Below are 57,671 nucleotides of genomic sequence, written 5' to 3'. Positions count from 1 at the left end.
GCGGGTTTTAAGCGTACTTTATCCTTGGAAGAACCCTTCCGGTTTAATTCTCAATTAAGAAAAAAAGCTATGTCAATAAAGGATATATTTAATAAGGTAAAAAAGGAAGTGAAGGTGATGCAGGGTGAGGATACGAAAGACAAAGTATACCAGAATGAAAACACCTATCCTACCGAACAGGAAGCGATTGCAGCCTTTGAGCAGGCCAAGCAAAAACTGTTTAACGTAAATGAGTGGTCGAAGCTCTCCGGCATTAACTCCACATTTGCGATTTATGATAACCAAGGCCGCCGCACCACCGCTTTGAAGCCGGAAATAGGTTATTACCTCAAAATTATACTGCCTGCCTCTACCATAGAAAACTGGGTGAAGATAACAGATGTACGCGAGGAGGAGAAGCTGGCCGAGTTTATCGTGCACCCTAGCGAGCAACCCAAAGAACTTGGATATGGTGATGCAGAGGTGGAACACTTTTTCATAAAAGAGGCCAGCAGTACATTTAGGGTGACGCGTGAAGGCAATACATTGACAGGCTATGAAATTGGCCGAAATGAAGGCATTAACAACCAGGGCGAAGAAGCCGGCGGCCGCGCCATCTTAAACACTTTTGTGGCCGAAGGGGGCTGGGCTGTATTCCAGGAGATGCAGTGGGACAAGCTAACCCGCTACCTGGTACACCTGGAGGAGACAGAGGAAGAATAAAGTATAACGTGGTTTACAGTACTTGTAGAGCACCCGCTGGCGGGTGCTCTTTTTTTGTTGTAAATTACTAAATTGAGAGCGTACTCCGTTTAGCTGCCGGATTTGGGTGTATAAACTGAATAGGGTTCCGTTTATACACAAGTTATGTGGCATTTTGAGCACACCCATCAACAATAGTACAATGAACGAAAATATATTTGACCCAAATAATTCAAACTTCTTAACAGCGATTGCGACTGCTCTCTTAGTGCTTGTCGGGTTGGTTCAAATATTCGTTCTTTTTTCTCAAAGGAAACAAACAAGAATTGCCTTAACGGAACAATACCGACAACTATGGAATAGTTTGAAAAAACATTGGGGCAATGTAGTTTTTATTGGCAGAGAAAATGGTGAGTACTATCAAGTTTTAGACGAAACATCAATTAACGCTCTTAAAGAAGAAGTTACAAAACATAGACTTGACACGCCAACAATCTGGGCCTTGGAAAGTATTCAAAAAGTTTGTGGCACATTAGGCGAAGTTTCAACGAGAGTTTTACAAGGACATTTAAAAGTTTCGGATATATATCCAATATTCGGAACAGAGTTTTTAAGGCAAAGCCGACCTCTAAGGCAACTTTTAGACCCTGAATATTCAAACTCTTATCATACAGACGAAACTACCGAACAACATAAACACATTAGGGCGGAAGTACAAGATTGGCTTGTTTATCATGATGGACTAAGAAGACGCTGCTTAATAATAATTGACTTGTTGTGGGCAGAAGCAGCAAGGCTTGAAGACTTACCACCAGATGATGTGAGAAGTGCCGCAGACGCAAAAACACACGCTGGCAAATTCAATAGAAGAAGAGTTTTTAAAGAAGCATTAAGATTAAACGGAATAACAAAAGTTTTTCATGCATTAAGTTTGTCAAGGTTCTTACGAAAAGCAGAGTATAGTTCTTGGTCTAACTGGACAGGAATAAATGAAGATAGGCTTTCAAGCCTCAACAATGAATGGACTAAACGACTTTTAAGAGATAGATATTAGAAAAACGCCACATAACAAAATTTAGCAGTACGGCTTGCTAACGCTGCGCCATTCTGCTACACAAGCACGTTAGCTTACATGTTAATCATTCAAAAGATGAAAGCAGAACTTAAAAAAGACATTTTATCAATTTGGAAAATTTTCCATTTAGCAAAGCAAAGTTTTCAATATTCCAACTACCTCCACAGCCCAGATACAGAAGAAGAGACAACAGAAATAAATAGAAATCATTTTCTAAGGTTTATAAGCCATATTATTCTAAGAGTTCTAGTAATAGAGTTATGCAAACTGTATAATAATGATAACAGTAATCAGAAATTTAGTATCCCGAAATTGCTAAAAAAGCTAAAAAATGATGGACATTACTCTAAGCTTAATTTTAATAAAGAAAAATTAGGGGAATGGGTATCAAAACTTCAATCATTAGAAAGGACTGTGATAAACATTAATGTATTAAGGGATAAGCTTTATGCACATACAGATAGACAGAAGCCTGATTTAGAACAGTATGGTTTTGAATTTGAAGAGCTAGAAATTCTTCTAGAACTAACTGAAGACATCATTTATAATATCAATTCTGATTTATTCGATACCCATACAGACCTAAGAACTGAGTTCGACATGTGTGAAATGGATATAGTCAAAAATATCGTCGATTTTAAAGAATATGAACTTCAGAAATCTTGGAATCAGTTCAGAAGCAGAAGAAACACGAACAGCTAACACGGCACAGGCTCCATGCTCGGCTACTCCTCGTTTGGAGCCTTCACTAGACGTTATACTTCAGCCCCGGCCCATCAGCTGGGGTTTTTTCGTGGCCTGTATCCTGCTAGACTTTAGCAAGTCAATTTTCTCAACAAATTCACAAAACGATTTATCCACAGGAAACCTGCACAAGCTGAACAACTTAACTATTTATCCACCGAATCTCACCTTATTTTTGATTTTTAATTCCTAAATCTTCAAATTACCTTCGTAACCCTAAACATGAGTACCATGATGCAGAACGGACAAAATACAGCTCTCCGCAATGACTGGAGCCTGGAGGAAATAGAAGCGATCTATAATAAGCCAGTACTGGAACTGATTGTAGAAGCAGCCAATGTACACAAGCAGTACCAGGCCACCGGCGAGGTGCAGGTTTGTACATTATTATCCGTAAAAACAGGCGGCTGCTCTGAAGACTGTGCTTACTGCCCGCAAGCCGCCCGCTACCACACAGGTGTGGATGTGCACAAACTGATGAGCCAGGAGCAGGTGCTAACGGCGGCACAGCGTGCCAAAGAAGGTGGCTCTACCCGTTTCTGTATGGGCGCGGCATGGCGCGAGGTGCGCGATAACCGCGACTTCGACAAGGTGCTGAACATGGTGAAAGGCGTAAACGAAATGGGCCTTGAAGTATGCTGTACGCTGGGCATGGTAAACGAATATCAGGCTGAGAAACTGAAAGAGGCTGGCCTATACGCCTACAACCACAACCTGGACACGTCGGAAGATAACTACGCCAGCATCATCACCACCCGCACCTACGATGACCGCTTGAACACGATAGATAACGTGCGCAAGGCAGGTATTTCGGTTTGCTCGGGCGGCATTATTGGCCTTGGCGAGACAGACGAAGACCGTATCAAGATGCTTTATACGTTGTCTACTATGGAGCAGCACCCGGAATCTGTACCTGTAAATGCATTGGTGCCGGTAAAAGGTACTCCGCTGGAGCATCAGCCGCTGGTATCGGCATGGGAAATGGTGCGCATGATTGCCACAGCCCGTATATTGATGCCTCAATCTATGGTAAGGCTATCGGCTGGCCGTGAGCGAATGAGCGTGACAGATCAGGCGCTGTGCTTCCTGGCAGGAGCCAACTCCATCTTTACCGGCGAAAAACTGCTGACTACGCCAAACCCGGATTTTGATGCGGATAAGGCTATGTTCAACTTACTAGGCCTTACACCTAGAAAATCATTTAAAGAAGAGAAGCAACACGTTTGCTCTTAATACAAAAGCCGAAGGAGTTTCCTCCTTGTGTAATCATCCCTCTGCTCCCTTCAAAGGGCAGGGGGATGACAATCTGCATCGAGAACTAAAACCCAGCTTCTTTGCCTAGTAATACATTATCGGATAAACTGCAGCAGAAGCTGGCGGAGCGTGCAGCGCAGGGTAATCTGCGTGTGCTTAAAACCACCTCCGGCCTTGTAGATTTCTGCTCCAACGATTACCTCGGCCTTGCTCGCTCAGAAAAACTGCGGGCGCTTATCCATAAGGAGGAGGAAAAATATATACAACTGCCATTGGGCGCGACTGGTTCGCGGCTACTATCAGGCAACCACCCGTTGTTTGAGGAGCTGGAGGGTATAATTGCGCGCTACCACCACGCGGAGGCGGCGCTGCTTTTTAACTCCGGCTATAAGGCTAACGTGGGTTTGTTGTCGGCTTTGCCACAGCGGGGCGATACGGTGTTTTATGATGAAGCCAGCCATGCCTCCATGAAAGACGGCCTGCGCCTGAGCTTTGCGAAAAGCCATGCCTTCCGGCACAACAACGTGGAGGACCTGAGGCAGAAGCTGGAACGGACAACTGGGCAGGTATACGTGCTGGTGGAGTCGGTATACTCGATGGATGGTGACCAGGCCCCTTTGCGGGAGCTGGCACATGTTTGTAACGCATACAATGCGGCACTTATTGTAGATGAGGCACATGCAGTGGGCCTTTACGGTGAGAAAGGAGAAGGACTTGTTTCGGCTTTAGGGCTGGAGCAGGAGGTGTTTGCCCGGGTACTAACCTATGGCAAGGCAATGGGTTTGCATGGTGCGGCTGTGGTAGGTCCGCAGGTGCTCCGCGATTTCCTCATCAACTACAGTCGTGCCTTTATTTACACAACCGGGTTGCCAACGCATGCGCTGGTGGCTCTTAAGTGCGCCTATACTTTGCTGCCCGACCTGAACAGGGAGCGGGAAAGAGCAAAACGACTGGCGCACAAACTGTACCTGAAACTGAACAAGCTTAGCGGCATTCGCTGCACCCCGGAAGGCAGTGTTATACTTTCGGTTTTTCTGCATCAGCCCCAAAAGCTTAAAGAGCTGACGGCTGCGCTGCAACAAAAAGGTTTTGACGTGCGCCCCGTGCTGCCGCCAACAGTGCCCCAAGGCACAGAACGGCTCCGCGTAATTGTGCATGCTTTTAATACAGAAGAAGAAATTGAGGGCCTCGCGCAGGCCATAGCCCAAGGTACATGAAACAATATTTTGTAACAGGAATCGGAACGGACGTTGGCAAAACAGTTGCCGCAGCCATACTTACCGAAGCCCTGCAGGCCGACTACTGGAAACCTGTGCAAGCAGGTGGCCTGGACTTCACCGACACAGACACTGTAAAGAGTCTGGTTTCTAACGATCACTCGGTTTTTTACCCGGAGGCATACCGCCTCAAAATGGCTGCGTCGCCGCATAAGGCTGCCGCTGCCGAGGGCGTGGAGATCGACGTGCAAAGTATGAAGCTACCCGACACCCAGAACAACCTGATTGTGGAAGGAGCCGGCGGCCTGATGGTGCCCCTGAACAAGCGCTACCTGGTGCTGGACCTGGTGCAGCAGCTTGGGCTGGAGGTTATACTTGTATCCAGAAACTACCTCGGAAGTATAAACCATACTCTGCTGACAGCCGAAGTGCTGCGTTACCGCAAGATTCCGGTGGCGGGTATCATTTTTAACGGTGAGGAAAACGCTACATCAGAGGATTTCATCGTAAAGTATACAGGGCTGCGCCGCCTGCCGTCTATCCGCCAAGAAGCCGATTTCTGTAAAGACACCGTGGCTGAATACGCAAAAACATTTGAGGGATACTTATAGTTATCTGCCGAAAGCAATAACGACAAAACCAATTTGTGATCTGATTCACATATCATAAGTATGAATTTAGCCGAACGCGACCATAACGTAATCTGGCATCCTTATACGCAAATGAAAACAGCAGCGCTCCCTATCCCGATCGTTCGGGGCGAGGGGGCGCTGCTGTTTTCGGAGGATGGCCAGACTTATATAGATGCCGTGGCTTCGTGGTGGGTAAACCTGCACGGCCATGCGCACCCATACATTGCGCAGAAAGTTTCGGAACAGCTCAACACGCTGGAACACGTTATTTTTGCCGGTTTTACGCATCCTGCCGCTGTTACCTTTGCCGAGCGCCTGCTTCAGATTTTGCCGCAGGGCCAAAGCCGCATCTTCTATTCCGACAACGGCTCCACAGCTGTAGAGGTCGCCATGAAAATGGCCATCCAGTACTGGAATAATCTGGGCACGCCTAAAAAGAAAATTATCGCCTTCCGCGACAGCTACCACGGCGATACCTTCGGGGCGATGTCGGTGAGCGCGCGCAGCGCCTTTACCGCGCCGTTCTGGTCCTACTTGTTCGAGGTGAATTTTATAGATGTGCCTATTCCGGGTAACGAGGAGGAAAGTATAAAACAGCTGGAAGCCTTTGCTGCTGCCGGCGACGTGGCTGCGTTTATCTATGAGCCGCTGGTGTTGGGCACGGCCGGTATGGTGATGTACTCGCCGGAGGTGCTTAACCACATGCTGAAAATTTGCCGCTCGAATGATATTTTGACTATTGCCGATGAGGTGATGACTGGCTTTGGACGCACCGGTCGCCTGTTTGCCAGCGAATACCTGCCCGAGCAACCCGATATGGTTTGCCTGTCTAAAGGCTTAACTGGCGGCACCATGGCTTTAGGCGCCACATCCTGCAACGAGAAAATCTACGAGGCCTTTCTGCACGACGATAAAAGTAAAACACTCTTCCATGGGCACAGTTACACCGCAAACCCCGTGGCCTGTGCAGCCGGTTTGGCAAGTATGGATTTGCTGTTGACGGAGGAAACCCAGCAAAGTATAAAGCATATCGAGGCGCGGCACCAAGTCTTCATCCAAAGTATAAAAGATCTGCCGCAGGTAAAAGAGGCCCGGCAGCAGGGCACCATTCTGGCTGTGGAGTTTGAGGACGGCGGCACCTCCTACTTCAGCGACCTGCGCGATACGCTTTATAGTTTTGGCCTGGATAACGGCGTCATACTTCGTCCGCTTGGCAATATCATCTATGTTATTCCACCCTATTGCATCACCGACGAGCAGCTGAACCAGGTGTATAAAACCATACAAGGCATGCAGGAAGTTGTAACCGGCAAGCGCCATCACCCGCGCCCCGACCAAGACATGCTACACGATTAAAAATCCGCTTTGAAAGCAGCTAAAATCAAAATAACCCAAAAGGCATTTCAAAACTGCCTATTGGGTTATTTTTTGCATTAATCCCGTACCTTTGCCTTAGTTTTGAAAGTACCTCAGCAATATACTATCTTAAAAGGGCATGGCACCATCTCCCCGCTTGGGCATGATACTTACTCAGTGTCAACTGCTTACGCAGCCGGCATTCCTGCTTTCAAAACCATACTTCACCAAGGCACCGCTACGCCTGTTGCTGCTTTAACTCAGGAAGCTGAGCAGCAACTCCAACTTTTACTTGCTTCCAACCCAAGCTACAAACAACTCGACCGCTCCGTACTGATGACGATATATGCGGCAAGGCAGGCAAGTATGGCGGCCGGCTGGCTCACTGAAAACAATGCTACTGATGATGACCTTGGCGTAAATATAGGTTCCTCGCGCGGCGCGACAGGCTTATTTGAGCAACATTACGAGGATTTTAAGCAAGAGCAGCTTTCTGCTGCTGCATCCCCTACCACCACACTCGGCAACTTATCTAGCTGGGTAGCGCATGCTGTGAACGCTGGCGGAGCTCAAATCAGCCATTCTATTACCTGTAGCACAGCGCTGATGGCGTTTGCCAACGGGGTTGCATGGCTCAGGGCAGGTATGGCCAAACGTTTTCTGGTAGGCGGCACCGAAGCTCCGCTCACTGATTTTACCATTGCCCAAATGAAGGCTGTTGGTATTTACTCTAAACTTGCCGATTACCCGTTTCCTTGCAAACCTTATGCGCTGGAGAAACAGAACACCTTTACTTTGGGTGAAGGAGCTGCGGTTTTTGCCATCGAACAAACCGAAACCCTGCATGCTGGCGATGTACTTGTCGAAGCCGTGGGTTTGGGTTTTGAAAAGCTCGTGAGCAAGACCGGAATATCTGCAGAAGGTATAAACTTCCAGAAATCCATGCGGCACGCGTTGTCGCAACTTCCTTCCGATGACCAAACGATAGATCTACTAATCACCCACACCCCTGGCACCCGCGCCGGCGACAAGGCTGAGTTGGCTGCCATTGAGGCTGTGTTCGGCGCAGAAGTCCCTGTCGTAACAACGAATAAATGGCTTATTGGCCATACGTTGGGAGCTTCCGGGGCACTCAGTTTGCAATACGCTTTACATGTTCTGCAGCAACAGCAGTATACTATAATACCTTACCCTAACGTACTGTCGCAGAGGCAGCCACAACGCATTAACCGCATTATGGTAAATGCTGCAGGCTTTGGTGGCAATGCAGCAAGTGTTATTGTAAGACGCGTAAATTAATGACTCTGCCCCTCCCTTTCGCTTAATCCCAATAAAACTTAACAAACAGTTATTAAACCATTACCACATTTTTAGTAACTGATTTTGTATAAATCAGTACAACTACTTCAATAGTAACTATAATTAATATTTGCACTATTTTGAAACAATACCACTCTAAATCCGATTCAATTAATTACTAGCCATGATTTTATGGAAAGTATATTGAAGTAGAGCAAAACATTGATGGTAGCTGAATACCAATTTTTATGCGTGAGCCCCTCAATTTAGTACAATCAATATATTCTCGCTGTAATTATAGTTGCTGACTTTCTTCAGATAAACATCATCTAGTTGGTTTATATATAACATCAATCAATATTTGCTAAACCTGTAACATAAGATAAACAATATATATGAATAAAAATTTACATCCGCTTACTTATGTATCGTTTTCAGGTGCTAGAAGTATAGTACTGCTTCTGTTTTTAACCGTCCTTTCATTTTCTGCTTTCGGACAAACACCGGGCATTATTTACAGTCCTGCCACGGCAGGCGGAGCAAAAGTGCTTGACCCTGACGGAAACGGCTATGTTTCCCGTACGGCAAGCGGTTTCCCTACAAGCACAGATGAAGGAGCCAGTTCTAGTGAGATACCTTACAGGGTTTTTCCGGCATTATTGACAGAACCATTAGGAGACTTAAATACCGGATCGTCGGGCGGGCACACAGATTTAGCCCCTCCAGCCACACCAATTGTAGCTCCTTCCACAGGATCTCCTATCTCAGCCTATTTTAATGGCAGCAATTTGATGTTTCGTATACGCTTAGGTGGCGCTTCAACTGCCTCTAAAGGGTACAGCGTGTTGATAGACAGTAACAACAAATTTGACGGGACAGGCACTAACCCTGGGTTTGAATTTGAAGTCTTGTTGGCATCAAACTTTGCCGTGCAAATTTTAAAACACACTCCAACCGGCAGCTCTACTATTTTCAGTGGCTCCGTGGCACAATACTCGCAAAAAGCAGTTGCTGCCTCTACTTCAGGAGGTAACACTGATTATTTCTATGATTTTTATGTTCCAATTTCAGCCTTCAACGGAGAAATAACAGCCTCTACCCCACTGCGCATGAGCGGCATAACCATTACCAGTGCCCAAAGCGGTATCACAGGTACGGTATCTGATGTGGGCGGTGTTAACTTTCAGGCTTACAACTACGATGCACCAGCTGCTTGGCGGGCTTTAATAAATGCTTTTCCGCCTACCACTTTAAGTCAACTCAACTCCTCAGGCTTTGTAACCTCTTGCCCGACTATCACAGGTCCTTTGCTAGCAGGAAGTAGGACAGTAAGTGGTACAACAACAGCAACTACTGGTCCTGTAACTATAAATGTTTATTCAGGAGGTAGCCTTGTTGGTACCACCAGTATCAATAATAGCGCTTCTTGGACAGTGACGTTGAATAACAATGCCACACTTACTGCAGGAAGCATCATAACAGCTAGCGCTAAAGCTGGTGAAAGGGCTGAATCCAGCACTACCTGTAGCCAAACCACTGTAAGCTCTGAATGTAATAGACCACCTGCGCCAAGTGTTATAATAGCTAATGGCCGGGGCAGTAGTACTATTACTACTGCAAATTCTACTGTTTATCCAAGTGTAACATTTAACCTATATCAAGTTACTTCGACTCCTACCGGTATTAACAGAACACTCTATAATTCGATAACTGTCGCTAATGCTTCGTCCGGGACAATTAATCCTTCTTCTGGAAATAAAATACCAGACGGAGAAATTTATGCTACTATCACGGTAAATGGCTGTGAGTCTGGGCGCTCAAACTATGTCTGTAACAGGGGCGGAAATACAACTGCACCGACGCTTACTACTAACCCTATAACTCCTACTACCACACAAATTACCGGAACTACAGTAGCCGGTGCTTTAGTTACTTTAATTGCTAACAACCTTCAGGTGGGTAATTCGGTTACCGCTACAAGTACTGGTGCCTATACAATTAACCTACAGCAGCCATTGGCTTTAGGGCAGCAGGTCTATACACGTATTTTTGTACCTGATCAATGTTCCAGCACTTCAGCTGTTCGAACAGTAACTGCACAAACAACTGCTCCAACTATAACAGGAACTTACTGTGGGCCAACAATTAATTTAGCGGGCACATCTACTGAGCCAGTTGGTACTACCATACAATTGTTTGTTAACGGTAATCCACTATCAACCACAGGCACACCTACTGTAAATCAAAATGGATTTTGGTCAGCCACGCTAAGCACAGCTGCTCAAGCTGGTAGCAATATCACAGCAAGGGCCACGGCTCCAAATAAAACTCAAAGCTTATCTTCCGAAGCTGTAACCATTACAGCTCAAACACCAATAAGTAGCTTAACAATTAACGCACCTATTGTAGAAGGGGCAACAAGTATATCGGGTACAGGGCCTGCTAATGCTAAAATAACGCTTTACATAGAGGGCACTCCTTTTCCTACGTCAGTAACAGTTGGCTCTGATGGTAAATGGACTGTATCAGGAATATCCCCTTTAGAATTGTTTGCTGGGGCATCTGTAACAGCAACTGTCAAAGCAACAGATCAATGTGAAAGTGCGAAAGCAACACCGGTAATTGTTAGTTGTACTCCCCCATCTTCAGCTCCAGCAATAAGCCCAACGGCCACCACTATATGTGTTGGCAGTAGCGCGACTGTCTCTGTCAGTAACTCAGAGCAAGGTGTTTCATACAGGTTAGTTACCCGCACTGGTACAAGCCCGAACTTTACTTATACAGATGCAGGTAACTCTGTTATTGGCACTGGCGGTACCATTACGTTAACATCCACTGCAATTACAGCTGCCACTACGCTTAGTGTAAGAGCACGAAAAATTACCGGAACAGCCTGCGAAGTATACTTAGGTGCTGTAAGCGTGACGGTGAACCCGCTGCCGCCAAACAACTATGGCGTTACTATAAGCACTGCATCTGGCTGCGCAGCTACATCGCCTATTATCACAGTAAGTGGGGCACAACCTGGCTTTAGGTACGAATTAATTAATGATGCTACAAAAGCGTTGATAACAACTGCTTCCGGAAGCATTAACCCAAGAACAGGCCCGGCTACTACAGGACCTATCAGCTTTACAGTAGCTTCTGTTAGCGCAACTACAACGTATGGCATTCGGATTGTAAACACGTCACAAACCAACACCAGCTGTGCTGTAGAAAACACGAATAAAGTCACTTATACTGTTACCGGGCCACGTACCGATCAACCCGTAACAATCAGCACCACCCGCACTTGCTCTGGTGGTTCGGCTATAATATATATAACCACCAATAACGATGGATTTAGTTACCAAATCCGTCGAGCATCTGATAACATGGCAATTGGAACTGCTTTTACAGGCAACGGGCAAACAATTTCAAGAACTGTTACCCCAACAGCCACTGCTACATACTATGTGCGGGTAACAGGCAATAGCTGCACAGTTGATCTTGCAAACCGTGTATCGCTTGAGGTAAGTGCCGCTGGGCCAATTGCCTCGGCCTCGGTAACAGAGGTAGTTAATAACCAACCTGTTTGTGCTACACAAGTATCTTTGGTAGGTAGTAACCCCGCTCCCGGATCAGGTGTTTGGACAATTACTTCTAAACCTACCGACAATACAACTGCAGCCATCACCGCTCCAACCAGTGCCTCGACAACCGCAACAGGTCTGACTTCCGGATCCTATACCTTTACTTGGACGGTAACAACTCCTAACTGCGGCAATTCGGCCGCAAGCACAACAGTTGTCATTAATTGCCCTACAAGTTATAATATAGCACCTCCAAAGTATAAATTGCAGTACAAGGTGAATGATATATTGGCGACTGCATCTGATGTAGATAAACTGTCCACGGCACCACCTGAAGCAAACGGAGTTAGTAGTGCTAGCATGGCAAACAGTACCCTTCTCCCTCCGGGCACAGAGCTGCTGCAGAACGGAAATATTAGAGTATCAGCACCACAATCGTTGATACCAGGCATATATGATTTCAGTATACTCACAGTTGATCAGAAAGGAGTTTCAACTACTACGCCGCTTAGAGTGATTATTTATGGCGAAGAGCCAGCCGTAGTACCACTGCCAGTAGAGCTAGTATACTTCAGAGCTGCGCTACAGCAGAAGCAAGTGCTGCTAAAATGGCTGACAGCATCCGAAGAAAACAACAAGGAGTTTGTAGTGGAGCGTAGCGCCGACGGAAAATCGTTCTCTGCCATCGGTACAATAGCCGGCGCGGGTACAACAACACAAGCACAGCAATACTCATTTATAGATAATGAACCTGTTTTGGGCACCACTTATTACCGCCTGAAGCAAGTGGATTTTGATGGTGAGTTTGCCTACAGCAATATTGTGTTCATACAAGCTAACGGAACTACCTCGCAAGAGCAGAACCTTGCAGTATGGCCAAACCCGTTTGATCAGCAAGTAACGGCAGAAATATTCTCTAAAACTGCTGCGGAGGCAATTGTTGAGCTCTCTGATATGCAGGGTCAGCAAGTATACAGAGGCACTGTTCAACTTAAACCAGGCTTCAATACTTTAGAGCTTCCGTTTAAAGGCCTAAGCAGTGGTATGTATATTCTGCGGCTGAAAGGCGGCGATATAAATGAATCTGCCAAGGTTATAAAAAAATAGCTTCACTGCAACACGTAGTAGTTAAATTAGAAAAGACCGGCCATCTAGCCGGTCTTTTTTGTTCTGAACTGATCCTCTTGCACCTTATCAATCTTATTCCGCTGATTTTTTGCTACTTTTGTAGTATAACATCACTCATTTTTTTCACCTGAATGAAAATACTCAAATTCGGCGGTACCTCCGTGGGGTCAGCTGAGAGAATGAAGGCGGTAGCCTCGCTCATCCTGAATGGTGAGCCTAAAATCGTGGTGCTTTCGGCCATGTCGGGCACTACAAATGCGTTGGTACAGATTGCTGAAACGCTGTACCAGAATAAACATGACGAAGCAAAGGCGCTGATAAAGACGCTGCACGATAAGTATAAACAGGTGGTAGAGGAACTCTACACCTCCGATGACAAAAAGAAACAGGCAAACGAGCTGCTTAACCAGCACTTCGATTATATCACAGCTTTCACCCTCGACCTCTTTACCATACACGAGGAGCGTGCGGTATTAGCGCAGGGCGAACTGCTGAGCACGGCGCTTTTCCAATTTTACCTGGAGGAGCAGGGCGAGAATTCAGTGCTTTTGCCAGCCCTCAACTTCATGAAAATTGATGAAAACGAGGAGCCTGATAATGAATACATCGCAAAGCAACTGCAAAGGGAGCTGGAGAAGCACCCTGGCGTGGAGCTTTTTATCACGCAGGGCTACATCTGCCGCAATGCGTTCGGAGAGATTGACAACCTGAAACGCGGCGGATCGGATTATTCTGCCTCTCTGATTGGCGCTGCAGCTGATGCCCAGGAAATCCAGATTTGGACCGACATTGACGGCATGCACAACAACGATCCGCGCATCGTGAAGAACACCTACCCGATAGCGGAACTGTCTTTTGACGAGGCGGCGGAGCTGGCATACTTTGGTGCTAAAATTCTGCACCCGAGCAGCGTGCAGCCAGCCAAACAGAAGAACATTCCGGTAAAGCTGCTGAACACCATGGAGCCTCAAGCCAGAGGAACCACCATTAGCGCTAACACCGAGGGCGGCAAGATTAAAGCTGTCGCAGCCAAAGATGGTATTACCGCAATCAAAATTAAGTCTGGCAGAATGCTGCTGGCTTATGGCTTCCTGCGCAGCGTGTTTGAAGTGTTTGAAAGGTATAAAACACCTATCGACATGATCACAACCTCCGAAGTAGCTGTGTCCCTGACGATTGACAGCGACAAGTTCCTGGACCAGATTGTAGCGGAGCTGAAGGAGTTTGGGCAGGTGGAGATTGACCAGGACCAAAGTATAATTTGCGTGGTAGGCGACTTTATAGCTGAGCGCAGCGGCTCCGGCCTGGCTATTTTCGAATCGTTGCAGCACATACCGCTGCGCATGATTTCTTATGGCGGCAGCAAAAACAACATTAGCTTTCTGGTAAGCACAACAGACAAAGTGGAGGCTTTAACAAAACTGAACGATGGCATCTTTAACAGAAACGACTCCCATAATGCTTAATTTAAACCCGGAGCAGCTGCAGCAACATGCTACTCCGTTGTATGTATATGATCTTAACCTGCTGCGCCAGACGCTGCAAACTGCACAGCAGGAAGCTAGGAAGTATAACTTTCATGTGCATTACGCTTTAAAAGCCAATGCCAACAAACCTGTTCTGGACGAGATGCGCCAGCACGGTTTCGGGGCCGACTGCGTGAGCGGCAACGAGGTGAAAGCGGCCATCGCAAATGGTTTTTCGCCGAAAGAGGTGGTATTTGCCGGTGTGGGTAAATCAGATGAAGAGATAAACTATGCGTTGGAGCAGGAGATTTTCTGCTTTAACTGTGAGTCGAAGCACGAGCTGGAAGTGCTAAACGAACTGGCGGAGAAGAAAAACACGGTTGCCCGCGTGGCGTTGCGTATCAATCCGAACGTAAATGCCAACACACATAAGTATATCACCACTGGTCTGGAAGAAAATAAGTTCGGTATCAACTCCTGGGAGCTGGACAGTGTATTGGAGCTGCTGCAGCAACTGAAACATGTGGAGCTGATCGGCATCCATTTCCATATTGGGTCGCAGATAACAGACCTGACTGTATTTAAGAACCTGTGCACGCGCGTAAACGAGTTTCAGGAATGGTTCTTGGCGCATAACATTAAGTTGGAGCATTTAAACGTAGGCGGTGGCCTGGGCGTGGATTACTACAACCCAGACGAAACGCCTATACCTGACTTTGCCGCTTACTTCGGGCTTTTTAATCAGTTTCTGGAGCTACGGCCAGGGCAGCAGGTGCATTTCGAACTGGGCCGGTCGCTGGTGGCGCAATGCGGTACGCTTATCTCAAGAGTGCTTTACATCAAGAATGGAGTTACCACAAACTTTGCCATTCTAGATGCCGGCATGACCGAGTTGATACGTCCGGCACTGTATCAGTCTTATCACAAAATTGAGAACCTGACAAGCCAGAAACCGGAAGTGCGTTACGATGTGGTAGGGCCAATCTGTGAGTCGAGCGACTGCTTTGGCAAAGCGGTTATGCTGCCTGAGACCAACCGTGGCGACCTGATCGCGATCAGAACTGCCGGAGCATACGGCGAGGTAATGGCGTCTGCCTATAACCTGCGCGACAAAGCAAAGGCGCTTTACGTATAGCTGCCTGATATTGTAAGTATAAAAAGCCGCTTCTGCTGCAGTAGAAGCGGCTTTTTTATACTTACCGGGACTTAACGCGAAGCCCCGTTGGCACCTCTTTTCTTGCTTGCCACCGGCACCTCTGCCGATACAATAAAGTCAGGCTCTGCATGTGCGATTCCGTCCTTGCTTTTCAGATAGTTTGCTAGTTCCAGTGCATTTCCGGAAGAGTTTTTATCTACACGCAGCAAGTAAGTTTGCCCGCTCAGCGGCATCAGCACTTCCGCCTGGTAATCAGCGGCGAGTGAGGCCAACACATCACTGCTTCCCTCCTGCACCGTAACAATCGCCTCATTGCTAATACCCAACAGCCCGTCGCCATTCATAAAATATGGTGCAACGTACGTTATAGCCGGATCTTGCGCCAACAGCTCCATTGCCTTTTCTACCTGCTTACAATTTAAGCCGTCTACCAGCTCAATGTTATGCAGCAAAGCCGAGTTTGAGCTGATTTGTCCGTTTTCGCCTTTCACAAAACCATAAGCGGCTACTGCTTCAGCCTCTTCTGCTGCACTTAAGCCGGCGGCAAAGGATACCAAAATCTGCTTCGTGAAAACACTGCCCAGGTTCTTCTGCTCGTTGTTATAAAAGTAAGTATGGTTTATACAAGAGCCGTTGCCAGCTTGCGCTCTTAGCAGCGTAGGGCCAGCTTTTATATTTCGGATGGGAGTTGCCCCATCATTTCTGCAAGACGACAGCACCAGGGCTACCATCAAGAAGGTGAAAAAGGGTATAGCTATTTTTCTCATCTTGGTACAAATTTAAATCAATAACAAGTTGATTATTTGTACGGTAAGACTTTGATTATAGCTGCAAATTAATTAATTTAAAATTAACATAGTATAATTACTATATCTATATATACGGCTTTAGGACTCACAAATAAGCTATTCCTAAAATATAGTACAATTCCCAAACATTCTAAGCCGCCTCCTCAAGTAAGGTATAAGAAGCGTTTATAAACTGCTCCGCCGACACGTTTGATGGCAGCTGTGCTATAAAAGCAATCGTCTGTTTAAGGGCTGGCAAGTATAGCAGCAGGTCTTTACGCGATATTGTGCCTACCAACTGACAGACTTTTGCATCCGAGCCGAATGTAGCCAGCTCCCGCCATGGCAGTTGCGGCAAAAACTCTGGCATAGTTGTGCGCAAGTATATTTTCAGTTCGTCGTCCTCCTCCAGCGGTACAGACCTTAGTTGCTCCTCATCGTTATACCTGAATTTGGGGTAGTTATACTTATAGCCATCCAACGCCGCCGATACATCGGCCCAAACAGCAGAGCCAGTCGGGTGGCTGCCAGCGCCCCGCCCTTTCAGAAATTGGTTACCGGCATACTTTGCCTGCAGTTGCACTCCGTTAAATTCCGCCTCCACAAAGTATAGCTCAGAGTCCGGGAACACTAAAGTCGGCAGCACCTGCAGCTCCAGTTTGTTATTTTTGTTGAGTTTGGCGGATGCCACTAACCTGATACGAGCGCCCAACGACTGCGCCAGCGCCACATCCTGCTTAGAGATATGCTGAATACCGCAACGCAGCACCTGCTCCGGTTTAATTACTGCCCCGAAGGCATGTGCGGCGATCAGGCTTATTTTGTGCAGCGCATCATACCCACCTACATCCAATGTCGGGTCAGCCTCCGCGAAACCAAGTGCCTGAGCCTGAGCCAGCGCCTCGTTATAGGAAACACCCTCGCTATCCAGCTTGCTAAGTATAAAATTAGAAGAGCCATTAAGAATTCCGCTTACCTCCTGCAGCGGCTCATTGCTATAGTATGCCTCCAGTGTGCGCAAAATCGGGATGCTGCCGCACACAGCCGCCTCATAAAGCAGCGTGCCGCCAAACTCCTGCTGCAGTGCCACCAGCTCCGTCAGGTTCTCCGAGATCATTTTCTTATTTGCCGACACAATGGTTTTCCCTGCCTCCAGCGTCTGCTTCACAATATGCAGTGCCTCTTTGGGGTTACTGATCAGTTCTGCAAACAGATCTATACTATCATCCTGCAGCAGCTCCTGCGGGTTGTAAATGAAGCTGTGGCTGGGCAAGGCGCGTAACTTCTCGCGGTCGCGTACGCAGATTCTGGCAACCTGCAGGTGCGGGTTGTCCTGCAAAACATCGTGCAGTCCCTGGCCTACGCAGCCAAAACCAAATATGCCAATGCGCTTAGTGCTCTTGTTTTTCATATTCTTCTTCTGTTACAATCTTTTCTTGTTGATAAAATTGCCGGATAGCGTTGGTCAGCTGATCCACCTCCACCAGAAAGCCATCGTGCCCGTAATTGGACTGGATCAGGTGGAAAGATGCCTGCGGCACCTGCGCATGCAGAAAATGCTGCTCCTCCACCGGAAACAGGAGGTCAGTGTCCACGCCCACAAATAGGCTTCGGGCTTTGACCTGTGCAAGCGCCCGCTCCACTCCTCCCCGGTCGCGGCCCACGTTATGCGAGTCCATGGCTTTGGAGAGCAGCCAATACGTATAAGCGTTAAACCGCTGCGCCAGTTTATCACCCTGGTACACCTGGTAACTGGAGGCCCGGTAATTATCGGTTATACTATGGCCTGGCTCCTGCTGCGCCTCATTATAAGTATGGTAGTGCCGATACGACAGCATAGCAATGGCTCGCGCTGTTTTCATTCCTTCCCTGCCGGCCTCTGCCGTGTTGGTAGCCCAGCTTTGGTCTTGGCGGATAGCCATGCGCTGGCTTTCGTTAAAGGCAATGCCCCACGGCGAATGCCTTGCATTGCTGGCCACATGCACCAGCCGCTCAAACAAATTAGGTGCCTGCAGCACCCACTCCAGCGCCTGCTGCCCACCCAGCGAGCTGCCCAGCAATGTATGCACCAGCTCCAGATCCAGCTCCTGCCGCAGCAAATCAAAAGCGCGCACAATGTCGCGGTTAGTGAGTTGCGGAAAAGTATGAAAGTAAGGCTGCAGCGTTTTAGGGTTTACTGACAGCGGCCCCGTGGAGCCGTAGCAACCGCCCAGGGTGTTGGCGCACACCACAAACCACTCGCGCGGGTCATAAAGCTTTCCCTCCCCGAACAGGTCGCACCACCAGTCGGTAAAATCGGAGCTGCCGGTTAGGGCATGGCACACCCACACCACATTGCTGCGCTGCGGGTTCAGGGTGCCGTAGGTGGTATAAGCGAGTTGAAAACCCGGAAGCGTTGCCCCCGACTCCAGCCGGAATTCCTGTTGATGATGAAATATGTGCTGTTCTGGCATTTTATAAATTAGTCTATGGCTAGCTCTGCCTCGGTTACTTTGGCAAAGGCCTGCTCAAAATCGGCTTTGATATCTTCTATGTGTTCGATTCCGGCGGATACGCGCAACAAGGTTGAGTCTACGCCGGCGCTTAGCTGCTCCACATCGCTTAACTGTTGGTGCGTGGTAGAGGCCGGATGTATGATCAGGGTTTTGGCGTCCCCCACGTTAGCCAGGTGACTTACCAGTTGCAGGCTGTTCACAAACGTTTCCGCCTGCTGCTTATCGCCTTTCAACTTGAAAGAGAAAACCCCTCCAAAACCGCGCTTGAGGTATTTCTTGGCTAGCTCATGGTATGGGCTGCTCTCCAGGCCAGGGTAGTTCACGCTCTCCACCAGTTCGTGCTGCTCCAGCCACTTTGCCAGCGCCAGGGCATTTTGCACTGTTCTGTCCACACGCAGCGAAAGTGTTTCCAAGCCTTGCAGCAGCAGGAACGAATTGAACGGGCTAAGCGCAGGACCGAAATCCCGAAGGCCTTCTACACGGGCACGAATGGCGAAGGCGATGTTTCCGAAAGGTCCGTCCTCCCCAAAAACCTCCCAGAAGTTGAGGCCGTGATACCCTTCCGAAGGCTCTGAGAACTGCTTGAATTTGCCGTTGCCCCAGTTAAAGTTGCCACCATCCACAATCACGCCGCCAATGCTGGTACCGTGGCCACCGATCCATTTTGTGGCAGACTCCACCACCACATTGGCTCCGTGCTCCAGCGGGCGGAACAGGTAACCGCCTGCGCCAAAGGTATTATCCACCACCAACGGAATATCATACTTGCGGGCAAGTGCGGCAATGGCCTCAAAGTCCGGAATGTTGAAACGCGGATTACCAATGGTTTCCACATAAATGGCCTTGGTTTTCTCGTCGATCAGCTTCTCGTAGCTTGCTATCTCTTCGTTCTCGGCAAAGCGTGCTTCAATGCCCAAACGTTTGAATGATACTTTAAACTGGTTATAAGTGCCGCCATACAGGTAACTGGTTGTCAGGAAATTGTCTCCGGCCTCCAGAATATTATTAAGAGCTATAAACTGTGCCGCCTGGCCAGATGCCACAGCCACTGCCGCCGCTCCTCCTTCCAGGGCCGCTACGCGCTTCTCAAACACATCTGTAGTGGGGTTCATGATGCGGGTATAGATGTTGCCAAACTCCTTCAGGGCAAACAGGTTAGCACCGTGCTCTGCGTTTTTGAAGGCATAAGAAGTGGTCTGGTAAATCGGTACGGCGCGCGACTGTGTAGTTGGATCTATTTCCTGGCCAGCGTGCAGCTGTAGCGTATCGAAGTGCAGTTTTTTAGACATAGTTATGCTGATTTTTTATTTTTTGAAAAGAAAAAGTATGATTAAAGTATAAGCAGGCATGCTGTAGAGGTATAAGTGGGCCGTAGCAGCAGATGTGGAATCAGCTACTAAACCTTATAATCAAACAGGAATTTTATATCTTGATTAACAGCAACAACAGCCAGGCATGACACACATGGGCGTGTGCATGACAGCAAATTTAGCAGGAGCTAAAAAGCAGATCTGCGATAGCGCTTTGGCTACCGGCGAAACTAATATTACGTGCTGTGTTGAGTTGATTCCCTTGTTCATGGCCGTATCAATTTATATTCGTCCGGCACCCTGCCGAACTCAGGAATTAGCACCTTAACACCGCTGGTTAGGTTGCTAGCGCTTCACAGAGCCTGTCTCTCCACGCTTCTTTATAAATCAATGCGCTAAGGGCGTATTGACTTGATGTTGCAAGTATACGGGGCGCTTTTTTAAAAAGCCAAATGTTTTTGATGTTTTTTTGAAATCAGCTTTACAAGCCTTCACCCTCATGTCAGCTCTTTAAGTCTATACTCGCGCAAGCGTCCGTTTGTCTCTCTATACTCAAGTCGCTGTTCTAGCGACTTGACACAAGCTATACTTTCTTGCTGCTGCTGATCCTCAGTCCTGAATAGCTATAGCTGCATTTCATACTTTGGCTCCCTCTAGCCCGGGAGGGCTCGTCTTTCCGCATCGCACTGGGACCTTTTCCTTTGCTCCTGCGTCGCAATGCCTCGCTCTCGCTCGGCACCGGAAAAACTCCAAAGGCGCTCTTTTCGAGGGCCCCTACCCCCACGGAAAGACTGGGATCAGTTTTCGATAGCCACAGCCATTCAATTAGAACTGGACTCCCTCCCCTGTTTTTAGGGGAGGGTTGGGGTGGGGTGAAGCTCCCCTCCTTAAATAAGGAGGGGCAGGGGTGGTTAGACCCGGTACTACCAAAATCCTATTAATTTAATAATCCTCCCCATCCCTATTCAGACAAAAAACTTTTTCTCTGCTACCGTACTAATTATTTTAGTCAAAAAATCCTATCTTCGAATTTTAGGAGCCGGCGCTCTGCCGGTTGTGCAGGAGATAGAAACGTTGTAGCCCATGTCCCAGATTTTTTTTCGCCAGACGGTAGAGCACGAGGAATACCAAGCCCCGTTATCTCTTTATGAGCTGCACCAGCAGATTCGGGAAGAGCTGGAAGTGGCATTTCCGGACAGTTATTGGGTAGTGGCAGAGGTAGCTCAGGTTAACGTGGACCGCCGCAAAGGCCACTGCTACCTCACGTTGGTAGACAAAGGCGACGATGCACGGCAAATGCTGGCGCAGGCAAGGGCTACCATCTGGGGCTCACGATTCCAGATGCTGGGACGATACTTTGAAGAGAAAACAGGACATCCGCTAAAAGCTGGCCTCAAAGTGCTGCTGCAGGCAACGGTGCGCTTTCATGAGTTGTACGGCCTTAGCCTCGACATTACCAGCATCGACCCGAACTATACTATCGGAGATCTGGCAAGGCAGCGCCAGGAAACATTAAAACGCCTGGAGGCGGAGGGCTTGCTGGAGGCAAACAAAGAGCTGGAGCTGCCGCTGGTACCTCAGCGGCTCGCGGTTATCTCTTCGGCCACGGCTGCTGGCTTCCAGGATTTTATACATCAGCTGGAGAACAACAGCTACGGCTATAGTTTTAAGCACACGCTTTTTGCGGCTACGGTGCAAGGCAACGATGCTCCGGCTTCGGTGGCACAGGCTTTTGCTCAAATTGCTCGAGAAAGCGAAACGTTTGATGCGATTGTTCTGATTCGCGGAGGTGGTTCTCAAACCGACCTAAGCTGCTTCGACGACTATAAGATCGCTGCTGCCATCGGCCATTCGCCACTGCCGGTGCTCACGGGTATCGGGCATGAGCGCGATGAAAGTATTGCCGATTTGGTGGCCAACACCCGCCTCAAAACACCTACAGCCGTTGCCGGTTTCCTGATCGACAGGTTTCGGGAGGCAGAGGAGCTTGCCGAAAACATGTTCGACAGCATCCGGATGTTTGCAGCGCAGCAGCTTAAGCTGACAGATGACAAGCTTGAGCGCCTGAGTCTGCGCTTAAACAACATCACCAAACAACAGCTACAGAACCGTAAGGATAAACTTGAAAACCTATCGAGGGGGTTGCTGCTGAAGCCGAAGTCTTACCTGGAGGCGCAACGGCATTTCGTCAGCGATCTGGAAAAAGACATTTACTCTGGCACCAAAGACCTCCTGCATGAGCGGCAGCGGCATTTACAGGAGCTGTCGGTGTGCGTGGAGGGTAAAAGCCAGCGCTACCTGCACATGAAGGAGCACGAACTCAACCACCTGGTGCATTGCGTGGAAACGGAGGCAAAAGATAACCTGAAGAAAAACCAACTGGCATTTACAAAGTACGGCGATAAGCTGGAGTACGGCACCAAAGGCAAACTCCAGGGAGAAAACCATCGCCTGAAGCTGCTGGAAATGAGCATTGAGGCAAACAACCCTGAAAAGCTGCTACTACGCGGCTATACGCTGACGCTGCTAAACGGCAAAATTATTAAAAGCATAAAAAACGTTAAAGACGGCGATGTGGTGGAGACAAAGATGCAGGACGGCACTCTCCATAGCATGGTTGTAAATATAGATACAGATGAATAAAGATTTAAAGGACATGACGTACCGGGAAGCAACGCAGGAGCTGGAGGAGATTTTACGCGCCATCGAGAATGACGCTGTGGACGTGGATGAGCTGACGCAGAAAGTGCAGCGGTCTTCGCAATTGATAAAGTTGTGTAAGGAGAAGCTCCGTAAAGCCGAAAAGGCCATCGACCAGGTTTTTAACGAAGAAAATTGCGAAACACCCTCCCCAGCCAAGCAGCAGGATGACAGTGCAGGTACGCTTTTTTAGCTTTTAATTTACCCGTTTATACTTTACATCAGCAACAAATTGGATACAGATACTCCGGTTACCCTACCGCGAGTTTTAAACCAGTGGTTTTCCATACGGCAATCTTTCAGCTTGCGAAAGGATAAAGGAGTATCACTGATCTGGAGCTTATACTGACACTAAAAAGCTCCTTCACTTCAGTATGTCTTCACAGGGGCGCTTTTCATTTGAGATGGGCATTACAAGTATAAAGCCGCAAAACCCTGCGGCTTTATACTTGTAACTTTATTATTATCGGTTAAGCTCCTTTACCTCTTTCCAGGTCCAGTTATTCTTTGGCTGTATGTTTTTGTAGGCTTCGCGATAACAAGTTACCACCTGCTGCTTCAGCTCCTCCACAGGTATAGATGAAGTATAAATTTCGCGCTCAGTGGGGTTGGCGTAGGTTTCGGAGCGGTTTAGCTTATCGCCATCCAGGCGCAGCAAAGGCCCGGTTTCAGTTACTGAATCGTAGGTCCAGCGGCGGCCGGAGGTTTCCAGCTCATTTAGCCTGGCAGCGATTGCAGCCATACTTAGGCGCGGCAGCGTTGGCCTTGAGGTAATATCTACCCAGGTAGTATACTTATACTCCAGCTCATACTTGTTATCCTGGTAGCAGGCCAGCACCATGTCGAAGCCCTGCGTACGGCTGAAAAGCGCATAATAATGCAGCGGGTGTGGCGTTTCTATAATAATCAGGCCTATTTCAGGATGCCGTGTGATCTTTGTATCCGGCTTATACATATCGCGGTAGCCCAGCAGCACGCCGCCCACTTCATCTTCCCAGGCACCTCGCTCCCAATCCGGGTCCTGCAACACACGGCCAAATTCACGTAAAAAATACTTGAACTTCTGCACACACTGCATAGCCTCCTTCTCCTCCATCTCATCAGCCTCAAAAGGCTTGTAAAATAACTCCCGCTCTTTGGCATTAAGCCAGCAAACCAGCTTCAGCGCCTCTCCGGCCAGCGGGTGGTTCAGGTCCAGCTCCCTAAAATCGCCGATCAGCGCCATCTGCCGCAGCAGTTCCTCATGCTCCAGTGCCAGCTCCGGGTTCAGCAGCGCCCATACGCCCACAAAACCGTCTATGTCAAAATGATTGGCTGTTACATACGGCAGGTCTAGCCCTAGCATGTTCTGGCGCAACGCATTCAGCACAATGCCTGCGCTGGTATCGTCTTTTACGGCTTCGGTTGTGGGGGCGCCTTTCCAGTGAGAAAGCATTATACCATTGGCATGTGCGCTATCCACTACAATAGCCTTTTTATTTTTAACCTCCGAGAAAGGTATAAACTGTCGTTTCTGCATGCCCTAAAATTGCAGATACGTCCGCCAACCTGCAAATTTTTCTAGACAACTTAGGTTTAGCGCCCTACAGTTTTGCTGTCATCAAGTTCTTTAATTCTCGGCTATACTTGTTAACTTTCCGGCAGAACAACCCGAATACCGCCCATGGCACTACAACAGATTTACCGCACCTCCCTCTCCCTGCTTACCGACCTCTATCAACTTACCATGGCTTACGGCTACTGGAAAAACGGCATGGCAGAGCAGGAAGCAGTGTTTCATTTATACTTTCGGAAGAACCCGTTTGGCGGTGGTTATACTGTGGCGGCCGGTTTGGAGCATGCTATACAATACCTGCAGGCACTGAAATTTACGAAAGATGATCTGGCTTATTTAGGCAGCTTAGAAGGCAGCCAGGGCCAGCCGCTTTTTGAGCAAGGTTTTCTGGATTATCTGGGGGCGATGGAGTTTACCTGCGATGTAGATGCCGTGCTGGAAGGCACCGTGGTTTTTCCGAGTGAGCCGCTGGTTCGTGTTAAAGGGCCTTTGCTGCAGGCACAGCTCATCGAAACGCCGCTGCTCACCATCATCAATTTCGAAACACTGATAGCCACCAAAGCTGCCCGCATTAAAGAGGCTGCCAAAGGCGATATGGTAATTGAGTTTGGCATGCGCCGGGCACAGGGCATCGACGGCTCTCTTTCTGCAGCACGCGCCGCTTATATTGGCGGAGCAGACGCTACTTCTAACTTGCTGGCGGGGCAGCTTTACAACATTCCTGTTAGGGGCACGCACGCCCATAGCTGGGTGCAGGCATTCGACTCTGAAGAAGAGGCTTTTGAAGCTTATGGCGAGGCTTTTCCGCAAGACACCGTGTTGTTAGTCGATACTTATGATACTTTAGAAGGCGTAAAGAAAGCCATTGCAGTTGCCCAAAAACTACAGCCTAAGGGGTTTGGATTCGGTGGCATCCGTCTGGATTCCGGAGACCTTACTTACCTGAGCAAGGAAGCCCGCAAGCTGCTTGATGAAGCTGGTTTTACCGACACCAACATTGTAGCCAGCAACGACCTGGACGAGCGCCTGATCACACACCTGAAGCAAGAGGGAGCCAAGATAAACGTGTGGGGCGTGGGCACGAAGATGATTACCGCATACGACCAACCAGCCTTAGGCGGCGTGTACAAACTGGCAGCCCTGAAAGACGGCACTTGGGCGTATAAGATAAAACTATCGGAGCAACTGGTAAAAACATCTAACCCCGGTATACTGCAAGTACGCCGCTACTTTAACCAAGAGCGCTACCTGGCTGATATGATTTACAATGAGCTGGAGCCACTCCCGGAGCAGCCGCAGATAGTAGACCCTCTGGACTCGACCCGCCGCAGAAACGTGGAGCAGGATGCGAAGTATAAAGACCTGCTGGTGCCTGTCTTCAAGCAAGGGGAGCTAATTTATACTTTACCGGGCCTGCCAAGTATAAAAGCACATTCGTTGCAGGAAGTGAGCCAGCTGCACGAAAGTATACGCCGCTACCTGAACCCACACAATTACCCAGCCGGGCTAGAAAGCGGATTGCATCACTTTAAAATAGACCTTATCCTGCAGCTTCGGGAGAAAGAGAAGAGCCGGTAACAGCGACATTTATACTTTGTAAGCAGCGGTTATTTACGTTTCCCGCGCCTGTTCGAGATCTTCTCAATACGTTTAGTGCGCACCCATCTCAGGTACTTTTGCAGCGGCTCCGCCTCCTGCAGGGCAGGTATGGTATTGTATACCTGAGCCAGATCCCGGTTACTGAAAGTGAGGTGCAGTGTGCTGTGGCAGGGTTGGCATAGTTCGGCAGTAGCCCCATACCGGCCTCCCTCCTCGCGGGGCACAAGGTGGTGCCGCGAGAGGTTCAGCACCTCTCTGCCGCAAAGTTCGCATACCTGCTCCGCCTGCTTCTTGGCCATGTATCCTAAGCTTAAGCTTTTTTAGGATAAACAGCTTCGAAGCAAGTATGGTTTAGCTCACAAGAAGTATAAACAGGCTGTTTGCGAACTATCAAAAAACAGAAAAAGCCACGATACTTACCGTGGCTCTTTGCTCTTGAGTGGTTTAAGATGATGACTATTTCCAGTCTGGCATTGTAGCGTTGGAAAATATTTTGGTGCGGTTGCTCCCGTTGGCATCCATGATATAGGTATCGTAAGGCCCAAATCCATCGTTGGGTGTATTCACGAAAATTATTTTATCGCCTGTTGGGGAGTAGCGCGGGTATAGGTCATTTGTGCCGGCTGGCTTACCGCCAGATAAATCTGTTACGCGGTTGGTTTCTAAATCTTTCCGGTAGATGCGTGCATTCAGTTGCCGGCCTTCAGTATTCTCAAACCCTGCCTGGTCATGTGTGTAAAGTATACTTTTGCCGTCTATTGAAAACGCAGGACTCTCTACACGCCCTGGCAGATTTTCTACCAGCAAAGTCATGTTGGCTCCGTTGGCATCCATGATATAGATTTCAGAGTTGTTGATATTCTGCCCGATGGTCTGCGCCACAATTTTGTTGCCCTGGTCAGTCCAGTCGAGCATGCGGAAGTGGCGGCCTTGCGGCGCTGTGGCCAGTATAGTTAAGCCAGACCCGTCCCTTTCGATGCGGTACAGTTTATCGTAATGCGGGTAAATCAGCTGTCCGCCATCCGGCGACCATACAAAACCGATCCCTTGGTTATGGTAGCCCGCAATGGGCACAGTGGTAATTTGCTGTTTGTTGGTGCCGTCCAGCCTCATGGTAAATATCTGGGGCTCAACCGTTGCGTTAGAGGAATAGGCAATCACATCGCGCTTGGGGTTCAGCAACGGCCACCAATCGCGGCTCAGTTCTGATGTTAGCCGAAAAGTATTTGCCTCAGTGCCGTCTGAGCGGTAAATGTTATAGTCGCCGTCTATGGCGCGGGCAAAAAGATAGCGTGCGTTTGTGATCGGCATCGTGGTAAAGCTCCAGACATCGCCGTTAGATGTCCTGCCGCTGGCATCTCTCACCACCACCTGCCAAAAGTATGTTGTGTTGTACTTCAGGTTTTTGGCTACCACACTCGTATCCGAAACAGATTCAGCTATACGCTTTTTTTCGGTGTTTCCAGATTCGTATAAGTATACGTCATAAGACAGGGTATCGCCGCTGTTGGCTTTCGGGGCTTTCCACCGCAGGGTTACGTCTGCGGGCTGCGATGTCGTTCCGGACTCAGGAATCGGATTGCTTGCTTTGCCTGGTGCCAGGCCGCCGCCTACACTCTCCTCCAGCACAATGGTTACGTGGCTGCTTTTAAAGCTCTTCACAGCAACTGTTACGCCTTTAAACTTGTAGCCGATCTTTTCAGCAACTACGTTATACTCTCCTGCATCTACCTCCGAGATAGAGAAGTTGCCTTCCGCATCTGTAATAACAGCGGCAGTGGCAGGCTTGGTAGTTATACTTACTCCTGAGATCGGTGCATCGGTTTCGGCATGTATGACAACTCCTCTGATAGTGCCGCCTCCTTCAGGCTCTACAGTTTCTTCGTTGCAGGAAACAATACCGATTAAAAGCAGGAAAAAGCAAAACAGCTTAAGGGTGAAAGCAGCTTTTAGCATGTGTAGGTTAAGTTTGGTGTGGTAATGATCAGCAGGAGCAGCCCTGATAACATATAATCATATACTTATATATTTGATTTATGTTGCCATAGTATATGATTAAATCATATTAAAAATACATTTAATTATCTAAACATTAATTATGCATAGCAGCACTGGGCGAGCTATAGAAGTATAGCTCACAAATGATTTTGGAATTGATGATACCTCTAAGTAAAGTATGATTTGTGTACGAAGCTATTGCTTTTGTATTGTAGCAGGTGCAAAACCGCGGCTCTGCTCAATAGTGATGTTCATGTTGTTGCCTTCCTGCACCACTTGGTAAGACCGTGAGGCCGGAGTAGTTTCTACCTGGTTAATAGTGTTGTTGCTGCCAAGCTGAATGAGGCTGTAGTCTAGATTATTACCCCTAATTTGTTGGTTTACGGCGTTGCCATCTCCCTGCTGCACCACATCGGAGTTAAGATTGTTACCCATAAGACTGGATTCGAACGAGTTGTTGTTTCCGTACTGGCTTACAGATGTACTGATACCTGAGCCATATTGCTGCACCGCTACCTGGTTAAAGCTGCCAACCTGCAGCACATTGGCTTGGTTCGCAACGGTGTTTGTCTGCACTTGCTGCACATCAGACACGTTTGCCTCGCCCTCCTGGTTTGTGAGCGCAGCATCTCCGGCAGTAGCAGGCAGCCTGTTCAGTTTGTTGGCTCTCAGGTTTTCCAGTAAAGCTTCCTCACTTTTGCCAGTCTGCGCCGTTGCCTGAGTCAGCGCCAACGTAACGATGGCAATCACAGCTAAAATTACTTTTTTCATACTTGTTGTAGTGGTGAGTGTGTTTTATTTAAATAACCCATGCAGCGGGACTAGCCTGCTGCATGGGTTATTTATACTTCTATTGCTGGTTTATGATGCTGCTGTTGGCAGTACCCGTCTGTGTTGTTGTAGACATGTTGCCGCTACCATACTGGCTGGTCGAGGCGCTGTTCATCAACCCATCCTGGGTAATGCTGCCGTTGTTCATCATACCCATCTGATTTAAGGTAGCAACGTTGCCTCCTAAGCCCGATTGCGTAATGCTGCCCACGTTCAAGTCACCGTCCTGACTGATGTACGCTTCATTATCCATGCCGCCATATTGGTATATATCAGCTAGGTTAGCGCTACCGTCCTGATCAATATCGGCTAAGTTATTAACGCCCCCTTCCTGCCAGGTGGTGGCTATATTTAGGCTTCCGTCCTGGTCAATGTTAGATTCGTTGTCTTCTCCTTCAAACTGAGTTGCTTCCGCTATGTTATCAGTACCGTCCTGGTCAACTTCTACATCGTTATCCACGCCTCTGATCTGGTTTGTTTCTGCCCAGTTGTCCATTCCATCTTGTTCGATATCGGCGTCATTGTCCATACCGGCATCCTGCAAAATAGCTGCGTAGTTACGATCGCCATCCTGGTCAATGTCTGCTTCATTATCTTCGCCAGCGAACTGCCCAATGTAAGTGTCGTTTAGCTCACCGTTTTGGTCAATGTCGGCATCGTTGTCCTCGCCGCCATACTGCCCAATATAGGCTGAGTTCCCAACACCATCCTGATCAATGTCGGCATTGTTATTTATACCTGCATCCAGTTGCTGAATAGCAGCATCGTTTAACATACCCTCCTGATCTATTTCGGCATCGTTATCCTCTCCCATTGTTTGCTCTACATAGGCAACGTTCATGTCGCCGTCCTGGTCAATGTCGGCGTCATTGTCCATACCGGCATCCTGAATGACAGTAGAAGTGTTCATCAAGCCAGACTGATCAATGTATACTTCGTTTTCGATACTGCCGGTTTGCAATACACTGGCTACGTTAGCATTTCCGGTCTGAGCAACAACTACTATATTGCTCATACCTAGCACCTGGTCTACCACTGCACTGTTAGTGGTGCCGGTTTGGGTTGTTGTGGCAGAATTGGCGGTGCTTTGCGCATAAGCTGAACCAGTTGCAAAAAGCATAACAGACACAGCCGCTGCTGCGAATTTAAGTTTGTTCTTCATAGTTGTTTAGATATTAAAAAGTTTAAAATGATTTACAATTATGTTATACTAGAAGCGATTTTCATTGTTGCATTCATAAGTACAAATTTTATACTTTTCTAATTTAAATTTTCAGTAGCTGGAGCTGCACCAGCAAGTGGCATTTTTATTACATAATAGTTGCCTCTGCTTTGGCTATAACAGCAAATACAGAGAGCTTACTTGATCAGCAGTATTTTAGAAAGTATTTAAACAGTAAAGGCACCGCCTGAGAAGCGGTGCCTTTACTGAGGATTAAGTAAAAGTATCACTGCTGCGTAATAGTACTTATGTTACCTGAACCAGACTGCGTTGCAGTAGCGGCATTACCTGTTCCGATTTGAATGATGGCAGCCGAGTTCAGAAACCCTGTCTGGCTAATTTCCCCCATATTATGCCATCCGTCTTGCGTTATTTCAGCAGTGTTATCCATACCGCCATCCTGATAAATACCAGCCTCGTTAGCCATTCCGTCCTGATTCACGGTAGATGTGTTGTCTTCACCTTCAGCCTGAACAACTTCAGCATAATGGTCGCTGCCATCTTGGTGTACATACACATCGTTATCTCCGCCGCCCAGCTGTTCGACATATGCTGCATTCCAGTCGCCATGCTGGTAAACGGCTATATCGTTTCCCCAACCTTCCATCTGCAAAATGTTAGCATAATTATCAGTACCTGCCTGCTCCACTTTTACAGAATGCGCTTCGCCGGCATGCTGGTAAACTAAGCTGATATTATATTCTCCCTGCTGACTACTAACAGAAGCGTTGCCAGCACCGCCTGACTGGCTTAACCGGGTAATATTCAAAAAGCCACTTTGGTCGGAATCAGCGATGTTATCCGCACTGCCTACTTGCTGCACTTTAAGATCGTTCAAATCACCCCATTGTGTAACGTATGATGCATTGCGGTCCCCATCCTGATCAACTTCTGCGTGATTGTCATAAGCGTAGTGCTGAATAACGGTTGCACTATTCTCGTTACCCAGCTGATCTATATCAGCATAAGCTCCTGCCGCACCCAACTGCTCAACGTAAGAAGTATTTGCATTGCCATTCTGGTTGATCATTGTTCTGTTTCCCTCGCCTTCTTCCTGTAAAACAGTAGCGTTATCCGAGCTCCCACTCTGGTTCACATCGGAGGCGTTATTTACTCCCCACAGCTGTTCTATGCTGGCTAGGTTGGATGAGCCCCTTTGGGTATTTGTGGCCGTATTAGAATAGCTTTGTGCAAATGCAGGGCCAGTGGCCAATAAAACTGCTGCCATGGCGGCATAAGTATGTTTTGGTTTCATGATTGAAATCTGTTTTATGCATGTTTGTTCCAGATGAAATGAGCCTGCTATAAGTGGTATGCCAGAACTAGCCTAGCAGGAAAAAAATAAGGCACCAGTTTTAACCCGGTGCCTTACTATTAAAGTACTAATCAGCTACTAGTGCTGCGTGATAGTGCTCACGTTGCCTGAGCCACTCTGAGTAGAAGTTGCAGAGCTTCCGCTGCCCATTTGGCTGATGGTTGAAGTATTGCTGCTACCGCTTTGCGAAATACTAGCAGTGTTCATTAAACCTGCCTGAGAAACAGAAGCAGTGTTCATCATACCTGACTGGCTAATGTCAGCGCTGTTTAAGTCGCCGTCCTGCAGTATAGAGGCTTCACTGAAAGCAGCGAAGCTCTGTGAAATCACACCAGTGTTAGAAACACCGCTCTGGTCTACAGTAGCTTCGTTATAGAAACCACCTGTCTGATAAACATCGGCAGTGTTAGAAGTACCAACCTGCGAAACAGCTGCAGAATTGTTAAGACCACCTAACTGCTGCACATAAGCGCTGTTCATGCTTCCGTCCTGCATAATGTCGGCAGTGTTGTCCATGCCACCCATCTGGTAAGTGCTGGCAGAGTTAGAGGCGCCATCCTGGTTTATGATAGCCGTATTGTCCTCGCCGCCCATCTGCACAACAGAAGCAACATTTGAAAGTCCGTCCTGGTGAACATAAGCATCGTTGTCCCCGCCGAATAGTTGTGCCACTTCAGCTGTGTTGTCATCGCCGTGCTGGTATACATCGGTATCATTCTCCCAACCAGCCATCTGCATGATGGAAGCATAGTTACCATCACCAACTTGCTCTATATCCGCAGTATGGTCCATGCCTCCAATCTGGTCTACCATTGCCGTGTTCATATCGCCAACCTGATCCACATCTGCATCATTGTTGTCTCCACCGTACTGGCCTGTGAATGCAGAGTTCATATAACCGTCCTGATCAACATCTGAGTCGTTATCTTCTCCGCCCGATTGAACTACAAGAGCAGAGTTTGATTCGCCGTCCTGCTCTACGTCAGCGTCATTGTCTTCACCGCCGGTTTGGTCTACAATCGCAAAGTTTGAAATACCTTCCTGGTCAATGTCCGCTTCGTTGTCTTCGCCACCGTACTGGAAAATAGACGCCACGTTCAGGTCACCATCCTGGTCAATTTCAGCATCGTTATCCTCGCCTTCAAACTGATCAATGTACCCGTCATTGTCAAGCCCATCCTGCTCAATGTCAGCATCATTGTCTTCGCCATCAGTCTGGAAGATAGTGGCAATGTTTCCTGCGCCTTCCTGGTCGATGTCGGCTTCGTTATTCTCTCCGCCAGTTTGCTCCACATATGCATCGTTGGCAGAGCCAACTTGATCAACATCTGCATCATTATCCACACCATCAGTCTGGAAAACAGTGGCAATGTTCAGGTCTCCTGTTTGGTCAACATCTGCATTGTTACCTACACCGCCAGACTGCTCTATCAAAGCGTCGTTCGTAATGCCGGCCTGGTTAATGTCTGCTACGTTGCCTGCACCTCCGGTTTGCACAATGGAAGCTACGTTTGCAGAGCCGTCCTGAGTGGCTGCAGCGCTATTCAGCATGCCTCCATCCTGTAGTGTACTGGCTACGTTGTTGTCGCCACTCTGCGTAGTAGCAGCAGTGTTTGAAATTCCGCCCAGTTGATCAATAGTCGAAGTGTTTGTTACTCCAGCTTGTGTACTTGTTGCTGTGTTCGATGTGCTTTGTGCAAATGCTGAGCCTGCTGCGAACATCAGTGCTGCTGTAGCAGCATAGATTACTCTTTTTTTCATGCTAATGAGTTTTAAATGAGGTTTAAGATGATTTACATTAGCATTATACCAGCCTTCAATATTAAAGTTTCAAAATTTATTAATATTTTTTATTTAATTATATACATATTACTCATAACGCTTTAATTGAATCTTTTTTATAAATAAATATCTCCTATATATAAAAACCCAAGGCCACATAATTGCAGCCTTGGGTTTTTATATAAGGTGAGATGAGTTTTATTTGTAAAGGCCTAAATAGAAATTGATACCGACTTTTCCGGTCCAGAAGTAGTCGTTAAAGCGGCCTTGTTCTACTTCGTCAAGGTCGTCATCCAGCAGGTAGGAGCTTGCAATGCTAATATCAAGACCGAAGTTTCTTGTCAGGAGGTATTCCACCCCGATGCCGGCCTTCACATAAGGGTTAAACCCGCTGTCGCCGAAGCTGTCAAAAATATCGCTGAACCCGCTGCCTAATACCAGTCCGCCCCCACCTACCTGCACATATGGCGTATAGCGTAATTTCGGAAACATCAGGTAATTCAGGTTTATCTCAGCATAATTAATATTTGCCTGAAAACCATTGTCAGTGGATAGCGTTCCTCGGCCCAGCCGTAGATCCATACCAATATTTTGCCTTGAGCTGATCTTCAGGCCGGCCTCTCCCATGAACTTAAACTGCGGATCCGGGAAATCACCTTTATAATACATAGCTCCTGCTGCGCCGGCAATACCTACCAGGCTGCGTCGCTCCGCCATCAGGTTGCCGTGAATATCGCTATTAAGCACATCTTCTTTTTCCTGCAGGTAGGCCTGCACCACTTCAGACTCCAGGTCGGCTTTGTTTTTAGGCCGCCAGTATCCTGCCAGCATCCCTTCTATCACCATACTTTGCACAGCCTTGTCTATGGCTTCTTTCACAGCTATTTCAGAAGGCTCATTGTAAGTAAAACCGGTTTCGGCTTCTAAGAGGCGCTTAAAGTGCACGTACCGGAAAACCCCGAAATCAACTGACTGTGAAAGCACGGTTTTGGAAGTATAAACTGTTTTAAGGATCTCTCCGGTGCTTGTGGAAATGGCTCTCAGGTATACCGTTACTTTATCTTCGCGGTACTGGCCGGAGCCACCTGCACCAAAATAACGTAAGCCTGCGCCGCCTGTCACCACGTTGGCATCGTAAGAAATGATGCCTCCCTCTAGTATGATGCCTGCAAATAGCAGCCCTGGCAAATTTGGCTCCTTCTTACCTGTCATGGCTTCAGACTCGGCACGGGTAGAGCGTATAATTTTACGTTCGTTAAGCAAATTACCCAAGTTTTCGCGCTCTATGGTGGTAAACCACCCGGACTCCTCCAGTGAATTGATGAGAATGGTAGTGGCTCCCTGAGTTACTGCAGTAGACCAGCTTGTACCTATTTCGGAGGGTTTATACTGCCCTGTCTGGTCTCTGAATTTGTACACAGCCGCTACCACCTTCTGCTGCGGCTCTGGCAGGTTTACCAGGTCCTGGTAAGCGGGCGATGGCACCCCGAGGGTGGCTTTAGAGCTTTGCATGGGCTGCTGAAAGTATGGCGAGCAGCTTTGCACAAGACAAAAACCCAAAAGCAGCAAAGTATAATAGGCGTAGTTGTAAAGCTTATTGATCATAACAAAGGGTGAGGGAGGTGTAGGTTATTAGCAGAACAGGCAGCGGGTAATTTTAATAGTATGGTATGGTAACGGAGGTGCGGTTCCCGGATGTTATATCCACAATATTTATACTGATACCGCCGGGTCCTTCCGTTACATCAATTTGATAGTCGCCTACCGTGTAGCTGCCCGGCGTAACGCCATCTTCCCCAAACTGCTTAGAGATCAGGTTACGAGAGAGTTCATTCAGGATCTGACGGTTCAGGTTGTTCTTGAAATCTTCCATCGGGTCACGGTTGTAAGCCGACCCGCTTTCGGCATCCGGGTCTTTTAGCTTATCCTGTGCTTGGGCAGAATTTTGCATCCAGGAGTAGTTATAGGGATTACCTCCAAAAGCAGGATTTTTTGGAGTATAAACCATATCCTGTGCTTGCACATTACCCAGATTACCAGCAAGAAGTAAAACAAACGCTATTAGGGTGTAAATAACATTTTTCATAGAAAGGTATGTAATGAGTTTTATTCAATTTGTATTTAAAAAACCTCCCTTTGCTGCTGCCCTTCTGCCTCCAGCTGTTGCTGAAGCTGGTTTCGGGCAAGATATTCATAGAGTGCACCTGCCACGTAAATAGCCGTTTCCTCTATCACATCGTACCTGGGCTGCAGCTGCTGCTCAAAGAGTAACTCATCGTTTAAAGCAACCTGAATCAGGGCACCGTTGCCGCGTGTTGGACGCTCCTTTATAAGTATGGTAAAGTTTTTGGCTGCTGGCGGCGCCTCCCATTGCCGATGGAAAACTTCGTAAAAATCCCGCCCGATTTTGGTGATAGTTTCATCTACAATCAACCCATCCACCTCCAGGTCGGCTGATCTGCGTATGGCTTCCTCAAACTGGTTTGGCTTTTGGTTGATGTCTTGCTCTGCCTTAGTAGTATCTTGTGGCATGGGTTTCTCCTGCGCCTCTGCCTCTAGCGATAACAACAGTGCAAAGCAAAGTATGATACCTGCTATGGATTGCCGCCACTTATTTACCCAACTAGATTTCAAACCAAAGCACATGAATTAATATTAAACTAACATTATATAGGCTTTATACTTAACAACAGCAAAAAAGTTTATATTTATATCAAAAAATTAAAACTAAAAACATAGCTACTAAACAAAAAAGCCTGGCTCTTTAGAAGCCAGGCTTTGGAAGTATAAAACGTCGGGTTTTGCTAAAAAGACTCTATCTTGATTCCGGATGAAAAATAGCCATTACCAGCTTTTACGGCTTGTAGCGCTTTCCGCAGTTCTTCGGGCTCAGAGTTTTTAAGCAAGTAGCCTTTAACCCCTTCATCCAAGAGGCTTTCTACTAATGCTTCGTCCCCGTAGGTGGACATGATCAGTATATTAACGTCTGGATATTTGGAAAGCAGGTAACGGGACGTGGCTACGCCATCCATTTCGGGCATCTCCAGGTCCAGCATAATTACATCGGGTAAGTTAGACTCTATCTTCTCTAGCAGCTCAGAGCCATTGCTGGCGTCTGCCACTAATGTAATCTCATCAAAAGCCTTCAACAGCTCCAGAACCCCCTTCCGGAACAAGTTGTGATCATCGGCAATAGCCAATGTAATAGGCTGGTACTCCATGGGCAGTAACAGGTTTAGGGTTTAGTGGTTGTATGTGTTAATTCTGGCAATGCAGTTGGTATAGAAATATCGGCGGCAGTGCCGCCACCGGGTGAAGAGGTGATGCTGATGCTACCATTCAGAAGTGCAGCACGGCTTTGCAGGCTCATCAGGCCGACTCCGCCAGTTAGATCCTGCTGCTGCTCCAAAGCTGCCATATCAAAGCCTATACCGTTGTCTTTGTACTGCAGCCGTGTTTCTGTTGGGTTAAACCCCAGTGCTATTTCAACCACACTGGCTTTAGCGTGTTTTATGGTATTGTTAAGCAGCTCCTGCACCATACGGTACAATAACAATTCGTGTTGTGGTTTAAGGCGTATACTTTTATCGTTATAATTGATTATCAGCTCAATTTGGCCGGAGGCGGCTAAAGTCCTGCGCAAGGCATCTAACGCTTTAGCAAGTCCCATTTTCTCTAACACCACCGGCATCAGGTCGTGGGAGATGCGGCGCACGCTGCCCAGCACCTCATCCAGCTGCTGCTTCATACCCTCAGCGCTAGTGAGCAGTTTTGTATCTTTCGCCTCTACATTGCTTACCATTTGGTACAGGTTAAGCCGAATTAAAGCTAGCATGGCTCCTACCTCATCGTGCAGGTCGCGGGCTACGCGGCGGCGCTCGTCTTCCTGCGCCTGAAAGGTGGCCTCCAGCACCTGCTGCTGCTTTACCGCCTGCAAGTTGCGTAGATGCTCCTGGTGCTGCAGCATTCGCCGCTGGTAATGCACCACAAACACAATGATACCCACTGCTAAAACCAGCATAACAGGCGTGATAAGTATAAGTGGGTCCAGTGTTTTCATGGTGTTAAGATGAGCGTTTCATGGCCAGCATCAGTACGATTCTGATAAAGATATTGAGCACCAGCAGGACTGTAATGCACATACGCGCCGCATCATAAGACTCTGCCAGCGCCTTATTAAACATACTATAGGCAACGGCTATGCCTGCCTCATAAATAATCAGGCCGCTGCTCAGCAAAAACATCGGGTCGCGGTCCAGGTAAGTATACTTCAGCTCATTGGCTGTTTGGTAAAAGTACATGACTGCCATAGAAATCATTGCCGCCCCGCCGAATAAGCGTGGCATTGAGTTCATTTGCGTAATCCCCTCTCCCCATATCACATTGGAGATGGTACACACAAAAAAAACAGCCGTGGCAACTACTATCCCTTTCTTGGCAAGCCTGTTGTTAAGGTTATAGTAAAAGATGGCGGCGATCAGGGTAAACTCTACCGGCGTAGATATATGGCTTAGCCAGATATTATTATCGGTGCCCAGGTAAACTGTTAGCTGCCCGGCCAACTCGGTTAGAGCTACAAAAGCAGTGTAGAGCAGAAGCAGCTTGAAAAGGAGGCTGCTCCGCTTCGTGATCAGGAAAGCACCTACAAGAAGAGGAATCCCGATGCTGATAGAGGATGCCTCCACCAACCAGGGATATACTTTCCGTAAGTAAAACTCCATTAGCCGTTCAGTTCACTCAATACGCAGTCTGGAGGGCAAATTTTGGATCTGTCAGCAATTGTTCCCTCTACCATGTCTTCTCCTTCGGCGTTTGCGCCTACCAGCACAATCTGGCGTTGCCCTTCTTCATTATAAGCATGGTACATTCTTATACCCATACAGCCTTCCTGGTCCAGTATCTGCTGCAGGATTTCGCGCCCGAAAAAGTGGCATTTAATTAGCTGTCCGTCTTCCTTGTCTGGGGCAGCTTTATCACGATAGTTTTTTGTCCAACTGGAGGCTGTGTTTAAATCTATTGCAGCGCCTTCTGTTCCGTCAAGTTTTGCCATAAAGAGTATGAGTTGTGAATTGGGTTTAAATATAGGCAATTTCTAATTTAGGAGCAGTATAAGCGAAGCCTAAGTTTTTAAAACACAGCTTAATCGCAAGCAACCATACTTGTTTTAATCAGATTAGCAGGCTTGAAAAAAGCAAGTGAAGGTAAGTTTAGTTTGATACTGTTACTTTTGAAGCAAACAGTACGATGCTGCAAAGCGTATTATCATCAAGTTATACTTAACCGATACCGTTATGGCAAAAAAGTCTTTTCAGGAACTGATCAACAGCCCGGGCATGCCCGTTTTAGTCGATTTTTATGCCGATTGGTGCGGCCCATGCAAAGCAATGACTCCGGTGGTGCAGCAGGTAGCTGGCCAGTTTAACGGCAAGTTAAAGGTGGTAAAGGTAAACATAGACAGCAATCAGGCGGCCGCCTCTCAGTTTAAGGTACAAGGGGTGCCTACGTTTATACTTTTCCATAAAGGCCAGCAAGTATGGCGGCAATCCGGGGCTATGCCGGCGCAGCAGCTAACGCAGGTAATTCAGCAGTATGTATAGTTTATACTTCTGAGTTTCTAGGCGAAGCGTTTACATCTGAAAGCCTGCTCTTTTTAATGCTTAAGCACATTTTTAAGCTGATGCGCTTAGGCATTGCTTCTTTTAAGACTTAGGCTGAAAGTGGTTTCGCCGGGCCGGCTGTGCACCCGGATGGAGCCTCCGTGCTGCCGCACAATTTGCTTGGAAAGGCTGAGGCCAATGCCGGAACCTTGCTTTTTGGTAGTATAGAAAGGTATAAAAATCTTATCGAGCACATCGTTGGGTATACCAGGGCCATTGTCTGTTACATCTATGCGCAGCTTGTCGCGCTCGGTTTCAGATATAAAGGCCACCACTTCTACACATGGCTCTTCATGCTTTTTCTGGCAGGCCTCCACACCGTTTTTTATCAAGTTGATTAACACCTGCTCCAGTTGCTCCGCATCGGCCAGCACCTCTGTTTTTTCGTCGGGCAGGTACATTTTCAGGCTTACCTGCTGCTGCTCTGCTTGGCGCAGCAGTAGCGTGTGCACATTCCGTAGCAGCTCCACCACCCGCACCGGCCGCAGCTCAGAGACGGGTAAACGCATGAGGCGGCGGTAATTCTTAACGAAGTGCAGCATGCCGGCGCTCCGCTTTTCGATGGTTGTCAGGCCAGCCTTCATATCCTCCAGCACCTCTCCGTCTATACTTTCTCCTGCTGCATGCTTGGCCATAACCTCCTGCTCCAGCAGGTTATTTACCGTGCTTGCCAACGACACTACCGGCGTAACAGAGTTCATGATTTCGTGCGTTAGCACCCGGATTACTTTCTGCCAGGTCTGCAGTTCCTGCTCCTCCAGCTCCGACTGTATGTTCTGCAGCGTCACGATTTTAAGCTGCTGCCCCTGCGACAGCAGCTCGGTGGCATTCAGGTTTAGCAGCAGCTGCTGTTCATTGCGGTGCAGGGTAACCAGCTTTTTCTCCTCGTGGCCAATTGTATACAGCGCCTGCACCAGCTCCGGGCTAACCCGCTCCAGCGAACTGATATGGCGTAGGTGCGGCACGTGCAGCAGCTCTTTGGTAACGTGGTTCACCAGCTGCACCTCCCCCTCCTCATCAAAAGAAAGTATACCTACGCCTACCTGCTCCACAATAGCCTGCAGGTAGTGGTAATGCGCCTGCCTTTCAGTTTTTACACGCTGAAAGGCTTCTGAAATATCATTGAAACTCTGGTAAAGCTCACGGTAAGAATAGTGTGTGCCCTCGGTGGCGAAGCGTTGGGTAAAGTCGGAGTGGCGGATAGATTGTAGAAAGCTGCTGATGTCCCGGTTGGTGCGCTCTACAAAATGGATGAGGTCGTATAGCTGAAACAGAACAAGCAGGAACAGCACCAGCGCTGTCATGTACCAATCGGTGCGGTAGAGCACCAGCATGAGCAGCAGCACTACGGCCACCAGCAAAAGCAGGCGCAGCAGCAGCCTTACACGAAACCCGCTATAAACCATGCTTCTCTATTCTGCGGTACAGGGCTGTGCGCGTAATACCCAACTCCTTGGCGGCGTGCGTAATGTTGCCCGAGTGCTTCACCAGTGCCTTCTGCACCATCATTTTTTCGAGCGCCTCTAAGGTATAATCATTGTCGGCTATACTTTCAAGAACCTGCTGCTTCTGGTGCTCCTCTTCGTTGGGGGCAAAGTAAAAATCCTCCGGATGCAGTTTGTTGCCGTCGCAAAGTATAACCGCACGCTCCACGGCATGGTCCAGTTCGCGTATGTTGCCTGGCCAGCGGTAGCTGTTCAGGCGTTGCAGGGTGTCAGCGCTTAAGTGCAACTCCGGGCGGTCATACTTCTGGCGATATACTTTGAGGAAATGCTCGGCAAGTAACTTAATATCCTCGCGGCGCTCACGCAAAGGCGGCAGGTGAATCTCAACGGTGTTTATGCGGTACAGCAAATCCTGGCGGAAGGAGCCGTCGCGCACCATGTCATAAAGCGGCATGTTGGTAGCGCAAATCAGTCTGATATCGATGGGGCGCGGTTTGTTGGTGCCGAGGCGCACTACCTGTCTGCTTTGCAGCACCGTCAGCAGTTTAGCCTGCAGCGCCAGCGATAGGTTCCCGATCTCATCCAGGAACAAGGTGCCGCCGGAGGCAGCCTCCAGCCTGCCCGCTCGATCTTCTTTGGCATCGGTAAAAGCACCTTTGGCATGGCCAAACAACTCGCTCTCAAACAAGGTGGTGCTGATGGCCCCCAGGTCAACAATCTCAAACACTTTACCGGCTCTCTTACACTTGCGGTGCAGCGCACGTGCGGCCACTTCCTTGCCGGTTCCGTTCTCGCCAAGTATAAGCACGTTGGCATCGGTGGCGGCAACTTTGTCGATGGTCTGGTAGACGCGCTGCATGGCCGATGATACGCCTATGAAGCCATCGTAATGGTACGCAGTGTTTTCCCGCTCGGCCTTTTCGGCGCTGCGCTTTGTTTCGGAGCTTCGGTTTTGGCAGGCGGTTTTGAGTATGGCCACCAGCTTCTCGTTCTGCCAGGGCTTCAGCACAAAGTCTGATGCTCCCTCCTTCAGAGCGCGCACGGCCAGCTCAATGTCGCCATAGGCTGTCATTAAAATAACGGTTGTTTTAGGCGAAAGCTGCAAAATCTGCTTCAGCCAGTGAAAGCCTTCTTTGCTAGAGGTGGCGCCGGTGCTATAGTTCATATCCAGCAATACTACATCAAAAGCGTGCTCTTGCAAAAGGCTTGGAATCCGGTAGGGGTCTGAGGTCGTAACCACTACTTCAAAATGCTGCTTCAGAAGCAGTTTGCCTGCCATCAGAATATCTTCCTCATCGTCTACCACCAGTACTTTGCAAGGCATTTTACTCATAGTTTTAAGTTGATTTGAGCGCGGATGTATATGTAAAACTACGTTTTTTCTGTGCAATATGCCATGCTTCCCGCTAAGTATAACACACAGGCTACAAAGTTCATACTTTTCAGCCTGTCTGTTGTTCGGTACAGGACACTCATGTGTACGGAAGCGGACAGTATAGACATAGTTGAATTTCTATACATTATCATAATACTCTATTAATCAACAATTTAAACAAAATGGCACACTAATTGGCAAGGCATAAAATGAAACTATGAAATCCTGAACCTATACCTCAATTTGCTACCATGGATCGCGTAATCGAAAAGAAGAAAGTAACGCCAAAGAAAATTGCTCTTATTGCTGCCGGAGCACTGCTACTGGTGCTGGTGCTGTATAACCTGCTGTTTGCCGGGCACAGCTCTAAGCTGAACGTAGACAGCAAGCGCATTACAGTTGGGCAGGTTAGCGAGGGAATGTTTCAGGAGTTTATTGCCATAGACGGCACGGTGGAGCCTCTTAAAACTTTTTACCTGGATATTACCGAGGGCGGACGTGTGGAGAAGATTTATACCGACGATGGCCGCATGGTAGAAACCGGCGATACTATTTTAAAGCTATCCAACACTACCCTGCAAATAGACTTTATGACCCGCGAGACACAGCTGTACGACCTGATGAACGAGCGCCAGAACTCTGAGATCACGATGAAGCAGGACCTGATCCGGAAGGAAAACGACCTGGCGGAGATAAAGTACCAGCTGGCACTGGCACAGCGCAAGTATGAGCGCAACAAAATGCTGATCGAGGAAAAGGTGATAGCACGTGAAGAGTATGAGTCGGCCAAGGATGAGTATGATTACCTGAACACCCGCAGGACCCTGGCAGAGCGCTCTGTAAAGCAGGACGCCCAGCTTATGAACGACCGCCTGAAGCAGCTGGACGAGTCTATCCGCCGCATGGAGACAAACATCAACATGGCCCGCAACACCCTGAACAACCTGTATGTAACGGCTCCTTTTACCGGGCAGCTATCCACCCTGAAGGCAGAGGTAGGTGAGTCTAAAGCGCCCGGGGAAAACATTGGCCAGATCGACGACCTGAACGGCTATAAAGTAAAAGCGAACATAGACGAGCACTATATTTCCAGGGTACACCCCGGCCTTAGCGGTACCTTCGACTTTAACGGCAAAAGCTACCAGGTAACAGTGGTAAAGGTGTTTCCGGAGGTTCAGAACAATACTTTTCAGGTAGATATGGAATTTGCGGAGGGTGCACCCGAAAACATCCGGCGTGGCCAAACCCTGCAGGTGAAGCTCAACCTGAACGATGGGGCACAGGCGGTGCTGTTACCGCGCGGCGGCTTTTACCAGAGCACCGGCGGCAATTGGATATTTGTGCTGAACGAGTCAGGAGGTTACGCTGAAAAGCGCAAGATTAAACTTGGCCGCCAGAACCCGAACTATTACGAAGTGCTGGATGGCCTGCACCCCGGCGACAAGGTAGTGCTATCATCTTACGACAGCTACGGCGAAATAGACCAGCTGGAACTTAAGTAAGTTACTGATAGATATTCATTGTTTCTCGACTATAAACCAGCAATCAACAACTGACAAGTAACGCACCATTAGTACAAGATAAAACTATAAGAACTTTTCAACATCAACAACCATGAGTATGCAAGAACTAATCATCGACACGCAGAACCTGCAGAAAAAGTATGTTACCGACACTGTAGAGACCACGGCCTTGGCTGGCGTGGATCTAAAAATCAAACGCGGGGAGTTTGTAGCCATAATGGGCCCATCGGGTTGCGGCAAATCCACACTGCTTAATATACTAGGCATGTTGGATAGCCCATCTGCCGGCAGCTTTAAGTTTTTGGGCCAGGAGGTGGCCAATGTGTCGGAACGCCAGCGGGCAAAACTGCGCAAGCAGAACCTCGGCTTCGTGTTCCAGAGCTTTAACCTTATTGATGAGCTGACCGTGGAGGAGAACATTGCTTTGCCGCTGGCTTACCTGGGCTACTCCAAATCTGAAACCGAGAAGCGCACCTTGCAGGCCATGGAGCGCATGGGCATTGCGCACCGCCGCAACCATTTCCCGCAGCAGCTGTCTGGTGGCCAGCAGCAGCGTGCCGCCATTGCCAGAGCAGTGGTTTCGGAGCCAGCGCTTATACTTGCCGACGAACCTACCGGTAACCTGGACTCTGTGCATGGCCGTGAGGTGATGCAGCTGCTTTCAGAGCTTAACGATGCCGGCACCACAGTTGTCATGGTAACGCACTCACCTACCGATGCTGAGTATGCACACCGTATCGTCAACCTTTTCGACGGCCAAATCGTGACAGAGAACCTGAACGTGAAGCGCCACGCTGCTGCAGAGCTGCTATAGCGGTTCTCACGCAAACACTCCTAGCATGCTTGGTGCTGTAAGTGTTTGCCCCCAAGTATACATTCATGTTGCGCCAGTATATCCTAACCGCCAACTAAAACTATGTTTAACAATTACTTTAAAATAGCTATCCGCAACCTGCTGCGGAATAAGGTATACTCCTCCGTCAATGTTGCGGGGCTAGCTATTGGCGTGGCTTCGTGTATACTTATCTTCCTTTATGTTCAGGACGAGCTGAGCTATGAGAGCAACTTCAGCAACAAAGACCGCATAGCCCGTATTGTAGGCGAGGTGGTGTTTGAAGGCCACAAAGATGAGTTTGCTGTTACTCCCCCGCCGCTGGCGTCCTTCCTCCACGAGTTTTCAGATGCAGAGGCTGTAACGCAGTTTAACCGGGTCGGGAAGCAAACCATCTGGTATAACAACCAGACCTTTTCTGAGGAAAACTTGATTTTTGCCGACAGTGCCTTTTTTAAAGTATTTGATTACGAGTTGCTGGCCGGCAACCCTACCACTGCGCTGGATGCCCCACAGACCATCGTGCTGACAGAGCAGTTGGCTGAGAAGATCTTTGGGGGAGCGGAGCAGGCCATGGGCGAGGTACTGAAGTTTAGCCGCGACTCCTACACCGTTACAGGCGTATACCGCGATCTGGGGCACTCCCACCTTAATGCCTCCGGCCTTTTATCCAAAGCCACGCAGGATGCCCGCACCCCTATTGAAGTACGCAACAACCAGTGGTTCAACATGAACAACTATACTTATGCGTTGCTGCCCGATGCTGCCCAAATACCTACGCTGCAGAAACAGGTGGATGCTTTGGCCGAAAACCGCGTAAACCCCTGGATAAAGGAGAACAAACTGAACGCCAAGATGAATTTTATTGTGCAGCCGCTACAAGACATTCATTTTGATACGCGCTTTCAGCATGACATTACCCCGCACGGCAACATCTCTTATGTCTATATTTTTGCAGCTGTGGCCGTGTTTCTGCTGCTGATTGCAAGTATAAATTACATGAACCTGGCCACTGCCCGCTCTGCCAAACGCGCCAAAGAGGTAGGGCTTCGCAAAGTGGTGGGTGCAGAGCGCAGCCAGATTATCCGGCAGTTCCTGGGAGAGTCGGTGCTGCTTACGCTTGTTGCAGTACTGCTGGCGCTGGCGCTGGTGCAGGTCTTTATCCCGAGCTTCAACAACCTCACTGAAAAGAACTTCTCCTCCGGCTTTTTTATGCAGTGGGAATTCCTGGCAGTAATCGTGGCGATTATAGTGCTGGTAGGTGTGGTAGCCGGAAGCTATCCGGCCTTCTTTTTATCAGCCTTCAAACCAGCCGAGGTACTGAAGTCTGAAAAGCAACCAAAAGGCGGAAGCGCTACGCTGCGGCGGGCACTGGTGGTGTTGCAGTTCAGTATTTCGCTTATCATGATCATCGGCACCATTGTCGTTTTTACCCAAATGCATTACCTCAAAAATTCAGACCTGGGCTTTGATAAACAGCAGGTAATGGTAATTGACGTTCCGGGCGGCGACTCAACCCTGGTGCAGCGCCTGCCAATCATCAAACAAAAACTGTTGCAGAACCCTAACGTTCTGCAAGTGTCCAACTCCTACAGCATACCTGCCGAATCCACGAACCGCACGCTTATGCTGATGGAGCAGAACGGTAAAATGGTGGAGAAGACAATAGATGTCATAGCAGTGGATTATGATTTTATACCACTGATGGGAATTGAGCTGGCAGCAGGCCGTAACTTTTCGAATGATTTTAAGACAGACCAGAAGAGCGGCATTATTATAAATGAGGCGGCGGCCAGGTGGCTGGGCTGGAGCGAACCGATCGGTAAAAAAGTAGAAACAGGCGAAGAGGCTGTTATCGGGGACAACAGCGCCAGAATTATAGGCGTGGTAAAAAACTTCCACATGTCTTCGCTCCATACCGATGTGCAACCGCTGGCAATAAGGCTTTTCCCTAAGTCGCCGGGTTATTTGTTGGCTCGCATCGCTCCTGAAGACCAAGCCAGCACCATCAGTTTTATAGAGCAGCAGTGGCGCATATTTGACCAGCGGCACCCGATGGAATACTTTTTTATGGATGAGTTTTTTAACCGTCAATACCACTCAGAGGAGAAGATGCTGACCGTTTTCGGGTACTTTGCCGGCCTCACTATTCTCATCGCTTGCCTTGGCCTTTTCGGGCTGGCCTCCTTCACCGCCGAGCAACGCACAAAGGAAATCGGCATCAGAAAGGTGCTGGGTTCCTCCACAGGCAATATTGTGTTGCTGTTATCCAAAGATTTTGCCCTGTTGGTACTTATCGCTATTTTGGTTGCCACTCCTGTTGCCTGGTACGGCATGAGCAGGTGGCTGCAGGACTTCGCTTACCGCATAGACCTCAGCTGGTGGATTTTTGCGGTGGCCGGTCTGCTGGCCCTGGTCATTGCGCTTGCAACGGTTAGTTTCCAGGCTATAAAGGCTGCCTTGCTTGATCCTGTAAAAGCTATCCGAACTTAAAAACGAACGAACCATACTTTGCACACATGAAAAAGCTCTTACTTCTACTCTGCATCTGCCTGACAGCCCATGTGCTGATGGCGCAGCAAACCTATGATAAAGTTATACCTGCCACCGGCATCTCGAACAGCACCGTGCGCCTTGAAATACCTGTGGGCACTTTAAATCTGAACGCCTCCGGCTCCGACCTGATCAGCACAAAAATACAGTACAGCCTTGTTAGCTGGACTCCCCGGATGGACCTGAACAAGAAAAACGGAACCGCAGCGCTGGAACTGAGCCAGAAAAAAGTAAGCGGCAACCAGAGCGATGTTGAGAACAACTGGGACGTTAACCTCAGCAAAAACACACCGCTTGAACTTTATTTACAAATGGGCGCCGGAGAATCTAAAATAGATTTAGGTAACAGCAAAGTGCAGAAGCTGGAGATTCAGGCTGGTGCCGTGGCCCTGGATGTTAAACTAGCCAAAAGTGCGCTGAGAGAGGCAAATATTAAGGCTGGTGTAGGTGAACTGAACCTGGACCTGAGTGGAGACTGGAACCACGACCTGACACTGGATATTGCCGGCGGTATGGGAGAGATCAACCTGACGTTGCCAAAGGGCACAGGCGTAAAACTGGAGACAAGCGGCTTTGGCAGTCAGGATCTGTCCGGGCTCACGAAAAAAGGCAGATTCTACATAAATGAAGCGTTTGGCAAAGCAAATCATACTTTAACTATAAAAGCAGCAGGAGGCTTAGGCAGTATCACTGTTCGGAACCAAGATTAGCCTTTCATTGCGCCAAAGCATACCACGCTGAAGAAGACAGTAGCAGCCATACTTGCTACTTTGGAAAAGGCGCTGAGAGCAGAGGCAGATAAGATATTAGTTGTTTGTTTGTGATAGTTCCCTGGCATAAGACGGCACAGCCAGCCGCAGCCAGGGTTCATTAACAGCCCGGCAACCTTTTACGGACCAACAGCATCTATTCGGCAACAGGGCGGATGCTAGTCTACAAAAAGCGCCAGTTAGTCTAAAACCAAAGTAAAAAGCATACCAAAAACGCTACATTGGAGTAGAGAGTAAGATGGGTGCCCTGGGCAATATGGCATAAACACGCTGCCAAACTTACTTGGGCAAGGTGTTTGAGTGAAACAGAAGTATAGATTTAGCACCTGTAAACTCAAACCTGAACCAAAAACAAGCGAAAGAACAGATCGTACGTTATCTGTTCTTATTGATTCTTCTATAAAAAATATGTTGATACAAAAAGTAACTCTGCTGCTGAGCCTTGGGCTAAGCCTAACTTTATCCGGCAACGTTGCCGCACAGCAAAATGCTGCCAACAAGTATAGCGTTTCTGTAGACCTGACCAACGTACAAAATGATAGGGTGCAGGTAACCGTGCAGGCTCCGGCTATAAAACAGGCTGAAACCGTTTACAACATGCCCAAGATTGTGCCGGGCACCTACTCCGTCTCCGACTTCGGTAAGTTTGTCACAGATTTTAAAGCCTATACTTTAAACGGCGATACGCTGGCTGTACAAAAACTGGATACTAACCGCTGGAAGATCAGCAACGCCGATAAGCTTCACCGGATTTCCTATTGGGTAGATGATACCTTTGATGCAGCCAAGCGCGAGGATGTGGTATTTGAACCGGGGGGTACCAACATCGAGGAAAACAAAAACTTCCTGCTGAACACCTTTGGCTTTGTAGGCTATTTTGATGGCATGAAGCAAGTGCCTTACCAACTGAACATCACCAAACCACAGGGTTTTTACGGCTCTACACCGCTTATAGCAGTAACTTCTTCCGACTCTCTGGACACGTATGAGCTGCCCAACTATGTAGACCTTGCCGACTCGCCGCTCATGTATAATATTCCGGATACAACGGTGCTCAACCTGGGCGAGACAGAGGTGCTGGTATCGGTATACTCGCCATCGGGGCGCGTTACTTCAGCGCCTATTGCAACCAACGTGCAAAGTATACTGGAGGCACAGCGCAGTTATCTGGGCGGCACTTTACCCGTGGATAAGTATGCATTTCTGATTTACGTGCCGGAGCGCGTAGGCAAATCCGGCTCTTTCGGGGCGCTGGAGCACTCCTACTCTTCCGTATATTTTCTGCCGGAGATGCCGGAGGCGCAGTTCAGCAGCACCATCCGCGATGTGGCGGCACACGAGTTCTTCCATATCGTTACCCCCCTGAACATACATTCTGAGGAGATCGGCAACTTCGATTTTATCAACCCGAAAATGTCGAAACACCTCTGGCTGTACGAAGGCGTAACCGAGTACTTTGCTACGCATGTGCAGCTGTATGAAAACCTCTTCGGCATAGACGAGTTCCTGGAGAAGATCCGGGATTATATCTTAACTTCTAAAACATATTACAACGATACGCTGCCATTTACAGTGATGAGCGCGCAGGTGCTGGATAAGTATGAGAACGAGTATGGCAACGTGTACCAGAAAGGCTCTCTGATTGCCCTGGCGCTGGATGTACGGCTGCGGGAGCTGAGTGAGGGCAAGTATGGCTTACGCGACCTGATGCTCGATCTCTCCAAAACCTACGGCAAGGAAAACGCCTTCAAAGACGAGGAGCTTTTCGATAAAATAACAGAGATGACTTACCCTGAGATACGGGAGTTTTTCACCAAGTATGTGGAAGGGTCGGAGCCGCTGCCTTTAGAGGAGACCTTCCGCAAAGTGGGCATTTCCTATACGCCGTCCGGAACGCAGGAGATTATCTCCTATGGCGGCTTTGCACCAGGCTATGACGAAGAAGCCAACAAAATAAAAGTAGCCGACACAGCCGATATGGATGCTTTTGGCCGTAAGCTGGGCTTCCAGACCGGCGATTTGCTCCTGGCTTTTAACGGCACAGAAATCACCCCTACCAACATCCGCGAACTGATCGGGGAAGAGCTGCAACGCATGACACCCGGCGACAAACTAACCTTTACCGTGGGCCGCCTGAATAGCAAAGGAGAGCTAAAGGAGAAGAAACTGAAAGGCAAGGCAACCGCCGTGAAGCGCGAGCAGCAGCACGTGCTAAAGCTAGACCCAATGGCTACTCCGGAGCAAGTGCAGCTGCGCAATGCCTGGCTTGGGCTAAACGGTGCCTAGCTTATACTTTGCAGAGATTATTGCCACTTAGTATAAGATAAAACTATGAAAAAATGTATGACCGGAGCCCTGCTCAAAAAGCTGGGAGGGCTAATCTTTTGCCTTAGTTTAGCGGCTGCAGCCTGTGCGCAGCAACCGCTGACCCTGGAAAAAAGCCTTGAACTGGCTCGCCAGAACAATGTGGCCTTGCGGCAGGCACGCTACAACAGTACCAAAGCCGACATCAATGTGCGCCGCAACAAGTATGGATACCTGCCCAGCATCTCGGCCAATGCTGACGTTAGCCGCTCCAATGGTCTTGTGTTCGATAACGTAACTGGCCAGGTGCAGCGCGGAAATACCAATGCCTCCTACCCTTACCTGGCAGGCCAGGTTGTACTTTTCGACGGCTTTTCCAAGCTATTTGAACTCAAGAAATCTAAACAGCAGGCACAGGCAAGCGTTTATGCAGCGCAACAGGCAGAAATTGACCTGGAAACAAACATAACCGGCTATTACCTGCAAGCCCTCGTAGACCGCGAAAACATCAGCATATCCGAGCAGAGAATAAAGCTTCTGGAGGGGCAACTGAGCCAGATGGAGAAACTGGAACAGGCCGGCGTGCGGGCGCAGGACGAGGTGTATCAGCTAAAAGCCCAGATAGCCACAGAAAAACTCAACCTGATCACCCACCAAAACAACTACCGCAGAGCCAACCTGCTGCTGGTGCAGGAGATGAACGTGGAAGGCAACCCGAATTATACTTTAGAGATGCCCGCCACGCCAGCCGAGATTAATATGGAGCTTCCCACAGAAGAAGAGATAATGGCAAAGGCAATGGCTTACTCGCCGCTCGTAAAATCCTCTGCCGCCTCCCTGGATGCCGCTAAAACAGACCTGAAAGCAGCCAAAAGCAGTTTCTCCCCTACCTTGTCACTGGAAGGCATGGTCGGCTCCAACTACTCCAGCAACATCTACAAAGACCCGGAAAATGGCAACCTGACCACCATGCCTTATTTCGAACAGCTGGACCTGAACCAACGAAAAGTTGTGGTGCTCAACCTTAGCATCCCAATATTCAATGGTCTAAGCCGGCACTTCGACGCACAAACCGCCCGCTTAGACCTCCGCAACGCAGAGCTGGATTATGTGGCCAGCCAGAACCAGCTGCGCCAGACTTTGCAGCAGGCCTACCAGGATGTATTGGCCGCCCGCGAAAAGTATAACACCGTTACAGCAAACTTGGAGTACACCCAACGTGCTTTCGAATCGGCGAAGCGGCGCTACGAGTTAGGCAACATCGACTTTTTTGCCTACATGGAGTCGCTGAACAACATGAATAGAGCACAGGCCGAACTTTTGCAAAGCAAGTGTGAGTTTTACCTGAAAAAGCGTATTCTGGAACTGTATCAGGGCTAAGGCTGCTTTAAAATTAAGTTGCTGCAGCAACTTGATTTTATGGCGTAGCTAAGGCTAAATGTACTTCTACCAATCCACAGCAAAAGATACTACGTAAGTTTCTTTCAAAGCAATTAGAAAGCTCTACCTCTGCAATTGGCGCAAAAGCTGTTGCAACTTGCAATGGCTTTTGCCATGCATAAAAATCACCTGATAAAGTAAACCTATTATACCTATAGGTAGTTTAGCCATTAACTGACGATAATATAATATACTGTTACCCACTGATTGGTTAACTTGAGCCAAAAATCAGTGTAACAGCTGCACCAATGCGCATCTACCATACTACTATCCTATTGCTACTGCTACTTGTTGCGCTGCCCGCTTGGGCGCAAAGGCAGGTGGTACAAGGCTATGTCCGCGCCGGAACCAACAACGAGGCGCTTATCGGTGCCACCGTATCAGCACCCGAAACAGGCATTGGCACCATCACAAACGAAAACGGTTACTACACCCTCAGCCTACCTGAAGGCGAGCATACCCTGCAGGCAACTTATGTGGGCTACGCCACCACCAGCCGCACCATTGTGGTAGCAGGAACCGGCCAAAATGTGAGCTTTATACTTGAGCCAGCCAGTAATGAGCTGAAAGTGGTGGAGATACAGGCCAGCTCGCTGCAGCAGAAGCTAAACGACACCCGCATGAGCGTAGAGTCTCTTTCATCGCGCGAGGCGAAGCTGCTGCCGGCGCTTTTCGGTGAAGTTGACCTTGTGAAAACGCTGCAGCTTAAACCAGGTATACAGTCTGGCGGCGAAGGCACTTCCGGGCTTTATGTGCGTGGCGGAGGCCCGGACCAGAACCTGGTGCTGCTCGACGATGCCATGATCTACAACCCCTCTCACCTGTTCGGTTTTTTCAGCGTGTTTAACCCGGATGCAGTAAGAAGCGTGGAGCTGTATAAAGGCGGTTTCCCAGCGCAGTTTGGCGGCAGGCTGTCGTCGGTAGTGGATGTGAAGATGAACAAGGGCAATAATGAGCGGATCCAGGCTAATGGCGGGCTGGGCCTTATTTCCTCACGCCTTACCGTAGATGGCCCCATAATAAAAGATAAGCTGAACTTTACGGTGAGCGGCCGACGAACGTATGTCGATATTTTTACCCGGCAGCTAAACCGCATCAAGGAAGGAGACAAAGAGTATAACCCTATCCCTGATTATTATTTCTACGACTTAAACGGAAGCCTGAACTATACTTTAAGTGATAAGGACCAGCTTAGCCTGAGCGGTTACTTTGGCCGCGACTTCTTTGGCTTTAACGACAGCGACTTCCGTTTCGGCTTTGACTGGGGCAACACCATGGGCAACCTGAACTGGCGCCATAAGTTTAACGATAACCTTTACGCCAGCACCTCCCTTATTTCTACCGGTTACAAGTATAACATCACCAATAAGATTGATATTTTCACTTTCAAACTCACTTCTGAGGTACAGGATTATACTTTCAAAACCGATTTTGACTGGTTTGTAGGAAACGGCCATAGTTTAAAATTCGGGGCACAAGCCACGCATCATGGCTTTACGGTTGGGCGCCTAAACTTTGAATCGGCAGACAGCACGTTGAGCTTTGGGGCAGGGAACATATACCAGGGCAGCGAATTTGGCCTCTACGCCTCCGACGACTTTGTGCTAAGCCCCATGATTTCCCTTAACTACGGGCTGCGGTTATCGGGCTTTAACAGCAACGGGAAAACCTATACCGCCCTGGAGCCGCGTGCAGCTGCCAAATACACCTTGAACGAGACAACTTCCCTGAAAGCCAGTTATGCCAGTATGATGCAGTACGTACACCTGCTCACCAACTCTGGCGCCTCCCTGCCTACTGATATCTGGTATCCTTCTAACGAAAATGTTGAGCCTCAGCGCTCTCAGCAGGCGGCATTGGGTGTGAGTCATCTTTTCGGGAAAGGCAAATACCTCGTCACCAATGAAGTATACTATAAATGGATGCAGAACCAGATAGACTTCCGCGACGGTGCCAATCTTTTTGTGAATGACAGCCTGGAGAATGAATTCCTGTTTGGAAAAGGCGATAGCTACGGCAATGAGCTATACTTAGAGAAGGTAAGCGGCAAAACCACCGGCTGGCTGGGCTATACTCTCTCCTGGACCTATCGCAAGTTTGACGGCATTAACGACGGCAAGCGTTTTCCGGCCCGCTACGACCGCCGCCACGACATCAGCCTGGTGCTTATGCACCGCCTTAACAAGCGGCTCAGCCTGACAGGCGCCTTTGTGTACGGCACAGGAAATGCCTATTCAGTTCCGGTAGCCCGGTTTGCCTTTCAGGATGTGGAGGGGAAAGACCCGACCATCGTGCCTATTTACGAAGACCGGAATGCGTACCGATTGGCGGCCTATCACCGCCTGGACCTGGGAGCTGTGCTGAAGCTCAAACCAAAACGTGGAGAGGCAGACCTGACGTTTAGCGTCTATAACATCTACAATCGGCGCAACCCATACTTTATTTACTTTGAGCAACAGAAGGACATAAACGACGAGCTGACAATCGGCTTTCAGGCCAAGCAGGTATCGCTTTTCCCCGTTATTCCATCTGTTACCTATAACTTTAGATTCTGATAATGCGAAAGCGATTTTTATACTTCCTGCTGCCACTGCTGGTCGCCCTTGCCTCCTGCGACCTGGAGAAGGATATTGATGTAGACCTGCCTGACCATGAGCCCCAGCTGGTGGTGGAGTGCTACCTGGAGCCTGGCCGCACCATCAGAGCTTCTGTGCTGGAAAGCTCCGCCTACTTTGATGAACCTGTTCCGCCCCTTGTGCCAGATGCAGAAGTATACATCACCACCCACGAAGGCAAACGCATACAGTTAAACTATAAACCGGTGCTGGTTAGCAGCAATGGTCGTTTTTACACACATACTTCCACTGAAATTATGACCGGAGCACCCGGCCAAACCTATTACTTGGAGGTAGTGGATGGCAAAGGCCGGAAACTGACTGGCTACACTAAAATACAGCCTAAAGTGCCGATAGATGAAATAGAATGGAAGTTTAACGACAAAGATAAGGCTTACCTGCTTACCTCTTTCTACGATAACGGCAGCACCGATAACTACTACCGTTATCTGACGCATATAGACAGCCTCAGTGCCGGCTCCGACCGAGACTTGTTAACTTCTGATGAACTGACAAACGGCAAGCGGGTATCTTATGGCTCTGCCTATGATTATGAAGAAGGCGATACGCTGATCGTTACGTTATACCACATCGAGAAGCAGTATTACGAGTTTCTTTCTTCCATCTCTGATGCTAAGAGTGCCAATGGAAATCCGTTTTCACAACCATCAAAAATAAAGTCATCAGTAGAGGGTGGTATTGGTATTTTCACGAACCTGGTTCATGACCAAAAAACCGTTGTACTGACTAAGTAGTTGTAGACACTTTTCTACTAACAAAAAAGCGGCTGCCTGGTAAGGCAGCCGCTTTTTTGTTAGTAGAACTCAACCTATTACCGCTAAGAGAAGTATGGACAAGCAGGCGCATATAAACAACAAACTATATGTTGCCCGTCTATTACTGCCGCAATGTAAGCCCATCTGCAACGCAAGCTACTATATACGTGATCTAAGAAATATTTATCTTAAACCTTAGACTATAAATAAATATTATACCTATATTACACTATATATAGCATCTATACTAACTATGAAAACTCCCACCTCTTACAAAGTGCCTATCTTTTATAGAGAAGCACCGCCATTTAATGCTCCACCGGCGGTGTCGGATACAGTCCAAAAGCTATGGAATTTTGTATGGCGGCCCAAGCTTGTAAAGCGTGAACACAATGTGCTTGAAGCCAAACTCCCCCTTATTTTTCAGTTAACGTTTATCCACCTGGTACTACAGACACTGTTGTTTGTTGTATTGGCACTTGTGTATGATGAAATCGGGTATGAATATTTGGGAACCAGTTTAGCACGCGCTTATGATACAGACCTGCCTTTTGCGCCCTTGCTGCTTTCTGTGGTGATTATCGCGCCTTTGACAGAAGAGATTATATTTCGGTTGCCTTTGATTTATACCCGCAGCTTTGTGCTGGTGGCAATTTTTGCTTTACTGATGAGCTATGGCCCTTATATAGCACAGGCGTTTCATGCGTCCTGGTTTCACTATGCAGCTGTTGCCTCTGCGCTGGCTTTACTATCTCTGTGGCTTTTAACTTCCAACAAACTGCAGACGAAAGTATACTTGTTCTGGAAAAGGCATTTCGGATTAGTGTTTTATACTTCGGCAGCCTTGTTTGCACTGCTGCACCTGCTAAACTACAAGGAGCTAGACTTGCCATTAGCCATGCTCCTGCTGCTGGCGCTTCCTAAACTTTTAGGAGGTATATTCTTGGGCTATACGCGGCTTCGGCTAGGTTTGGGTTGGGCTATCGGTTTTCATATATTTAATAACCTGGTGGCACTGCTTCTTTTATATGGCTATCTGACTGAAGCTTAATCAGATATTGACACTAAATAGCCTCTTCGGATGAAGCATACCTTCAAAGAAGAAGTATGAAACATGCTTGTTATAAGGAGGGGAATTTCTGCTTGATTTTAAAAAGGAGATATTCGCACTGTTGAGTTGATACTGGTATTTTTAAGCATAAAAGGCAGGGACTATCAATAAGGCCCTGCCTTTTATGCTTATTTTGCGTTAGATGCTAGGCGCGACGCACAAGCTCACGGATGAGCAGCGTCATGCGTGGTTCTGCAATAGCGGCAGCCTCTAAAATATCCGACAGCACTACTTTTTTTATACGGTCTGGCGTGCACATATCAGTAATAACGGAAACCGCGAAAACCGGCATGCCCATATGGCGGGCAGCAATTACCTCCGGCACCGTAGACATGCCCACAGCATCTGCTCCGATTATACTTAAATATTTATATTCAGCGGGTGTCTCCAGCATTGGTCCAGGCACACTTACATAAACGCCTTCGCGTACAGTAAAATCAGCGTCCTCGGCAATCACCATCGCCTCGCGCACCATGTGCTCATCATATACATCGCTCATATCCGGGAAGCGTGGCCCCAGTTCATCCAGGTTCTTGCCTATAAGCGGGTTGCTTGGCTGCAGGTTGATGTGATCAGTAATCACCATTAGGTCTGAAGTGTTAAAGCTTGGGTTAAGACCGCCTGCTGCGTTAGATACAAACAGTTTTTTTACGCCCAGCTGCTTCATTACGCGCACCGGAAACACAACCTGGTCCATGCTATAGCCTTCGTAGAAATGAAACCTGCCTTGCATCACCACCACCCGGCGCTCTGCCAGATGCCCAAAGATCAGTTTGCCAGAGTGGCTTTCTACTGTGGATACTGGAAAGTTCGGAATATCGGCGTAAGAGATAGACTGAACCACCTCCAGCTCATTAACCAAAGCACCCAGGCCGGTGCCAAGTATAATTCCGAACTCAGGCTCAAAGCCATCTATAATCTTTTTAATATGCTCTGTTGATTCCTGTATTTGCTGCATTATAGTATGTTTTTTTAGGTAAACTGTAAGTCTGCGATCATGCGAAGTATACCATTCTTCCACGCAAGCCTCTCACTGGGCAAAGTTGCGAAAAATAGCAATGGTTTAAAACACAAACCGCCTCCAGACTTTGTGCCTGGAAGCGGTTTGTACGTTTTGTATGATTGAAGAGGCTTACTCCACTGTCAGTTCGTACGGCATTCGGGCCTGAATACCTTTAAGCGTAGAGGTTTTTTTGTAAAGCTTATAGTATGGGTAAAGCTCTCCCATCTCCGCTTGTATGGCCTGCTCCTTCGCTTTGGCTCCCATGTTTCCGAACAACTCATCCAGGAAAGTCTTGCGGGCTGGCAGCTCTTTCAGGCGGTAATCATCTGCTACACCGGCTTTCTTAGCGGCAATGGCAATGGCTTTGTCAAGGCCACCGTATACATCCACCAGCTTGCGGTCTTTCGCCTCGATGCCCGACCATACGCGACCGGAAGCATATTCTTTCAGCTGGTCTTGCGTCATGTTACGTCCTTGTGCGGCTTTGCCGGTAAAGGTCTCGTAAATCTGATCGATCTGGTGCTGCATAATCTCTTTCTCCTGGGCAGTCATTGGGCGGGTAATGGTTGGCATGTCAGAGAACTTTCCTGTGCTTACGTGGTCCACGGTTATTCCCAGCTTCTCGTTTAGGAAGCCCTGCATATTCGGCACTACGCCAAATACGCCAATGCTGCCGGTAATAGTGTTCGGGTGCGCCACAATGGTATCGCAGCCCATCGCTATATAATAGCCACCAGAGGCCGCCACATCAGACATAGAGGCAATTACAGGCTTTACTTTTTTGGTTAGCTGCACCTCGCGCCAGATAATATCTGAGGCCAGGGCGCTGCCACCCGGCGAGCTGATGCGGAGCACCACCGCTTTTACGTTTTCATCTAAACGGGCATCGCGTATGGCATCTGCAAAACGGCGACCGCCAATGTTATCTTCATCACCTTCTCCGTCCACTATGTCGCCTTCAGCATAAATCAGGGCAATACGGTTTTTGGCAGTGCTAATGTCATCGTCCTCTACCTTTTTATACTTTGATAGCTGCACAAGCTCCAGCTTATCGTTCTCCTCCACCCCGATCTTATCTTTGATGTAAGAGAT

Annotated in this window: 46 protein-coding genes and 1 riboswitch (1 of these 47 cut by a window edge); of the genes, 24 read left to right on the top strand and 22 right to left on the bottom strand. The window is 48.4% G+C overall.

Annotation, left to right across the window (positions count from 1 at the left end):
• The first annotated feature begins 69 nt into the window (after positions 1 to 69).
• The 11 genes from Q1B04_RS08940 (at position 70) to lysA (ending at position 15,559) form a co-directional block, all read left to right on the top strand.
• A complete protein-coding gene (locus tag Q1B04_RS08940; RefSeq protein ID WP_299758272.1) occupies positions 70 to 702 on the top strand; it encodes a hypothetical protein in 633 nt (210 codons plus the stop codon).
• Positions 703 to 883: 181 nt separating this feature from the next.
• The gene (locus Q1B04_RS08935; protein ID WP_299758269.1) at positions 884 to 1,735 is read left to right on the top strand and encodes a hypothetical protein; all 852 of its coding nucleotides are present in this window, start codon (positions 884 to 886) and stop codon (positions 1,733 to 1,735) included.
• A 96-nt stretch (positions 1,736 to 1,831) separates the two neighbouring features.
• The gene (locus Q1B04_RS08930; protein ID WP_299758267.1) at positions 1,832 to 2,458 is read left to right on the top strand and encodes a hypothetical protein; all 627 of its coding nucleotides are present in this window, start codon (positions 1,832 to 1,834) and stop codon (positions 2,456 to 2,458) included.
• 273 nt (positions 2,459 to 2,731) lie between these two features.
• Complete coding sequence (gene bioB / locus Q1B04_RS08925) at positions 2,732 to 3,733, top strand: biotin synthase BioB (RefSeq protein ID WP_299758264.1); 1,002 nt, start codon at positions 2,732 to 2,734, stop codon at positions 3,731 to 3,733.
• A gap of 101 nt (positions 3,734 to 3,834) precedes the next feature.
• The gene (locus tag Q1B04_RS08920; protein ID WP_299758261.1) at positions 3,835 to 4,971 is read left to right on the top strand and encodes an 8-amino-7-oxononanoate synthase; all 1,137 of its coding nucleotides are present in this window, start codon (positions 3,835 to 3,837) and stop codon (positions 4,969 to 4,971) included.
• Entirely contained in the window at positions 4,968 to 5,582 is a 615-nt protein-coding gene (gene bioD, locus Q1B04_RS08915) for a dethiobiotin synthase (protein WP_299758258.1), read from the top strand. The genes Q1B04_RS08920 and bioD overlap by 4 nt, the downstream gene beginning before the upstream one ends.
• A gap of 60 nt (positions 5,583 to 5,642) precedes the next feature.
• Positions 5,643 to 6,959 (top strand): adenosylmethionine--8-amino-7-oxononanoate transaminase, encoded by a 1,317-nt coding sequence (gene bioA / locus Q1B04_RS08910; protein WP_299758255.1) that lies wholly within the window; start codon positions 5,643 to 5,645, stop codon positions 6,957 to 6,959.
• A 102-nt stretch (positions 6,960 to 7,061) separates the two neighbouring features.
• Positions 7,062 to 8,258 carry a beta-ketoacyl synthase N-terminal-like domain-containing protein gene (locus Q1B04_RS08905; RefSeq protein WP_299758252.1) on the top strand — a complete coding sequence of 399 codons (1,197 nt, stop codon included), beginning with the start codon at positions 7,062 to 7,064 and terminating at the stop codon, positions 8,256 to 8,258.
• Positions 8,259 to 8,653: 395 nt separating this feature from the next.
• The gene (locus Q1B04_RS08900; RefSeq protein WP_299758249.1) at positions 8,654 to 12,937 is read left to right on the top strand and encodes a T9SS type A sorting domain-containing protein; all 4,284 of its coding nucleotides are present in this window, start codon (positions 8,654 to 8,656) and stop codon (positions 12,935 to 12,937) included.
• Between the two features lie 152 nt (positions 12,938 to 13,089).
• Positions 13,090 to 14,424, top strand: a complete 1,335-nt coding sequence (locus Q1B04_RS08895) for an aspartate kinase (RefSeq protein ID WP_299758247.1) — start codon at positions 13,090 to 13,092, stop codon at positions 14,422 to 14,424.
• A complete protein-coding gene (gene lysA / locus Q1B04_RS08890) occupies positions 14,417 to 15,559 on the top strand; it encodes a diaminopimelate decarboxylase (RefSeq protein ID WP_299758244.1) in 1,143 nt (380 codons plus the stop codon). The genes Q1B04_RS08895 and lysA overlap by 8 nt, the downstream gene beginning before the upstream one ends.
• Positions 15,560 to 15,630: 71 nt before the next feature.
• On the opposite strand, the gene Q1B04_RS08885 is transcribed toward lysA, so the two are convergent.
• The 4 genes from Q1B04_RS08885 to Q1B04_RS08870 form a co-directional block, all read right to left on the bottom strand.
• The gene (locus tag Q1B04_RS08885; protein ID WP_299758242.1) at positions 15,631 to 16,347 is read right to left on the bottom strand and encodes a hypothetical protein; all 717 of its coding nucleotides are present in this window, start codon (positions 16,345 to 16,347) and stop codon (positions 15,631 to 15,633) included.
• A 172-nt stretch (positions 16,348 to 16,519) separates the two neighbouring features.
• Positions 16,520 to 17,779 carry a homoserine dehydrogenase gene (locus tag Q1B04_RS08880; RefSeq protein WP_299758240.1) on the bottom strand — a complete coding sequence of 420 codons (1,260 nt, stop codon included), beginning with the start codon at positions 17,777 to 17,779 and terminating at the stop codon, positions 16,520 to 16,522.
• Complete coding sequence (gene metX / locus Q1B04_RS08875) at positions 17,760 to 18,821, bottom strand: homoserine O-acetyltransferase (RefSeq protein ID WP_299758238.1); 1,062 nt, start codon at positions 18,819 to 18,821, stop codon at positions 17,760 to 17,762. Before metX ends, Q1B04_RS08880 begins: the two co-directional genes overlap by 20 nt.
• A gap of 8 nt (positions 18,822 to 18,829) precedes the next feature.
• Positions 18,830 to 20,152 carry an O-acetylhomoserine aminocarboxypropyltransferase/cysteine synthase gene (locus Q1B04_RS08870; RefSeq protein WP_299758235.1) on the bottom strand — a complete coding sequence of 441 codons (1,323 nt, stop codon included), beginning with the start codon at positions 20,150 to 20,152 and terminating at the stop codon, positions 18,830 to 18,832.
• Positions 20,153 to 20,452: 300 nt separating this feature from the next.
• Positions 20,453 to 20,562, bottom strand: a riboswitch (SAM riboswitch).
• A gap of 694 nt (positions 20,563 to 21,256) precedes the next feature.
• Here Q1B04_RS08870 and xseA point away from each other — a divergent pair.
• The gene (gene xseA / locus Q1B04_RS08865; RefSeq protein WP_299758232.1) at positions 21,257 to 22,816 is read left to right on the top strand and encodes an exodeoxyribonuclease VII large subunit; all 1,560 of its coding nucleotides are present in this window, start codon (positions 21,257 to 21,259) and stop codon (positions 22,814 to 22,816) included.
• The gene (xseB, locus tag Q1B04_RS08860; RefSeq protein WP_299758229.1) at positions 22,809 to 23,066 is read left to right on the top strand and encodes an exodeoxyribonuclease VII small subunit; all 258 of its coding nucleotides are present in this window, start codon (positions 22,809 to 22,811) and stop codon (positions 23,064 to 23,066) included. The genes xseA and xseB overlap by 8 nt, the downstream gene beginning before the upstream one ends.
• Positions 23,067 to 23,336: 270 nt before the next feature.
• On the opposite strand, the gene Q1B04_RS08855 is transcribed toward xseB, so the two are convergent.
• The gene (locus Q1B04_RS08855; protein ID WP_299758228.1) at positions 23,337 to 24,392 is read right to left on the bottom strand and encodes a DUF6687 family protein; all 1,056 of its coding nucleotides are present in this window, start codon (positions 24,390 to 24,392) and stop codon (positions 23,337 to 23,339) included.
• A 144-nt stretch (positions 24,393 to 24,536) separates the two neighbouring features.
• On the opposite strand from Q1B04_RS08855, the gene Q1B04_RS08850 reads away from it, so the two are divergent.
• The gene (locus tag Q1B04_RS08850; protein ID WP_299758226.1) at positions 24,537 to 26,006 is read left to right on the top strand and encodes a nicotinate phosphoribosyltransferase; all 1,470 of its coding nucleotides are present in this window, start codon (positions 24,537 to 24,539) and stop codon (positions 26,004 to 26,006) included.
• Positions 26,007 to 26,035: 29 nt separating this feature from the next.
• Here Q1B04_RS08850 and Q1B04_RS08845 read toward each other — a convergent pair whose 3' ends face one another.
• The 13 genes from Q1B04_RS08845 to Q1B04_RS08785 form a co-directional block, all read right to left on the bottom strand.
• Positions 26,036 to 26,326 carry an HNH endonuclease gene (locus tag Q1B04_RS08845; protein ID WP_299758224.1) on the bottom strand — a complete coding sequence of 97 codons (291 nt, stop codon included), beginning with the start codon at positions 26,324 to 26,326 and terminating at the stop codon, positions 26,036 to 26,038.
• Positions 26,327 to 26,483: 157 nt separating this feature from the next.
• Positions 26,484 to 27,983 (bottom strand): carboxypeptidase-like regulatory domain-containing protein, encoded by a 1,500-nt coding sequence (locus Q1B04_RS08840; RefSeq protein ID WP_299758222.1) that lies wholly within the window; start codon positions 27,981 to 27,983, stop codon positions 26,484 to 26,486.
• Between the two features lie 237 nt (positions 27,984 to 28,220).
• Positions 28,221 to 28,796, bottom strand: a complete 576-nt coding sequence (locus tag Q1B04_RS08835; RefSeq protein WP_299758220.1) for a hypothetical protein — start codon at positions 28,794 to 28,796, stop codon at positions 28,221 to 28,223.
• Between the two features lie 79 nt (positions 28,797 to 28,875).
• Positions 28,876 to 30,018 carry a hypothetical protein gene (locus Q1B04_RS08830; protein WP_299758217.1) on the bottom strand — a complete coding sequence of 381 codons (1,143 nt, stop codon included), beginning with the start codon at positions 30,016 to 30,018 and terminating at the stop codon, positions 28,876 to 28,878.
• Between the two features lie 286 nt (positions 30,019 to 30,304).
• Positions 30,305 to 31,333: a hypothetical protein gene (locus tag Q1B04_RS08825; RefSeq protein WP_299758214.1), complete on the bottom strand. Its 1,029-nt coding sequence runs from the start codon at positions 31,331 to 31,333 to the stop codon at positions 30,305 to 30,307.
• Positions 31,334 to 31,471: 138 nt separating this feature from the next.
• Complete coding sequence (locus tag Q1B04_RS08820) at positions 31,472 to 33,154, bottom strand: hypothetical protein (protein WP_299758212.1); 1,683 nt, start codon at positions 33,152 to 33,154, stop codon at positions 31,472 to 31,474.
• Positions 33,155 to 33,373: 219 nt separating this feature from the next.
• A complete protein-coding gene (locus Q1B04_RS08815) occupies positions 33,374 to 34,780 on the bottom strand; it encodes a CsgG/HfaB family protein (protein ID WP_299758210.1) in 1,407 nt (468 codons plus the stop codon).
• Between the two features lie 52 nt (positions 34,781 to 34,832).
• The gene (locus Q1B04_RS08810) at positions 34,833 to 35,261 is read right to left on the bottom strand and encodes a curli production assembly/transport component CsgF (protein WP_299758208.1); all 429 of its coding nucleotides are present in this window, start codon (positions 35,259 to 35,261) and stop codon (positions 34,833 to 34,835) included.
• Between the two features lie 35 nt (positions 35,262 to 35,296).
• Entirely contained in the window at positions 35,297 to 35,809 is a 513-nt protein-coding gene (locus Q1B04_RS08805) for a CsgE family curli-type amyloid fiber assembly protein (RefSeq protein WP_299758206.1), read from the bottom strand.
• A 170-nt stretch (positions 35,810 to 35,979) separates the two neighbouring features.
• Positions 35,980 to 36,396, bottom strand: a complete 417-nt coding sequence (locus Q1B04_RS08800) for a response regulator transcription factor (protein ID WP_299758203.1) — start codon at positions 36,394 to 36,396, stop codon at positions 35,980 to 35,982.
• Positions 36,397 to 36,410: 14 nt separating this feature from the next.
• Positions 36,411 to 37,235: a sensor histidine kinase gene (locus Q1B04_RS08795; protein WP_299758200.1), complete on the bottom strand. Its 825-nt coding sequence runs from the start codon at positions 37,233 to 37,235 to the stop codon at positions 36,411 to 36,413.
• Between the two features lie 4 nt (positions 37,236 to 37,239).
• Positions 37,240 to 37,896 (bottom strand): hypothetical protein, encoded by a 657-nt coding sequence (locus tag Q1B04_RS08790; protein WP_299758197.1) that lies wholly within the window; start codon positions 37,894 to 37,896, stop codon positions 37,240 to 37,242.
• Entirely contained in the window at positions 37,896 to 38,225 is a 330-nt protein-coding gene (locus Q1B04_RS08785; RefSeq protein ID WP_299758195.1) for a hypothetical protein, read from the bottom strand. The genes Q1B04_RS08790 and Q1B04_RS08785 overlap by 1 nt, the downstream gene beginning before the upstream one ends.
• A 241-nt stretch (positions 38,226 to 38,466) precedes the next feature.
• On the opposite strand from Q1B04_RS08785, the gene trxA reads away from it, so the two are divergent.
• Entirely contained in the window at positions 38,467 to 38,772 is a 306-nt protein-coding gene (gene trxA / locus Q1B04_RS08780; protein ID WP_299758192.1) for a thioredoxin, read from the top strand.
• Between the two features lie 86 nt (positions 38,773 to 38,858).
• Here the strand turns inward: trxA and Q1B04_RS08775 are convergent, their stop codons facing one another.
• Positions 38,859 to 40,238, bottom strand: a complete 1,380-nt coding sequence (locus Q1B04_RS08775; RefSeq protein ID WP_299758189.1) for an ATP-binding protein — start codon at positions 40,236 to 40,238, stop codon at positions 38,859 to 38,861.
• A complete protein-coding gene (locus tag Q1B04_RS08770) occupies positions 40,228 to 41,610 on the bottom strand; it encodes a sigma-54 dependent transcriptional regulator (RefSeq protein WP_299758186.1) in 1,383 nt (460 codons plus the stop codon). The genes Q1B04_RS08775 and Q1B04_RS08770 overlap by 11 nt, the downstream gene beginning before the upstream one ends.
• Positions 41,611 to 41,903: 293 nt before the next feature.
• Between Q1B04_RS08770 and Q1B04_RS08765 the strand changes: the two genes are divergently transcribed.
• From Q1B04_RS08765 to Q1B04_RS08725, 9 genes are all read left to right on the top strand, one after another.
• On the top strand, positions 41,904 to 43,154 hold the full coding sequence (locus Q1B04_RS08765; protein ID WP_299758183.1) for an efflux RND transporter periplasmic adaptor subunit: 1,251 nt from the start codon (positions 41,904 to 41,906) through the stop codon (positions 43,152 to 43,154).
• A 112-nt stretch (positions 43,155 to 43,266) separates the two neighbouring features.
• Entirely contained in the window at positions 43,267 to 43,989 is a 723-nt protein-coding gene (locus Q1B04_RS08760; protein WP_299758181.1) for an ABC transporter ATP-binding protein, read from the top strand.
• A 102-nt stretch (positions 43,990 to 44,091) separates the two neighbouring features.
• Positions 44,092 to 46,500, top strand: coding sequence for an ABC transporter permease (locus Q1B04_RS08755; protein WP_299758178.1), 2,409 nt, complete (start codon positions 44,092 to 44,094; stop codon positions 46,498 to 46,500).
• Positions 46,501 to 46,526: 26 nt separating this feature from the next.
• A complete protein-coding gene (locus Q1B04_RS08750; RefSeq protein ID WP_299758175.1) occupies positions 46,527 to 47,270 on the top strand; it encodes a toast rack family protein in 744 nt (247 codons plus the stop codon).
• Between the two features lie 468 nt (positions 47,271 to 47,738).
• Complete coding sequence (locus tag Q1B04_RS08745; RefSeq protein ID WP_299758172.1) at positions 47,739 to 49,616, top strand: peptidase M61; 1,878 nt, start codon at positions 47,739 to 47,741, stop codon at positions 49,614 to 49,616.
• 45 nt (positions 49,617 to 49,661) lie between these two features.
• Entirely contained in the window at positions 49,662 to 51,014 is a 1,353-nt protein-coding gene (locus Q1B04_RS08740; RefSeq protein ID WP_299758169.1) for a TolC family protein, read from the top strand.
• A 308-nt stretch (positions 51,015 to 51,322) separates the two neighbouring features.
• Positions 51,323 to 53,629 (top strand): TonB-dependent receptor, encoded by a 2,307-nt coding sequence (locus tag Q1B04_RS08735; protein WP_299758166.1) that lies wholly within the window; start codon positions 51,323 to 51,325, stop codon positions 53,627 to 53,629.
• A 2-nt stretch (positions 53,630 to 53,631) separates the two neighbouring features.
• Positions 53,632 to 54,444, top strand: a complete 813-nt coding sequence (locus Q1B04_RS08730) for a DUF4249 domain-containing protein (protein WP_299758164.1) — start codon at positions 53,632 to 53,634, stop codon at positions 54,442 to 54,444.
• A 274-nt stretch (positions 54,445 to 54,718) separates the two neighbouring features.
• Entirely contained in the window at positions 54,719 to 55,516 is a 798-nt protein-coding gene (locus Q1B04_RS08725) for a CPBP family glutamic-type intramembrane protease (protein WP_299758161.1), read from the top strand.
• 205 nt (positions 55,517 to 55,721) lie between these two features.
• On the opposite strand, the gene Q1B04_RS08720 is transcribed toward Q1B04_RS08725, so the two are convergent.
• Together Q1B04_RS08720 and sppA are read right to left on the bottom strand one after the other, a co-directional pair.
• Positions 55,722 to 56,534, bottom strand: coding sequence for a purine-nucleoside phosphorylase (locus Q1B04_RS08720; protein WP_299758158.1), 813 nt, complete (start codon positions 56,532 to 56,534; stop codon positions 55,722 to 55,724).
• 174 nt (positions 56,535 to 56,708) lie between these two features.
• Positions 56,709 to 57,671 carry the 3' portion of a signal peptide peptidase SppA gene (gene sppA, locus Q1B04_RS08715; RefSeq protein WP_299758155.1) on the bottom strand. Its footprint extends 798 nt past the window's final position, so the window shows 963 of its 1,761 coding nt (coding positions 799–1,761); its start codon lies beyond the right edge, outside the window — the gene reads right to left on this strand; it ends in the stop codon at positions 56,709 to 56,711.

This window comes from uncultured Pontibacter sp. (assembly GCF_947495565.1).
GTDB lineage: Bacteria > Bacteroidota > Bacteroidia > Cytophagales > Hymenobacteraceae > Pontibacter.
The sequence above is the reverse complement of the archived record's forward strand: the minus strand, read 5'-3'. Positions and strand labels throughout refer to the sequence as shown.

Excerpts from the sequence above, each read along its gene's own strand:
- Q1B04_RS08940 (WP_299758272.1), top strand. The coding sequence starts at position 70 with ATGTCAATAAAGGATATATTTAATAAGGTAAAAAAGGAAGTGAAGGTG.
- Q1B04_RS08935 (WP_299758269.1), top strand. The coding sequence starts at position 884 with ATGAACGAAAATATATTTGACCCAAATAATTCAAACTTCTTAACAGCG.
- Q1B04_RS08930 (WP_299758267.1), top strand. The coding sequence starts at position 1,832 with ATGAAAGCAGAACTTAAAAAAGACATTTTATCAATTTGGAAAATTTTC.
- bioB (WP_299758264.1), top strand. The coding sequence starts at position 2,732 with ATGATGCAGAACGGACAAAATACAGCTCTCCGCAATGACTGGAGCCTG.
- bioD (WP_299758258.1), top strand. The coding sequence starts at position 4,968 with ATGAAACAATATTTTGTAACAGGAATCGGAACGGACGTTGGCAAAACA.
- bioA (WP_299758255.1), top strand. The coding sequence starts at position 5,643 with ATGAATTTAGCCGAACGCGACCATAACGTAATCTGGCATCCTTATACG.
- Q1B04_RS08900 (WP_299758249.1), top strand. The coding sequence starts at position 8,654 with ATGAATAAAAATTTACATCCGCTTACTTATGTATCGTTTTCAGGTGCT.
- Q1B04_RS08895 (WP_299758247.1), top strand. The coding sequence starts at position 13,090 with ATGAAAATACTCAAATTCGGCGGTACCTCCGTGGGGTCAGCTGAGAGA.
- lysA (WP_299758244.1), top strand. The coding sequence starts at position 14,417 with ATGCTTAATTTAAACCCGGAGCAGCTGCAGCAACATGCTACTCCGTTG.
- Q1B04_RS08885 (WP_299758242.1), bottom strand. The coding sequence starts at position 16,347 with ATGAGAAAAATAGCTATACCCTTTTTCACCTTCTTGATGGTAGCCCTG.
- Q1B04_RS08880 (WP_299758240.1), bottom strand. The coding sequence starts at position 17,779 with ATGAAAAACAAGAGCACTAAGCGCATTGGCATATTTGGTTTTGGCTGC.
- metX (WP_299758238.1), bottom strand. The coding sequence starts at position 18,821 with ATGCCAGAACAGCACATATTTCATCATCAACAGGAATTCCGGCTGGAG.
- Q1B04_RS08870 (WP_299758235.1), bottom strand. The coding sequence starts at position 20,152 with ATGTCTAAAAAACTGCACTTCGATACGCTACAGCTGCACGCTGGCCAG.
- xseA (WP_299758232.1), top strand. The coding sequence starts at position 21,257 with ATGTCCCAGATTTTTTTTCGCCAGACGGTAGAGCACGAGGAATACCAA.
- xseB (WP_299758229.1), top strand. The coding sequence starts at position 22,809 with ATGAATAAAGATTTAAAGGACATGACGTACCGGGAAGCAACGCAGGAG.
- Q1B04_RS08855 (WP_299758228.1), bottom strand. The coding sequence starts at position 24,392 with ATGCAGAAACGACAGTTTATACCTTTCTCGGAGGTTAAAAATAAAAAG.
- Q1B04_RS08850 (WP_299758226.1), top strand. The coding sequence starts at position 24,537 with ATGGCACTACAACAGATTTACCGCACCTCCCTCTCCCTGCTTACCGAC.
- Q1B04_RS08845 (WP_299758224.1), bottom strand. The coding sequence starts at position 26,326 with ATGGCCAAGAAGCAGGCGGAGCAGGTATGCGAACTTTGCGGCAGAGAG.
- Q1B04_RS08840 (WP_299758222.1), bottom strand. The coding sequence starts at position 27,983 with ATGCTAAAAGCTGCTTTCACCCTTAAGCTGTTTTGCTTTTTCCTGCTT.
- Q1B04_RS08835 (WP_299758220.1), bottom strand. The coding sequence starts at position 28,796 with ATGAAAAAAGTAATTTTAGCTGTGATTGCCATCGTTACGTTGGCGCTG.
- Q1B04_RS08830 (WP_299758217.1), bottom strand. The coding sequence starts at position 30,018 with ATGAAGAACAAACTTAAATTCGCAGCAGCGGCTGTGTCTGTTATGCTT.
- Q1B04_RS08825 (WP_299758214.1), bottom strand. The coding sequence starts at position 31,333 with ATGAAACCAAAACATACTTATGCCGCCATGGCAGCAGTTTTATTGGCC.
- Q1B04_RS08820 (WP_299758212.1), bottom strand. The coding sequence starts at position 33,154 with ATGAAAAAAAGAGTAATCTATGCTGCTACAGCAGCACTGATGTTCGCA.
- Q1B04_RS08815 (WP_299758210.1), bottom strand. The coding sequence starts at position 34,780 with ATGATCAATAAGCTTTACAACTACGCCTATTATACTTTGCTGCTTTTG.
- Q1B04_RS08810 (WP_299758208.1), bottom strand. The coding sequence starts at position 35,261 with ATGAAAAATGTTATTTACACCCTAATAGCGTTTGTTTTACTTCTTGCT.
- Q1B04_RS08800 (WP_299758203.1), bottom strand. The coding sequence starts at position 36,396 with ATGGAGTACCAGCCTATTACATTGGCTATTGCCGATGATCACAACTTG.
- Q1B04_RS08795 (WP_299758200.1), bottom strand. The coding sequence starts at position 37,235 with ATGAAAACACTGGACCCACTTATACTTATCACGCCTGTTATGCTGGTT.
- Q1B04_RS08790 (WP_299758197.1), bottom strand. The coding sequence starts at position 37,896 with ATGGAGTTTTACTTACGGAAAGTATATCCCTGGTTGGTGGAGGCATCC.
- Q1B04_RS08785 (WP_299758195.1), bottom strand. The coding sequence starts at position 38,225 with ATGGCAAAACTTGACGGAACAGAAGGCGCTGCAATAGATTTAAACACA.
- trxA (WP_299758192.1), top strand. The coding sequence starts at position 38,467 with ATGGCAAAAAAGTCTTTTCAGGAACTGATCAACAGCCCGGGCATGCCC.
- Q1B04_RS08775 (WP_299758189.1), bottom strand. The coding sequence starts at position 40,238 with ATGGTTTATAGCGGGTTTCGTGTAAGGCTGCTGCTGCGCCTGCTTTTG.
- Q1B04_RS08770 (WP_299758186.1), bottom strand. The coding sequence starts at position 41,610 with ATGAGTAAAATGCCTTGCAAAGTACTGGTGGTAGACGATGAGGAAGAT.
- Q1B04_RS08765 (WP_299758183.1), top strand. The coding sequence starts at position 41,904 with ATGGATCGCGTAATCGAAAAGAAGAAAGTAACGCCAAAGAAAATTGCT.
- Q1B04_RS08760 (WP_299758181.1), top strand. The coding sequence starts at position 43,267 with ATGAGTATGCAAGAACTAATCATCGACACGCAGAACCTGCAGAAAAAG.
- Q1B04_RS08755 (WP_299758178.1), top strand. The coding sequence starts at position 44,092 with ATGTTTAACAATTACTTTAAAATAGCTATCCGCAACCTGCTGCGGAAT.
- Q1B04_RS08750 (WP_299758175.1), top strand. The coding sequence starts at position 46,527 with ATGAAAAAGCTCTTACTTCTACTCTGCATCTGCCTGACAGCCCATGTG.
- Q1B04_RS08745 (WP_299758172.1), top strand. The coding sequence starts at position 47,739 with ATGTTGATACAAAAAGTAACTCTGCTGCTGAGCCTTGGGCTAAGCCTA.
- Q1B04_RS08740 (WP_299758169.1), top strand. The coding sequence starts at position 49,662 with ATGAAAAAATGTATGACCGGAGCCCTGCTCAAAAAGCTGGGAGGGCTA.
- Q1B04_RS08735 (WP_299758166.1), top strand. The coding sequence starts at position 51,323 with ATGCGCATCTACCATACTACTATCCTATTGCTACTGCTACTTGTTGCG.
- Q1B04_RS08730 (WP_299758164.1), top strand. The coding sequence starts at position 53,632 with ATGCGAAAGCGATTTTTATACTTCCTGCTGCCACTGCTGGTCGCCCTT.
- Q1B04_RS08725 (WP_299758161.1), top strand. The coding sequence starts at position 54,719 with ATGAAAACTCCCACCTCTTACAAAGTGCCTATCTTTTATAGAGAAGCA.
- Q1B04_RS08720 (WP_299758158.1), bottom strand. The coding sequence starts at position 56,534 with ATGCAGCAAATACAGGAATCAACAGAGCATATTAAAAAGATTATAGAT.